Source organism: Hymenobacter guriensis (assembly GCF_015773195.1).
GTDB classification, from domain to species: Bacteria; Bacteroidota; Bacteroidia; order Cytophagales; family Hymenobacteraceae; genus Hymenobacter; species Hymenobacter guriensis.
Map to the genome: position 1 here is coordinate 57,672 of NZ_JADWYK010000013.1, position 57,671 is coordinate 115,342.

Here is a 57,671-nt window from a genome sequence, read left to right on the forward strand (position 1 = left end):
GAAGCTTGATTCGCTGTTCCTGGCGAAAGGCAGCATGGGCAAGGAAGCGTCCCCCGACATTTCGGGCCTGATTGGAATGTATGCCCACGGCAACGAGCCCGGCCACCACATCACCTATCTGTACAGCTACGTGGGCCAGCCCTGGAAAACGGCCGACAAAGTCCGCTTTATCACCGAGAACTTCTACACCACCAGGCCCGACGGCATTATCGGCAATGAGGACGTGGGGCAGATGTCGGCCTGGCACGTTTTCTCCACCCTGGGCTTCTACCCGTTGAATCCGGCCAACGGCACCTACGTGTTTGGCAGCCCGGCCATCCGGCAGGCGACTCTTCAGTTGGCCGCCGGCAAAACGCTGACTATTGAGGCTAAAAACAACAGCTCAGCCAACAAATACATTCAGGCGGTTACCCTGAACGGGCGGGCTTACACCAAGTCCTACATTACGCACCAAGAGCTGCTCAAGGGAGGTACGCTGTCCTTTGAAATGGGCCCCAAACCCAGCAAGACCTGGGGCGTAGCCCAGGCCGACCGCCCGAAATCGGTGCTGTAAAATGGACCGTTTACGCTAAAAAGCGGCCATCTCAAATTCTGGAAGCAGGCTTCAGCTGCTTCAGTGGGCCGCCCGTAGCGCCCGCGCCGTAAACACGGGCGGCGCCGGCACCGACCTCACCCAATCCCCAGTCGTGCTTGTCCATACCCATCACGAGCTTGGAGCCCGGCCACATGCAGCCAGACGTTCAATGCCCTCATTGGTTGATGAAGACAATCTTCCCATCTTAGCGCGGAATCGATTTCCCTGCTAACTGGTCCTGCTCTGTATGAATATGCCCGCCTCGTCCGCTCTTTTTGTGCACCACGTCTTGTTTTACATGCCCGCTGCTGCCAGTGAGGCCGACAAAAACACCCTCCTGGAAGGGCTGCAGAAGCTAGCCCGCATTCCCTCTATCAGGATGGCGCATATCGGTACGCCGGCCGCTACCAATCGAGAGGTGATTGACCGCACCTACACGTATTCGTGGCTCTGCCTGTTCGACAATGCCGAGCAAGAGGAACTCTATCAGCAGCACCCGATTCACGATGCATTTCGTCAGCAGTATGCGGCCTACTGGGAGAAAGTAGTGATTTATGATGCGCTGGGGCCTGAACTAAGCTAATCAGAGCCCGGTCTGGCGACGCCACGTCAGCAGTGCCTTGAGAGGGAATGTGGCGTTACTCAAATTTCTTGAAAACAGACTGTTAAGAGTAAATTATTGAAGCTATACAAGAAGAATAAAGCACAAGTATATTCCAAGGCGCAACGCAAACCGATTTGCCAAAAAAGCTAGCAGGCAGTATTTTAGCTGATCCATTTAGCTAATCCAGCCATGGCAGCCACCCGTAAGCCGCGTCCCTCGACTATCGTTGTGGACGCTCAACCTATTCACGAGGCCGACCTATCCGGCAACGAGTTGCCGGAAGATAGCAGCACGGAGGCGGCCCTGTGTCCCACCTGCGGCGACTTGCTGGCCTGGCACGAGGAAGCCTGTACCGCATCACCTGCTCCTAGGGATGAAACGCCGACAGTTCATCGGAAGCTGGGCACCTTCGCCTACGACCTGGGACAACCCGTGCAGCCGGCCACCCAGGCCCAGCCGCATACCATTGTGTGGCGTGGGCAACTTAAAGAGCGCAGCCCCGAAACCGGCTGGGTGCAGCGCGTGAACGTGTACCGGCTCAACGATGGGTTCTGGGACTGCTACCGCGAGGAGGAACTGCAGGTAGCCTAGTTGGTCGGCAAAAGAACGCCTAGCGGCCATTGCGGCAACAAAGCGCGCTCGGGCGTATAAGAAGACAGTAGCGCATGTTCTACTTCTCATCCTCTTCTCTACCCGTGATGGCAGACAACAAGACGATACTGGAAAAGGCAAATGCGGCCATTACGGCTGGCAATTACGAAGGGTTTCTGGCACACTGTACTGACGACACGCAGTGGACATTTGTGGGCGAGCAAACGCTGCGAGGCAAGGAAGCGGTGCGCACCTGGATGGCCACGGCGTATGAACAGCCGCCCGTATTTCTGGTCAAGCACCTTATTGCCGAGGCTGATTTTGTGACGGCCCTCGGCACGATTACGCTGCCGGATGAAAGCGGGAAAGCGACCGACTACGCGTATTGTGACGTCTGGCGTTTTCGCGACGGAAAAATGGCCGAGTTAACGGCTTTCGTCATCAAGTCCTGATGGCTAGTAAAACCCCTGGAAATCTTCCTGTTTTGTTGATACAGGTATGCGGCTCATCCTCAAAAGCGCCCTGGCCAAATCACCGGTACTGTAGTGGAGCTTTTGTAGGTTAGGGGATTGGTTGGATTAGTTGAGGATTGCTTCCCAGGAAAACACCAACCGGTCATGCGTATACCTTTGCCTGCCCAGGCTATTATGATGCGTTGCTTCCTACTGATTTTCTTGCTTGGAGCCGCCACGGCCAGCCACGCGCAACGCAGCTTCACTATTTCCAAGGCATCGGCCCGCTATTCGGCTAAAATAACCGCGGCCGAATGCACCACGGAGCAATGCCATGGAAAGGGCACCATCCGGCTCTACAGCAAGGAAACCAAGCAGCTGGTCCAGACCTTCACCTCCGACGACCTGAACTTCTACCTCGACGCCCGCCAGCAGCCCTCAGTCAAGACGGTGGAGCTCTACGGGGAGCAAAGCCCGCTGCTGTTCGACGACTTCAACTTCGATGGCACCGAAGACCTGGCCATTCGCAATGGCAACAACAGCAGCTACGGCGGCCCTTCCTACGACGTGTACGTGTACGCCAGCCGCCCCCGCAAATTCATTCGCAGTGCTGAGCTGACGGCGCTGGCCACTGACAATCTGGGCATGTTTACGGTCGACTCGAAGCGGAAGCGCCTGATTACGTTTGGGAAAGGCGGCTGCTGCTGGCACATGACGACCGAGTACGAGGTAGTACCGGGCAAGGGCCTGAGCGAAGTGCTGACCATTGAGGAGGATGCCACCGGGGGCGGGGAAAAGGTGACGGTGAAGACCCGCCGCAAAATCAACGGCCGCTGGACAACCACTACCCGCAGCTATCCACTCAACGACTACTACAAAGACTAAAAATCAACATCCTTTGATTGCTTGGCACAACAGGCAGGTGACGGTCGAGCGGGTGAGTTCCTAGTACTTGGCTCCAGGGTATGGAACCCGAAACACTATTAGGCGTGAAGTGAAAATGCCATAAGAAGCGTGGGTAAACCTCGCTCCTTACGGCATAATCGACCTGACTTTTTGGGCAAGTTGATGTACTCTCAACTCATTTCAGAAAGGCTAATGACCCTTGGCCCTGGCTACATTCACTGGCTCTCGGTTCGGGTAAACCCATTCAGCGCGGCTGGATGACAAGACGTTTGCTGAGCATGCCTTCTTTGGATGGAAGTTGCAGGGAATACACTCCCGCTGGTAATGTACCCAGGTGAAGTACGCCTCCTACTAGGCGGGTAGTCAGTACCCGCACTCCTACAAGGTTGAAAAGCTGCACCTCTACGCCCTCAAGGTTCCAGGGAGCGGTTAGGCGCACTTGCCCGTTAGCCGGGTTAGGATACAGGCTTACCTGGGTGGCCTGGGTGCTGGCGCGGGAGCTCAGTGCTACCGGGCCGACGGCCTTCTCCAGCGTGTTGAGGCTTTGCGCCAAGTTGGTAAGCGAGTCGGTGGCGGTGCCGCCGCGGCCATCGAGGGGGGCGTAGAGCTCCAGGCTGGACTTGAGCAGGGAGTCGGCGGCCATGGCCCTGATTTCTTCCTGGTTCATGCCCGCGCGGTAAAAGAGCCAGTCGCGCACCTGTAGCCGGGCCGGCGCCGCGCTGCCGCCCAGCTCGAAGCGGGTAGGGCGCAAACGCTCGGCGGTGCTGCCTTCCTGCACGCTGTCCACATACAGGTGGGTCAGGCCGCGGGCGTAGTAGTGCGTCAGCGCCAGCTTGTGCCAGCGGTTGTCGTCGACCTTGACCGTGCCCACAATGCTGCGGCCCTTGGCCGACGTGTAGAGCATTTTGCCATTATTGGTGATACTGATGGTACCAGCCGAAATACCGGCGCTGTCGCGAATCTCCACCAGTTGACCCCAGCCACTGGTTTTGAAGCGAATGGCCTGCGTGAAGGGATGCACAACTTCTTCCGGTACAAAGCGCAGCAGCGTGGTTGCCTGGCCGGCGGTTTTGGCCAGCGTTGTGCCTTCGTTGGTGGCCGTAGGGCGGCGGCTCGGCAATGCCTTGCCTGCGTGCAGGGCGTCGAACAGGGAAGGTACCAGGGTATAGGCCAGCTCGGCGTGGCCCCGGTCGTTGGGGTGGAGCGCATCCGACCAGTAGTTGGGCGCCCAGCGGCCCAGCCCGCTCAGGTCGTCGACGGCCCCGAGCAGGTTCACGCTCGGTACATTCCAGCCGTGAATAAGCAGGTTTATCTGCTGCACAAAGGCGTACTCCGTAGCTGTGTAGTCGTTGCGGGTATAGGTGTTGGTTACCACGGGCACCATGCCATCGGCTTTGGCCCGCCGAATGAGGGCCGTCAGGTTGGTGCGGAACTGGTCGAAGATGGGCTGGCCACCACCCAGGATGCCTTCGTTGCCGAGGGCCAGGGCGAATACCACGTATTTGGCCTGCTGGGGCAGCAGGTCACGCTCGTAGCGGTCCAGCACGTTCAGCGTGTTGTTGCCCGGCACGCTGATGTTGCTGGTCACCCAGGGCTGCCCGCTGCCCGCGGCAGCACGCTGCGCCAGCAGGCTGGAATAGAGGGACGTGTAGCCGTTGTTATTCGTAGCGCCCGTACCGGAGGGCACCGATGACCCCATGTAAACCAGCTTCAGGGGGTTCAGCACCAACGGCTCCTTGTAGGGTTCCAGCAGCAGATCATCAAAATACACGCTGCCCGCCGAGCCGGCGGCGTTGCGCCACACGGCCGCGGCCTGCACGAAAGCCGTGCCGGCCGGAATAGCAGCGGTGGCCTCCACTTTAGTCCAGGTACCAGGGGTCGAGCTGACCGTCAGCGAGTCGGACTTGAAGGTTCCCAATAGGGCGTTGCTGCTGTTCAGGTAGCGTAGCTCCAGGTACGCAGCCTGGCTGCCCTGCAGGGCGGCGGTGGCGGGCGTGTAGAAATACCCGCTGAGCTTGTGAGCCGTCGTCCCGATGGTGTTGACGTAGGAAATCTGCTGCGTCAGCCGCAGGGTGCCGCCCGAAAGCTGCGCGGCGTAACTGCCCGTGTGCGGAGTGGTAGTACTAACGGCCACCCTGGCGCCCGGGCCAACGGGCACGGTGGTCCAGCTGGTAAGGTTGCTCAGCTCAAAACCGGGATTTTGAAACGCCGTGTTGACGGGAGCTGCGCGGCCCTCCACGATGTCGATGCGCATCAGGTTGAGGTAGCCGAAAGAACCCGACGTCTTGCTCAGCTCCAGCTGAATAACCCCGTTGCCGTCGGCTGTAAGGGTGTCGGAGTCGGTGATGGTGTTATTGTTGCCAGGGTAGCCGTTGGCACCCACGTTTGCCCCGGACGTGGTCTGGCTGACGATGCTCTCGTTGGCCCCGGTGAATTTATAGCGCGACACCCGGGTTTCGGCCGCGGTCTGGCGGCTGCCAAACACATGAAAGACGTAGCGCTTGCTGCGGTCGAAGCCATTCATGGTCAGGGTAGCCACGGCTGCTGCCCCGGTACCTTCCACGTAGAAATAGTCCTGCGTGGCCGTCGCTACGGCGTACTGGCCCAGCAGGTCCGCGCTGGGCGTCAGCAGCCCGCCGTTCAGGATGCCATTAGTCCGGAAGTTGGCCCCGACTTTCAGCTTGATGCCCGTAGCCACGTTGGCCTTGTCTACCAGCCGGAAGGTGTCGGTGATGCCGGTCTGGTTCAGCACGTTGTTCCAGTAGTTGCCGTTAACGTCGGGGCTGGGGGTGATGACCCCGTTGGTCTTGTCATTCGGCCCGAAATCGACCAAAATAGAAGGCACCGTTTGGGCGTGGGCCTCGCTTAGACCGAAGGCCCCGAGAGTGAGCAGAAGTAGTGTTTTCTTCATAGAACTAGGAAAAAAAGCGTTTAAGCATGCGTTTAATCGGATGGAATGCCGCAGCCTGGAGCGGCAGCCTTCCCAAGTGCTACTGGTGGAAATAGTCGGGCGCCGGGGAATTGCTTGACTCGCCGCGTTTGGGTTGGGCTTTCTTGATCTTTTGCAGCGCGCTCAGCCGGGCGTAGAGTTCGGCAATGCACCCCTCATCGAGCAGGCGCTTGGGCTTTTTCAGCTCGTCGGGGTTAGCGGTCCAGCTGGCGGTGAGCAGGCCGTTGGCGTCGCGGGCGTGCTCCCAGGCATAGTTCAGGTCCTGCTCAATGGCGCCGATGTACTGGTAATTGCCGTCCTGGCGGTACAGGGCCTCGTAGCCGCGGAACAGCACCGTCACAAACCAGGGCAGGTCAATCTTGAGGTTTAACGGCGCGTGATGGGGCTCCTGGCTGAAGTGGCCATACGCATCCTTGGCCAGCTGCTGGGCTTCGGTCAGGTAGTGCTTTTCGCCGGTCAGCTCGTAGAGCAGCACGCCCGCTTCGAGCATGGAGCCGGAGTTGTAGGTGTAGAACGTGCGGTTGACTTTCCCGTCGAGCTTTTTGTCGTTGCTGTACACCCCGGTCGAGTCGCGCAGGTTCTGGTACATCCAGCCGTAGAGCTTGCGGCCCCAGTCCAGGTAGTGGCGGTCCTGGCTGCCCTGGTAGATTTTAAGGGCCGCGAGGGTGGCCATGCCGTTGGTGCAAGCGGGTTTCTGGTCGTTGTGCCCCTCCAGCCAGGTCACGCCCCCACCTGCGTCCTCGTTCCAGCCGCTCACGATGAACGTAAACACGCCCTGGGCCCGCCGCATGTAAACCGGGTTCTTGGTGTTGAAGTAGGCCTCCATGTAGTCGATGGCCACCAGGCCATTGTCATCGTAATAGCGGTCCGATTTCTCAAACTGCACGGGGTAGGCCTGGTAGCCGGGCGGCGTCCGGAGCGTGTCCCGGTACTTCTCCACTCCGGTAACCAGCGTGCTCAGGTAGGGCAGGTATCTGCGCTTGGCCTTCGGGATTTTGAGGAGCGCATTCGTGGCCGAAAACATACCCGAGAAGGGCCACAGAAAGCTCACGGCTTTCTCCTGTACCCCGCCGCCCTGCATGTAGGTGAGCGTGTCGGCCCGGTTCGAAGGGTAGTTTTCCGTGAACAGCCCCAGGTGCGCCGGCACCTGGTAGTGCTGCCAGACCACAGCGTACATGCTTTCGGCCCGCCGCCGGTATTCCACGGCCGGGCTCTGCCCGGCGGCCTTAGGCGCCAGCCCGGGCAAGAGCAAAAGCAGGCTGATAGCGCCCGGTAGCAGGCGCCTGAACGGTGAACTCATAGCAGGAAGAATAAAGCAGCGCTACGCTTATTGGGCCGAGGGTGGAGGGACCTTGGTGCCCCAGGCTTTGTTGGGCTGGGGGCCCATCACAAAAGCCAGCTTGCCGCCCTGCATCAGCTCGTCGCGGTAGAGCCAGCAGTTAGCTAGCGGTTTGCCGTTGAACTGGGCCGACTGGATGTAGCAGTTGGTCTTGGAAGCTGCGGGCGCCTCAATCACCAGCTTCTTCTGACCAGCCAGGGCAATGGTGGCGCGACGGAAAACCGGGCTGCTTAGCTGCACAATGGGCCGGGCGTCGGTGAAGCCCTTCACGTCGAACAAGCCCAGGGCCGTGATGACGTACCAGGAGCCGAGCTGGCCCTGGTCTTCGTCCTGTCCGTAGCCGTAGCCGTGGATGGGCTCGGTACCGTAGAACTCGTCGCAGATGCGGCGGGTCCACTTCTGCGTCAGCCAAGGCTGGCCCGAGAAGTTGAACAGCCAGCTGATGTGCAGGTTGGGCTGGTTGCCGTGGTTGTAAATCGACTTGATACCGGCAAACGCATCAATTTCCTTGCCCCCGCCGAAGCCGTTTTTCTCCGACACGGTGAAAATGCTGTCGAGGCGGCTGTTGAACCGCGCTTTACCAATGGCGGCCACCAGTCCGGCCGGGTTCTGGGGTACGAAAAAGGTGTACTGCAGGGCGTTGCCTTCCTGAAAGCCGCGCCAGGGCTCGGAAGGGTCAAATTTCGGGGCAAACGAGCCGTCGGCCAGCTTGGGCTGCATGAGCGTGGTCTGCGGGTTGTAAATCTGCTTCCAGCCGTTGGAAAGCTTAAGCAGCTGGGCGTAGTCGGCCGGCTTGTTGAGGGATTTGGCCAGCTGGGCGGCGGCGAAGGCGCTGAAGCTGTATTCGAGCGTGTGGGAGTTGGCGAAATACGCGCCCGTCGAATCGGTTTTGAACCACTCGCCCTTGTACTCCTTGTACTCGTCGCGGAAGGGCACGTAGCCGCGCTCCACAAAGGCCTTGGTGTCCATCTTGCCCGAGCCAAACGCCCGGTTGCGCCAGTTCAGCTCGTTGGCGCGCACGGCCTCGTAGGCCAGGTTCACGTCGTAGTTGCGGATGCCGACCTGGTAGGCAGCGGCCACGGCCAGGCCCACCATGTTGGTGCCCACGCCCGACACGTACTGGCTGTTGGCCAGCCCGTCCCCAAACCAGCCCCGGTCCTTATACACCTGCAGCTGGGTGTTCACGAAGCTGCCGTACCACTCGGGGTAGCTCAGGGCCCAGAGCTGGGTCAGGTTCCAGTAGCCGCCCCAGATGGCGTCGGTATTGATAAACTCGGGCTTGAGCTGACCCGCAACGGGCTTGGGCAGCTGGCCCACCTGGCCGCCGTGGCGGGGGTAGGCCCCGTTCACGTCGCTGGCAATGCCCCGGCCGAGCAGGGCGTGAAACAGGCCGGTGTAGAACTTGGTCTTGCTCGCCTCGTCAGGTCCTTCCACGGCCAGCTTGCCCAGCTCCCGCCGCCAGGTGGCCTGGGCCTGGGTACGGGCCTGGTCGAAGGTAAGCGTGGCGGCCTCGGCCTGCAGATTGGCCTTGGCGTTGGCCGTTGAGGTGTAGGAGAGGCCTACTTTCAGCTCAACCTTGTCGTTTTTAGCTGTTTTATAATTCAGCACCAGCCCGGCGCCTTTGCCCTGGGCAAACGAGGCCGTGGGCTGTACCCCAGCCGCCGTGAAGGCCCCTACGCTGGCTGGCCCCCGGCTGATTTCCCCGAAAAAGTACATGTTCACCTTGCCCTGGGGGTCGTAGTTCTGCACGTACTTGGGGTAGGTGCTCACGAAGCCCTCAAAGTGGGTGGCGTCAAGCATCCGGATGCTGGCATCGGTGACCTCGCTGCTCTCGCCCTGCTTGTTGCCAATGTCAAGCAGAATGTGGGCCTGCTCGCTTTGCGGGAAAGTGTAGCGGTGAAACCCGACGCGCTTGGTAGCCGTGAGCTCAGCCGTGATGCTGTAGTCGTCGAGCCGCACCTTGTAATAGCCCGGCTCGGCCACCTGGTTTTTGCGGTCGAAGCGCGAGCGGTAGCCGGTGTTTGGGCCCTCCAGGTCGCCGGGCTTGACGCGCAGCTCCCCCGTGGTGGGCATGAAGCTCACGCCGCCTACCTGCCACTCATGAAAATGCACGAAGCCCTCAATGGAGTTCTGACGGGTGTCGTAGCCCACGGCCTCCCAGCCCGAGGCATTACCGTAGTGCCCGTTGGTGGAGGGCGCCAGCTTGGCCATACCGTAGGGCACGGCCGCCGGGGTGTAGAAAAACCAGCGGCTGTGGGCCGTACCGATGTTGGGGTTGACGTACCGGAGCACATCCGACGTTGCGCTGGCAGGCGGGGCCGTTTTGGGTTTCGCTTTGGTCGCGGTCTTGGAGGAGCTTTGGGCTAGGGCACCGCCGCAGCTCAGCAGCGCCGCCAGCGCCAACAGGCTAGCCGTAAAGGTGTTTTTCATCGTCTACAGATTACGGAGGCTGGTATCTTACAGGAGCTTACGGGCCTGCAGGTCGGCCATGACCTCGGACATCATCACCCCGCTCATCTGGGTTGAGCCGTCCACGGTAGCGCCGGGCGGGCTGATCCAGCTGGTATTGAAGAGGTAGGTGGAGCGGTTGGTCCCGCGCTGGTAGAGGCTTTCGCCGTTGAACTTGAGGAAGCTCACGTAACTGGCGCGGGTGGCGGCAGGCACGGCGGACTCGGTAGCCAGCAAACTTAGGTAGCGCACCAGGATGCCCTTGAACAAGCCCCCGTCGCCCCCGCCCTCGTTCCCGACGACACCTCCTGGTGACATCTGGCTGTCGTTGAGCACGTAGCTGGCCGTGCGGTTGGCATCGTCGAGGTAGCTGGCTTGCTGGGTAGCGCGATAGAGCTCAAGCCCGGCCCCGATAAAGACGCCCTGGGAGTAGCTGAAGTGGTACTTCTTGTTGCTGGTGCCTTCGTCGTTGATGCCGTCCCAGACCATGCCGTTGGCATCGACCAGCGTCTTCTTCTGCCACTCGTACATCTTCTTGGCCCAGGCCAGGTCGTCGGGGTTCTTATCGAGCTGATAGAGCCGGGCCGCCAGAATAATGGAGGGAGCCGTGGAAGGGGTGGTTTTGTAGCCGAGCTGGTCTTTTTTCCAGGCTATGCCGCCGCCCTGCTGCTCATTCCAGCCGGTCTTGATGTCGTCCCACAGCAGCAGGGCAATGGCCTTGTAGGCCGGGTCCTGAGTTAGCTGAAAGGCGCGCAGATTGGCCACCGCGTGCCAGGCCATGTCATCGTACCAGTTGTTGAGCCAGGTGTTGCCGTTCTTGGCCTTGGCCCCCTGCTGCAAGTCCTTGATACGGGTCAAGAATTCCGTTTTCTGGGTGCGCTGGTAGCCGTCGAGCAGGATGTCGAGGCCGTGGGCCTGCCACCAGTAGTTGTAGTCGGGCTTGCCGAGGTTGTTCTGCCAGTAGTACTGACCAGTAGGCGCCCAATAGTACTTCTGCAGGGCTTCCTGGGCGGAGTCAGCACGGGCCGCCCAGTTGGCTACCGCTACTGCGGGCGGGGTTGGCTTGGGCGGAGCAATAGCATCGTCGACGGGCTCGTTACAGGCCGGCAGCAGCAGCCCACCAAGCAGGACGCAGGCGGCCATCCGGGAAAAGAGGAAGCAGAGCATAGAACGGGGAATTTTTGGCAAGGAGCAGTCAGCTTAGTGCACGGCACCCTCGTGAAATGGTGCTGAAAAGCCCCAGCGAAAACAACATACTCAGTTGGCTGCCTGGGCTAAGCCATAGCTGTCAGGCAAGGTGCGGGTATCATCTTTATCATGGCGAATTGTGAGAATTGTACTCGCCTAGGAAGGGATTTTAGCCCAATTATTTCATAATTACCTGGAATACAGACTAATTGATTTAGCTTCCAGTGCTGTCAATCCTCCCGTTCATCCTTTAGCTGCGTGTGCTGTACGGCCATGACTTGCCGGGCTTCCACCGTAAGCCAGGGTAGAGCAGCAGGCCCCAAGCCGTTAGGAAGACGCCTAGCCAGCAACAAACCAGAAAATTCCCGGACCTGCTTATTGCCAGGTTCGCTCAATCTCCTCCAGGGAACGTTCCTTGGTTTCGGGCACGGCCCGCCACACAAACACAAACGTGAGGGCCGACAACCCCGCGTACAGCCCAAAGGCCCCGCTTAGGCCCGCTGCCTTCACCAAGGACAGAAACGTGAAGGAGATGAGCGTGCACGCCACCCACAAGGCCACCGTGGCCAGCGAGGCAGCCCGGCCGCGCACGGCGTTGGGGAAGATTTCGGTGATAACAACCCATACGCCCGGCCCCAGCCCCACAGCAAAGCAGGCTACGTACAGCATAATCAAGCCCAGCAGCCAGGGCCCCGCGGCCTGCAATTGCAAGGCCACCACCAAAGCGCCCAGGGCCAGGGCCATGCCGCCCGAAGCCAGCAGCAATAGCGGCTTGCGCCCTATCCGGTCGATGACGAACAGCGCCACCACGGTGCCGACGAAGTTGATACCCCCAATCAGGGCGTTGGCACCAATGGCGGATGCGGCGCTCTGCCCGCTGTGCTCGGTGAAGATGATGGAGCCGTAGTAGAGGATAGTATTGATGCCGGTGATTTGCTGCAGCACGGCCAGTACCACCGCAATGCGCAGCGGCCGACGCAGGCGCGGCTGGCTAAGGCTGGCCTCCTCCCCGCGCTCAGCTGCCAGTGCAGCCTGAATCTCCTCGGCTTCAGCCGCCGCGGCTACCGGGCCATTGAGGCGGGTGAGAGTATTGAGAGCTTCGGCCTCGCGGCCCCGGCCCAGCTGCCAGCGTGGGCTTTCCGGCACCAGCAGCAAGGTGAGCATGAACAGCAGCGAGGGCAGGGCGGCCGAGGCAAACATCCAGCGCCACGAGTTCAGCCCCAGATCCGCCAGGTAGTAGCTGGCCACGTAAGCCAGCAGGATGCCGGTCACGATGGCGAGCTGGTTGAGCGTTACGAGCCGACCACGGATGCGGGCCGGGGCAATTTCGGCAATGTAGAGCGGTACCAGCAGCGAGGCCAGGCCGATGGCTAAGCCGCCCGCCAGCCGGGCCAGCACAAACTCGGTGAGCGTGCGCGGCACCGCCGCGGCTAGTGCAGATAGGGTAAACAGGGCCGCCGCCGCGAATAGTAGTCTGCGCCGGCCGTAACGGTCCGTGAGCCAGCCGGCCAGGGCAGCGCCAATCACTGCCCCAAACAGGATGCTGCTGGCCGCCCACTCGGTTTGGGAGTCGCTGAGGTCGAAGTCCTTTTTCAGGAAAATCAGGGCTCCGTTGATGATAGCCGTGTCGAAGCCAAACAGCAGACCGCCCAGTGCTGCCACCGTCGCAATCAGGTACACGTAGCCCGGGTTGCCGGCCTGATCGAGCGCAGCCACGGCGGCCGAGGAGCCGGCTGGTTCACGAAACATTGGTCCAGGGGCGCGAAAAAGAGGCATGGCGGTTGGGCTAGTGGGAGGAGAGAATGCGGCGCGGCTTACCAGCCGGCTCGTGGTTTGAGAACTGGGCGCGCCAGCAGGCAATCAGGGCATCAGACCTGCACTACCTCAATGCCCAGCTGCCGGAAGGGGGCCAGCTGCGCCTCGGTGGCGCCCGAGTCGGTGATGAGCTGGTGTACTTCCGTGGTGGGGCAGATCAGCGAGGTAGTTACCACGCCTAGCTTGGTGTGGTCGGCTACCACGATGCGACGCTTGGCCTGCCGCACCATCACCTGAATCACGGCGGCCTCTTCGGGGTGCAGCGACGTCAGGCCCCGCTCCGCGTCGATGCCGTTGACCCCGATAAATACTTTGTCGACAAAAAACTGGCTGAGCGCCTGCGCCGTGGCGGGCCCGGCCAGCGAAAACCAGCCGCCCGTCAGGAAGCCGCCCGTCACAAACACGCGCACGTCGTCGCGCTGGCTTAGCTCCATGGCCACGTTCACGGTGTTGGTGACGACCGTCACGTTGGCACCGGGCCGCAGGCTGCGCGTTACCTGGGTGGTGGTGGTGCCAGCCGTCAGCGAAATGGTTTCGCCCGGCTGGATAAGGGCGGCGGCGGTCAGGCCAATGCGGCGCTTTTCGGCCAGGTTGCGGTCTATTTGCTCATGAAAGCTCGAATCGTAGCGGAATGGCTCGTAGAGCAGGGGCTCAACAGGCACGGCCCCGCCGTGGGTGCGCCGGAGCCGCCCGCGCTGCTCCAGGTCTACCAGGTCGCGCCGCACGGTAGCCACCGACACGCCAAACTGCGCGGCCAGCTCTTCTACCGACACAGTGCCCTTGTGCAGCAGCTTTTCGATGATGGTTTGGGCGCGAATGGCCGCGGCGTTATCAGGCGTAAGTAAGTCAGACACGAGACGTAGGTTTTTAGTAGGTTATCCGACAGGCAAGGTAGCTGCCGAACGAAGCCAATCCGGCTTAGGGCTGGGTGCGTACGTAGGCTTTCAGGGTGGCGCACTCAGTGCCTACGGCCGGGCCGTGGGGCCGAATGGTATAGGCGCCCACCGCCGCCGGCACGATAAACGTTTCGGCGTAATGCACCACGTAGGGCTCGAATGCTCCGCTTGGGCTTTCCACGACAGCCTCCGCGCCTTGTACCAGGTTGAGCACGTTCACGCCTCCGTGGGTATCGTGCGGTACCGTCCCCGTGAACCAGTGGCGGCGCGTCTCGATGAACTCCCGCTCGTGCAGGCCGGTGCGTTCTTCGCGCCAGCCGGGGCCGCTGCCCAGGGGGGTAACCTGGTTGACGAGGTGCTGCGTCACCCAGCTGGTGGTGCGGTCCGGCTGAATGTTGGCCGCGCCGTGCGCCAGGTGAATGGGACGGGGTAGGCCGTCAAGACCCAGCCGCTCCCAGTCCCAGAGCTTGAACGTGAAGATGTAGGGGGTAGCCGAAATTTCCAGCACCATGCCACCCGCCCCGGAGCAGTGCACCGTCCCGGCCGGAATCAGGAAGTGGTCGTGCGCCCGGGCCGGAAACGCGTTGACGTACTGGTCAGTTGGGAAAGGTGCCTCGGGGTTGTCTTGAGCGCGCTGCAAATCCGCCAGCATGGCCGGGAAATCAACGTTTTCTTTGAGTCCCAGGTACACCACTGCTTCCGGCTCGGCGGCCAGCATATAGTAGCTCTCATCCTGGGTGTAGGCTAAGCCAAACTTGTCCTGCGCGTACTCCGTGAGCGGGTGCACCTGCAGGGAAAGGTTGCCCCCACCCATGGTGTCGAGGAAGTCGAAGCGGATAGGAAACTCGGTGCCGAAGCGTCCGTGCAGAGCCTCGCCCAGCAGCTCGCGCGGATGCGCAAACACCAAGTTGATGCTGGGAATTTCGACCCGCGCCTCGCCGAAGCCCAGCAGCAGGCTATTTTCCTCCGGCACGCAGTCAAAGCACCAGGCGTAGTTGGGCGGGCCATCGGGCAGGTCACACACCTCACGCATCCACTGTCCGCCCCAGGGGCCCGGGTCGAAGAAAGGCACCACCCGGAACGGCTGCCGCACGGCCGCCGCCAACCCAGCGCGCAAGTCGGCGCCGCTGATGAGCTTGGGCGCGGCCGGCTCGTTGGTATCAAGCAGGAAGTCGGCCCGGGGCAGCACCTGCTTTTTGAGTCGATCAGCGGCCCGCCAGTCCACAAAAAACGCACGCTTGTATTTGAGGCTGGCTTTTTCGTTGAAGTTGCTGCTGCCCAGGTTGGCAATGTCGCCGCGCCGCTGTCGTAGCTGGATTTCCCAGCGGGCTAGGTCAGCGTAGACAAGCAGGGTAGGGTTGGGGCATATCAACGTGGCGCCGGTACCCAGTATCAAGACTAACTGCCCTGTGGCCTTAACCAAGGCGTCTTGCGCCGCTTGCAATTGCCCAGGGTTGAAAAAATCGGCTATGGTCAGCCCATTGAGCCGGCCAAAAACGGGGTCGTCGGTAAGCGGGCCGGCTACCATCCGGTCAATTTCGGCCGGGGTGAAATACAGCTCGTCCGCTACCAAGCACTGGGCCGGCTGCAGGGCCTGCGTCAGCTCGTGTTGCAGCTGCTTGAGGTCGGTTCCTGGGTAGCACTCTACCGCCAGCACGTGTGGTTGGATGGTGGCGGGCGGCAGCGCTTGTAGTGCGGCTCGCAGTGCGCTGGCAATGGCTGACCATCCCGTTTGGCAAGCATCAGCCCCTGCTGCTACCGGCACAAAGGGATACTTGTCATAGTTGGAAGCGCGCATATGAGAAGTGCTGAAAGGCCGTGCTTAAGCGAAAAGGGAGGGTTGTTGCTGCCAAGCGGTTTGCACTTGCAGATAGTAGATGCTCCCGACAATGGACGACTTCGTACTTAATGCTCCGGAGGAGCAACGCACTAGTCCCTTACTGTCTTTATGATGCAATATAAATACTATTAATGATTGTTTTGTATCAAAACGAGCATAAAAATTTTCAATTGACTATTAAAGCATCTTGGTATGGTTTCGAAAGAACAAGGCACAGTTATCATTTATGAGTTGTGCTGCGAGTTCTAGCTCCTAGTTTATGACTTCATCACAAGAACTAGGTTGGTTTAAAAACAAGGACAGGGAGTATGAATGCTCATACTCCCTGTCTGCTTGGGTATTTCTGGGTATTCCTACCGACCAAAATCGTCTTCGACCCGCACAATGTCTTCTTCGTCGGATGGGTAGGCTGGGTCGGTGTGCTGCCAGATTTCGGCCACTATTCCCCAGCCATCGAGGCCTACCAGGCGGTGACGCTCGCCCTGCCGCAGCACGACCCGTTCACCCGCTTCATAGCGTTTCACCTCGCCCTGCTCATCGGTGTCGCTCGTGGCCACGCCTACCGGACCCTGCACAACTTGCCAGATTTCGGCCCGGCGGTGGTGGTACTGCCACGACAAGCGGGCTTCCGGCGCTACCAACAGCACCTTCGGGCTCAGCTTGCCCGAAATACGCAGTTCGTCAATCGACAAGCCATTGAAGTACTGATCGGCAAATTGCTGGGCCTGGCTTTCATCGAGCACGAAAAAGCCGCCCCAGGGCCGCGTCTGGTCCTGCTGGGCAATGCGGAAGTCCTGTTGCTGCAGCTGCGCGGCTACTTGCTCGAATAAGGCCTGCTTTTGGGAATCAGTTGAGGACATACAAAGGTGAAAGAAGGCTACTGAGTTGAATAAAATGAAGTGTCAGGTGAAAACCCCGCGGCAAAGTTGTCAGTGCCAGGCTGAATTGCCCTGTCTGCCTCGGGTAGTAGACGCCAATTAAGGCTTGCTGCCCATTTGCTTTTGCAGCAGCTTGATGAAATAACCGCCAACGACCGAGCGGGCCTGAAATCCTACCTGGCGGGCATCTGTGGTTTCGTGCCAGTCGCCAAGCGGCACGCGGCTCGGGGTTTCGTTGGCATAAAGCCAGATCGGGTGTACCAAGGCCTGGAAATCCGCGTCGCGCTCCGCCAGGGTAGCCGTCCACAGTATCCAGTCCGACTTGGTGTAGGTCTTACGGCTATCCAGGGGCAGGCCGTAGCGCTGCTGCCGGGTAAGGTAGAAGGCCAGTTCCTTTTGTGCTACCTCCCGGGGGAATATATTCAGCTCCAGCAGCTGGTCCCAGACCAGGTTGTACTTCTGGCTCCAGGAACCGGCGGGCTTGTCAAAGGTCAGGGCGTAGTGGTTGCCGTCCTCGGCCAGCTGCATCCAGCGACGCGCGTAGTCGCGGGCCAGGGCCGTGTATTCGGTAGCCGTTTTCTCGTCGCCCTGCTGCCGCGCCATTTGGCCGTAGCAGGCTATGCCCATAATGGCTTTCAGGGAGAGGTTAGCGTTGCGGGCCAGGTGGCCGGCGAAGTCATCGGTGCAGAGTTGGTTGGTGGGGTCAAGGCCGTCGCGCTTGAGGAATTCCACCCACTTGGTAAGCGTGGTCCAGTGGGCGCGGGCAAAGTCAGGCTTGCCGTCACGCTTCACTGTGGCCGCCGTGAGGATGAGCATATTGCCGGCTTCTTCCACGGGCATGTCCTCCCCGTACTTCTGCCCGTTGGCCAGGGGGTAGGTGCCGATGTCGTGGGCCGGAAAATCCTTCTGCCAGCGGCCCGACTCGCTGTAGTCGAAGATAAAGCGCAGCAACCCCTTGGCCAGTTCGTTGTTGTAGAGCAAAAACAGCGGCGCCGACGGATAGGTCACGTCCACCGTGCCGATGAAGCCGCCGGAGAAATTCTCCTTGGAGAGCAGCAGTAGCTCGCCCTTGGGCCCCGCCGCGATGGTGTGAGCGGCCACAGCTTGCCGGTAAGCCAGCTGGCAGAGGTCGGCGTACTCCCGGCCGCCGGCCGCCTGGGCATCGGTGTAGAGTTTCTTATCGAAAGCAGCGCATTGCTGGCGTATGCTGGCATAATCGGTTTCAGCAGCTTGCAGGGCCTTGGCCATGGTCATGGCCGGGTCGCGGCGCCACCACGGACGCAGGTTCTGGCCGAAGTACTGCACGGCGTAGGGCGTGTCATAGCCCAGCAGCAGGTGGCGCTCGGCGGGCTGGTTTACCTGACCTAAATCCAGCACCGCAGCCAGCGCGGTGTTCTGCGCCTGAGTTCCCGATGCGGATTGAGTTGGGCTAGCTGAGGGCAGGGCGCCGGTTTTGGTGAAAGCCGCTTTCAGCGCTTGCAGCGTGCCGGTTCCGACTTTCGCTGCGCCTACGGGTGCCGCCAGGTAGGCCTGCCCCCAGTCGATACGATGGTTGTCGCCGGACTGGCCCAGGACGGCCTGCGTGGTGGTGCCCACGGCCTGCCAGCCCAGCGTCCCAGCCTTGCCCGCCTGGGTAGCCACGCGTTGGTAGGGCGTGTTGGTAGCCAGCGAAGCGCTGGCCGCCAGCAGCACCTGCACCTTATGGGGCTTGCCGTCGGCGCTCTGGGCCCGGAAAGTGAGGTAGCTGACGGGCCGGGCCAGGGTTTCCAGCTTATCCAGCAGCAGCGGCGAAAGAAACTGCGCCGTCAGCCGCACTGGGCCGGCCTCAAAGGCATAGGTGGTTTGGGTGGCCGTGAGCGTAACACCGGTTTGGCGGGCCACGGGCAGCGAAGCCGGAGCCGGTTCCGCCGCGTAGATTCCGGCGTCGAGGTGGGCGCCGCCCTGGGGGTTGGCGCAGTGCATGGCCAGTAGGTTCTCGCCTTGGCGCAAGGCCGCACGGGCCGCGTCGGGCAGAGCAAATCGCTCGTAGCTGCCGTTGGCCCCGCCCTGCTTCAGCAGCAGCACGCCGTTGAGGTACACTTCCGCGTCATCGTCGTGCAAAAGCAGCAATACGAGCTTGCCCGTGGGCAGGGGCCCGCTCAGCTTCAGGCTGCGGCGTGCCCACACGTCGCGGCTGGTCCACTGCGTGCCGGCCTGGCTGGTATTGTTGGTGAACGGGGCCGGGCCGGTCTTCCAACTGGCGGCGGGAGTGAAAGCCGGCTGCTCCCAGCCCGCGGCCGGGGCCTCAAAGGTGTAGCGGGCCGAATATGGGGTTTCGGCCGCAATGGGAATAATAGCCCGTAGCGGGGTGGCGGTCTGCCCCATCAGCTGGTAAGACTGGCCATCGACGCGGACTAAGCCTTCCAGCGGCTGCGCCTCACCGGTCCAGTGCCGGGTAGGGCCCGCGCTGAGCGTGTCCTGAAACGACCAGAGGCTGAAGTAAGGGTCGTGGGTAATGAGCGGATAGGCCGGGGGCCGCAGATTCTGCGCTTCGGCGTAATTGGTCCCCAAGCTCAACCAGGCCAGGCTAAGCGGTAAGAATATTCGTAGAAGTTTCATGTTGTGGCGACCAGAGAAAGCGGAGGCAACCAGCCAGGGAAAGGCTGCAGGAGTACTGCGCCGTAGTTAGCGGGGCTGCACCTGGTGGTACTTGGCACCGAAGAGCAGAATCACGACGTAGCAGATAATGGGCAAGTAGTAGGCCCCCGCAATATCGTGGTTGGCCACCTGGCCCATGAGATAGGGAAAAACCGCTGCGCCCACCACGCCCGTGATGATGAAAGAGGAGCCCTGCTGGGTACGCGGCCCCAGATCTTTCAGGCCCAGGCTAAAGACGGTGGGAAACATGATGCTGAAAAAGAAATTGAGCAGCAGCAGCGCCCCAAACGAAGCCCAGCCCCAGCCCTGGGCAATTACTAGGCACAGCACAATGTTAGCCCCCGCCGCAATGGCCAGCAGCCGGGCCGGCGCAATCACGCGCATAAGGGCCGTGCCGATAAAGCGGCCCACCATCATCAGCACCATGCTGAAGGCGAAGAAGTAGGCAGCCCGCTCAGCACTCAGGCTCATTTTCTCTACCCCGTAGTTGATGAAGAACGCCCAGGTGCCGCCCTGGGCCGCGGCGTTGAAAAACTGCGCCGCCACGGCCCAGCGGAAGTGGCGCCGACTGAAGAGAGAAGGCGTATCGGCGGCCAGCACTGGCTCCTCCCCGGGCGCCAGTTCGGCGGCGTGCGGGTCGGTGGGCAGGGGCGGCACCCGCACCAGCGCAAAGCCCACGGCTACCGCCAGAATAACGGCTCCTATAACGAGGTAGAGGGTTTTAACGGCTTGCAGGCCTTCCGAAGCGCCGCCCTGGCTGGCTCGCAGAATAAAGTAGCCCCCTATAACCGGCCCGATGACGGCGCCCAGCCCGTTGAACGACTGGGCAAAGTTGATGCGCTGGTCGCTGCTCCGCTGGTCACCAAGGGCAGCAATAAACGGGTGCGCTACGGTTTCGAGCGTGGCTAGTCCGCAGGCCAGGACAAACAAGGCGCCCCGGAAAAATAGGAAAGAGCCCGCATTAGCTGCCGGAATAAACAGAAAAGCCCCGGCTGCATACAGGCCCAGCCCAAGCAGCACCCCGTTCTTGTACCCGAACCGCTGCATGAACAGCCCCGCCGGAATACCCATCAGGGCGTAGGCCCCGAAGATGGAAAACTGCACCAGCCCGGAGTCGGCCTTGCTCACGTGCAGCACGCTCTGAAAGTGACGGTTGAGCACGTCGCCCATCGTAATGGCTACTCCCCAAAGCAGGAACAGGGATGCTACAAAGACGAAGGTGAGGACGAAGCGCCGCTCCGTGAAAGCGGGCCGGGCAGCAGGAACGGGAGGGGCAGTAGCTTGAGCGGGCATACGAACGAAGTAGCAGGGAGGAGAAATGACGACTGGAATGCCAGTCCGTGGTGATTGAATACAGGCTAGACCGAGTAGGAATCAGCCAGCTTTGGCCAGGGGAAACCCTAGCGGAAGCGGTACAGGTTGAGCATCATCGACACGCCGCCATTCGTGCGCCAGGAGTTCAGGTTTTCCGTGTCTGACGTGCGGATGCTCCACAGATTCCACATGATGCCGTTGGAGTTGCGGATGGACCAGGCCTGGGTGGCATTTGCGTCTAACCAGGGGCCGTAATTAGCTGCCGTGCCCGTGTCTTTTACAAACATGCAGGCCCACCGGGCAAAGATGGACTTGCCGCCCTGGGTGTCGAGCGTACCGTCTTCGTCTTGCAGGATGCCACCCGGCGTCTTGGACAGACTGTTGCGGGCGTAGTCCATGGCTTTCAAACCCATGGCCCGGTAGTCGGGGGTAGTGTAGTAGGGCCGTAGCTCATTGGCCGCCCCAATAAAGGTGCCCTGCGTGTAGAGCAGTGCCCCTTCGTAGATTTGGCCCGAGGTGTTCATGGCGCCCTTTACCTCTCCGGTAGAGGCTACGTAGAAGCGAGGCACCATCCAGTCCATAATCATTTTGGCCTTGTTGCGGTAGCTCACGTCGCCGGTGGCTTTGTAGAGCTTCATAGCGCAAATCACGGCCGGGGCATTCACGCAGGTGTTTTTGGAAAGCTTGTCCGTTTTCCACCACAGGCCCCCGCCCAGGGTCGTGTCCCAGCCCCGGGCCCACACCAGGTCGAAGTTTTGCCGGGCCATGGTCAGCATTCCGCCATCGTTCCAGATTTCGTAGGCACGCAGGCACATGATAGAGCCCCAGATGACATCGTCGTTGAACTCATTGTTGCTCCACGTTAGGCCGTAGGCATCGCGCATGCCGTGGTACAGGTACTGGACTTTGTTTTTAAGGTCAACGGTCGGGTTCACGTTGTAGGCGTCGATAACCGTTTCGATAGCCTCGGCCTGGGTCCAGAAGTCCATCCGCTTGGTTTTGGCTATATCAAACCAATAGTTCGCCTTGTAGGAAGGACCGTAGGTGCCGTACTGGTTGTAGTACTTATTGTCGTAGCTACTCAACGCCAGCAGGGCGTCGCTTTTGGATACAACGGCCTGGCTGCTTGCCGGCGTGGTGGGCACCGCCGCCGAGCTTTTCGGAACAGCCTCCTTCTGGCAGCCGCTGAGCACACTCAGCAGCAGAGCCGGCAGCAGGAGCCGGGTGGTTTTCCGTTTCAGCCCGGCAGCAGCCTTGACAGGTTCCGGGAAGCGGCCAGCAGCGTCTTTCTGGTTCATGGTATGGGTTTTTGACGGGTGAATTTTCACTTCTCAACCTCCTTGACTCAAGCGGCAACGGACCAGGCCAGCCCCTGTCGGAAAAGGCAATACGCAGGCAGGGAGCTAGGCTGGCAGCTCCCATCAATAGGCGATAAGTCAGAAAATCAGGACAGCAGCTTCGGGGACTCCTGGTAGGTTTTCCACAGGAATTCGCCGAACAGCGTGTTGGCCCAGGCAAACCACGGGCGGCTGAACTTGCTGAAGTCGTCCTTGTGAAACGCCTCATGCATGTAGCCCGTACCGGCGTGGCTGCGGCGTAGCGTCTGCACGCAGGCCCGGATTTCGTCGGGGCTCTGGCTGGTGAGGCCCCGAATGGTGATGCCCAGCGGCCAGATCATGTCCAGGCCGGCATGGGGGCCGCCAATTCCCTCGGCGGCAGTTCCCTTGAAGAAAAACGGGTTATCCAGGGAGAGCAGAAACTTGCGCGTGTTCTGGTACACGGGGTCCGTGAGGGGCACGCCGCCTAGGTAAGGCAACGCCAGCAAGCTGGGCACGTTGGCGTCGTCCATCAGATTCACTGAGCCCATGCCGTTGACTTCGTAGGCGTAGATGCGGCCGTAGGTGGGGTGCTCCACGGTGGCGTGCTCTTTCAGGGCACCTTCCACTTCGGTGGCCAGGGCGCGCATGTCGGTGGCCGTTTCGCGCTGCTGGGGCTGCAGGGCCTCCAGCATTTCGGCTGCCTGGCGCAGGCTCGTTACGGCAAAGAAGTTGCTCGGAATCAGAAACGAAAACACGGTGGCGTCGTCGCTGGGCCGGAAGCTGGAGCAAATCAACCCTACGGGCTTCACGGGGTAGCCGTAGCCGTTCAGGGGCACGCCGTCGGTAGCGAAGGCCGTGGTGCGCTGGAAGTGGTAGGGGCCGGGGCTGGTTTTGCGCTGCTGCTCCCGGAAGGTGCGCAGCGTGGCCTGCAGGGCCTGGGCCCAGGTAGCGTCGAAGGGCGAAGCGTCGCCGGTGGTTTTCCAGTAGCCGTAGGCCAGCCGCACGGGGTAGCAGAGCGAGTCAATTTCCCATTTGCGCTCGTGCAGGCCCGGCTTCATGTCGGTCAGGTCGTCTTTCCACTCCCCGGTCTTGGTGTCGTCCCCGTAAAACGCATTGGCATACGAGTCCTTGTTGATGCAGCGCGCCTGCCGCCGGATAACGCCCGCCACGAGCTTGCGCAGGGGCGCGTCCTGCTTGCAGAAGGGCAGGTAGGGCCATACCTGGGCCGAAGAGTCGCGCAGCCACATGGCGTCGATGTCGCCGGTGATGACGTAGGTGTCGGGCTGCCCGCCCGCCTCGGAGTAGGTGACGGTGGTGTCGAGCGTGTTCGGAAAGCAGTTCTCGAACAGCCAGCCCAGCTCCGGGTCCTTTACTTTTTTCCTGAACTCGGCAATGGCTTTTTCGACGGCCACGGAGCTGAAGCGTCGGGCCGAGCGCGCCGGGCGCACCGTTTTGAAGGACGGCGGGGCGAAGGCCCAGGCGCCACTGGTGTAGACAGTCGCGCCAAGGATGGCCGTGTTCTGGATAAACGTGCGACGGTTCATGCGTTGAGTCTGAGAGTAGAAAAGCGAGGAAGAAGAGTAGGCGCGCGCGAGTCAGTAGGCGTGTAGTGTAGCCGCCAAGCTACTACATCCATCCACGGGGACCACGCTGGCCTGGCTAGGAAATGGTGCCCCGGCTTCCCCGACCGGAGCACCATGCACGGACTATGTCCCACCACGTCCGCTTCCCATTTATAGACCTGCTTGGGGCCTATAGCGAAGAACTGGTCCTATTACTTTAAAGCAGCTTGCGCGCTTGTAAATCGGCCAGCACTTCCAGCAGCATGACGCCGCTCATTTGCGTAGAAGACTCCACCGCGCCCTGGGGCTGGCTGGTCCAGTTGGTATTGAACAACCCCGGCGGGCGGCGGGCCCCGCGTTTCCAGGCCGATTCGCCGTTGAACTTCAGAAAGTTGATGTAGTTCGTGCGGGTGCCGGCAGCCACATCGGGCTCCGTGGCCAGCAAGGCCAGGTAGCGCACCAGGATGCCTTTGAACAGGCCGCCGTCGCCGGCATTTTCGTTTTTCAGGATGCCCCCGGGCGCCATGTCTGCGTCGCCGAGCACGAAGCTGGCCGTGCGGGTGGCGTCGGCCAGGTACTCGGGTTTTTTCGTGGCCTGGTACAGCGCGTGTCCCGCCCCGATGTACACGCCCTGGCAGTACGTAAAGCGCCAGTTTTTATCGATCTGCCCGTCGCCGGTGCGGTTGATGCCGTCCCAGACCAGGCCAGTAGCCGGGTCCACGAGCTTGGCCTTCTGCCACTGGTAGATTTTCTCGGCCCAGGCTAAATCGTCCGGGTTCTTGTCGAGCAGGTAGAGGCGGGCAGCCAGAATGGCGGCGGGGGCGTTAGCAGGCGTGTTCTTATAGTCGCGCTGGGTTTTCTTCCAGGCTATGCCGCCGCCCTGCTGCTCGTTCCAACCGGTCTTGATGTCTTCCCAGAGCAGCTTGGCTGTGGCTTTATAGGTCGGGTCGCCGGTGAGCTGGAAAGCCCGCAGGCAGGCCAGGGCTTGCCACTCCATGTCGTCGTAGAACTCGTTGAGGTAGGTGTTGCCGTTTTTGGCTTTGGCACCCACCTGCAGCTGCTGGGCCTGGGTCAGGTAGTCGGAACTGCTGGTACGCTTGTAGCCGTCCATCAGCACATCGAGGCCGTGGGCCTGCCACCAGTAGTTGAAGCCCGCGTCGCCGGCGTTGTTCTTGGCGTAGTACTGGCCAGCCGTAAAAAAGCCCTGGCGCAAGGCATTCTGCGCCGAGTCGGCCCGGGCTGCCCAGTTGGCCGGCGCCGCCGTCACGGGCGGGGTCGGGGGCTTGGTGATGACGTCGTCGATGGGCTCCTTGCAGGAGCACAGCAGCACCAAGCTCAAGAGCGCACCGGCAAGCCGGGAAGCGGTAAGTAAAACCATTGGGGAAAGCGAAATAATGCCGGAAGCGGCAGACTGGTAAGTGGAATTCAGGTAGCAACCTGGCTGGAAGTGCGAAACGCCCGCTGGAAATAAGCGCCATTCGCCTAACCCTAGCGGACGTTTCACTTAGTACCCTACCGGAGTGTTACCTGGTGGGTGTACGGCCCGTCGGGCTGCATCTTGACGGTGATATCCGCGTTTTTGCCATCGGCTTCCGACTGGAACTTGAAGGTGTAGTCGTACTGGTTATCCGGGCCGGGCGTCAGGAAGAAGTACTCGGCCGGGCTGTTGGCCGTGGCGCGCTGGTTGTCGCGGTTGGTGCTGCCCAGGTACTGCTTGCTGGTCACGCCGGCTGCGTCTTTCTGGGTCACTAAAAACTTGTACCGCTCATCCCGGCCCCAGCTTTCCTGGAAGAACTCAATGGGCGTATTCTCCACTTTCCACACGCCGTTGCCCACGTAGGGCAGATCCGCCTTCACCTTGTTCTCGGCCGATACCCACAAACCTATCGACACAATTTCCGTGAGCGTGGTAGCTGAGTTGTTAAAGTCGAGCTGAATGTGGTACACCGCGGGCGCAGTCGCCGGGCTGGTGGCCTGGTCGCCTTCGCGCAGCTTGTTGCCGTCCATGTAGTAAGCGGTGGGCGTGCCGGTGGTCTGGTCTACCAGCTTCACTTCGCCGGGGCTCAGGCGGGTGTACAGCTCAAACACGCCCGCCGAAATGCGCTTGAAGGGCATGGCCATGCTCAGGTCGGTGCCCGCTTCGGTGCCCGAGCCGGTCAGGTACAGATTGGCGGGGATGGTGGCAAAGCCAGCCGGGCGCTCCAGCTCAATCACGCGGGCAGCCGTAGCGGGCAGTACGTTTAGGCCTTTCGAGGCATTCACGGTCCACTTCAGCTTGCCCTTTTCCTGGGCCTTGATGCCGGCCAGGTTGGCAATGCGGTTCAAGTCGCCGTGGGTCAGCACCAGCTTGGTATCCTGGCCGTTGGTACCCGAGGTGGTGGTGTACACTGGGCTGGAGAAGTCGCCGCCTTCCTCATCGAACATCACTTCGTAGAGCACCAGCGTGCCGTCGGCGGCGCGGGCCTGGCTCCACTCAAACGTGATGGCGGCGTTGGAAGCGGGGTCGAGGCGCACGAAGGTGTTGTCGCCGGGCGAGATGAAGTTCGATACGGGCGTGATGGTGCCGTCGAGGGCATCATCGTCTTCGTCCTTACAGCTGGAAAGCAGGCCGCTGGCCAGCAGCAACAAAAACAGCAAGGGATTTAAGAGCCTTTTCATTGGTAGAATGCAGATATAACGGAAGGAGAAGGGAAAATGGGCGGGCTACCAGCCCGGGTTTTGGCTTAAGCTGGGGTTGATGTCACGCTCCCGCTGGGGCACCGGCCAGAGGTAGTGCTTGGCCGGGTTGAAGGTGCGCTGGTCGACCCGCAGGTAGCCGTTGTCTATGCCCGGGTTGCCGGCCTTGATGCCGTGCGCAAACCCAGTCAGCACAGTTTCAGCGGTGCGCCAGCGGCGAATGTCGAAGATGCGCAGGCCTTCCATGGCCAGCTCCGTGCGCCGCTCCCGGCGGATACTAGCGCGCAGGCTTTCCTGAGAACCGGCGGGGAAGTCCAGGGCAGTGGCGGCGGTAAAGCCGGCCCGCCGCCGCAGGGCGCCAATGGTGCGGTCCCAGTCGGCAGCCGTCAGCTGGCTTTGCTCGTTCTTGGCCTCGGCGTGCATGAGCAGCACGTCGGCGTAGCGAATCAGAATCAGGTTCAGGCCCGAGTTGAGGTTGGCGTCGGCGGTGCGGTCGAAGTACTTGGCCGAGTAATAGCCGGTGGGGCTGGCGTCGGAGCGGTCCACGGCGTTGTCGCCGGTGCCGGGCAGGGTGCGGATGGTAATGGTCGAGCCGTCGGGCCGTTTCCACACGGAGCCGTCGTGCACAATGGTCGCCTCAAAGCGGGGGTCGCGCCCGGCGTAGGGAGTGTCCTCGCTGTAGCCGGAGCCAGTTTCGGATATGGCCTGACCATTGGCCATGATGTAGTCGTTCACCAGCTCCTGCGTGGGCGCAATGGCCGTGATGAGCTTGCCCTCGGTGCGCGGAATAAACAAGCGCTGCTCGCTGTGCGTCCGGGTTGGAACCAGGTACTGCAGGTCCAACATCACTTCGCTGTTGCCCTCGTTGCTAGGCAAGAATACGCCCGCGTAGCTAGGAAACAGGCTGTAAGTACCCGCCGCGCCGCTCATGAGCTGCTCCGTGATGGTGCTTACCTCAGCCCAGCGGCCTTCGTAGAGCAGCACCCGGGCCTTGAGGGCCAGGGCCGCGCCCTTGGTAAAGCGGCCCTTGTCGGTGGCAGCGTAGGCAGTGTTTACAGGCAGGGCCGCAGCGGCTTCTTCCAGCTCTTTCAGCACGAAGTCCAGCACCTGGGCACGCGGGGTGCGGGTTACCTGCTGGGCCTCGGTCACGCCGATTTCAGTGGTCACCAGCGGCACGTCTCCGTACCAGGTCAGCAGCTGAAAGTAGTGGAAGGCACGCAGGGCTCGGGCTTCGCCGATGTAGCGGGCCTTGAGACCGGCATCGAGGCTGGCAATCTTATCAATGTTGGCCAGCAGCACGTTGGACTTGCGGATGCCGGTGTAGTGGTAGCCCCACTCATTGGTGATGCGCTGCTGGTTGGTGCCATAGGCGCCTTGGGCAATATTGCGCGAGTTCGAGCCGTTCACGTCGCTGACGTTGAAGGCATTGTCAGACAGCACTTCGTTGAAGAAGAAGTACTCACTGTTATACAGGTTCTCGTAGGCGGTAGCAAGCACGTTGGCCGCGTCTTCCGGCTTGGTCCAGAAGGTGGCATCAGTAGGACGGTCGGTGGGGGCTATGTCCAGGTCCTGGCACGCCGATAGGCCCAGGCTCAGCCCCAATCCCAGCAGCAGCGAGTAGCGAAAATTACGGTTCATATCGGGAAGTGGTGGGAAAGGGAATTAGAAGGAAACGTCGAGGCCCAGGGAAACCACCCGCACGGCCGGGTACACGCGGCCGCTGCTGCTGCCGCCGCCGCCACCGAAGCCGATGCTCTCACTGAATTCCGAGACTTCGGGGTCAAAGCCGATTTTCTTCAGCTTGCTGATGGTGTACAGGTCCTGGCCCGAGGCAAAGATTCGGAGCCGCTTGATGCCGACTTTACCGGTCAGATCCGTGGGCAGCGAGTAGCCGAGCTGGACGTTCTTGAGGCGGGCATACGCCGCGTTGCGCAGCCAGTAGTCGGAGCCCTGGATGTTGTTGGTCGAGGCCGTGCCGATGGTCAGGCGGGGATAGGAGGCATCGGGGTTAGTGGGCGTCCAGCGGTCCAGGTGCTGGGTGTACACGTTTTCCCAGTTGTTGTGGAAGGCTTCCACGCCCTCACCCCGGATGTAGAGGCTGCGCTTGCCCACGCCCTGCACAAACACTAGCAAGTCGAAGCCCTTGTAGTCGGCCGTATAGGTGGCCCCGAAGGTGTAGCGCGGAAATGGGTTGCCGAGGATAAACCGGTCGTCCTGGTTGATGCGGCCGTCGCCGTTGCGGTCTATGTAGCGGATGTCGCCGGGCCGCACCGAGCCGGGGGCTACAAAGTCAGGCTGAGGGCCAGCAGCCACTTCCTCAGGCGTCTGGTAGAGACCGTCGGAGCGCAATCCGAAGTAGGAGTTGATGGGGAAGCCCTCCCGGATGATGTTGGTCGCGTCGCCGCCGCGGATGGTTTCCACCCCCTGGGTGTTGGTGACGGTGTTGCGGCTGTCGGCGGCGTTCAGCGTCAGGCTGTGGTTGTAGCCACGGTCCGTGCGCTGCCGGTAGGTCAGGGCTACTTCCCAGCCCTGGTTGCGGACGCTGGCTGCGTTCTGGGTGGGAGCACCCGCACCGAATACACCGGCCACGGGCAAATCAATGAGGATATCGTTGGTGCGTTTGTCGAACACGTCTACGCTAACAGTCAGCGCGTTCTGCAGGAAGCCGGCGTCAAGGCCGACGTTGCCCATCGTGGACGTTTCCCAGGTAATGTCGCGGTTGGCGGTGTTGAAGAAGTTACCCGGTACGGCCTGCCCGCCAAAGGAGTAGATACCCGGCGCGAGGCTGATGGTGCTCAGGTAGCGGTAAAGCCCGATGTTCTGGTTGCCGAGCTGACCGAGCGAGGCGCGCAGCTTCAGGTCCGAAACCACGGGCTGCATAAAGTCGAGGAAGTTCTCTTCCAGCGGGCGCCAGCCAACCGACACCGAGGGGAAGAAGCCCCAGCGGCTCTCACTGGCGAAGCGCGAGGACCCATCGTAGCGGAAGCTGCCTTCAATCAGGTATTTGTTGGCGAAAGCGTAGTTGAGGCGCCCGAACATAGAGTTAAGTGCCCACTCCTCGTTGTTGCCATACACGCCGTTGCCGGCGAAGGCCGTGCCATTGCTGACCACCCCAAAGTCGTTGCCCGGCACGTTGAGTACGCTGATGCCCGTACGTGCTACCGTGAAATCCTCGGTCGAATAGCCCACCAGTGCCTGCACGGCGTGCCTTTCGTTGAAGTCAAGCTCGTAGTTAAGCGTAGCTTGGTAGTTGGTGAGCAGGGTGCGCTCGTGGTTGCTGCGCACGGCATTATTGCCGTCGCCGCCGGCCGTGGGCGAGCCGTCGAGGGTCACGTACTCCAGGCTGCGGCGGAACTCGTCCATCTGGTAGTTCCACAAGTCACCACCCACCAGGCCGCGCAGCTTCAGGCCTTTCAGTATTTCGAATTCAGCGTTCAGGTTGGCGTAGCCGTTGTCGTTGGAGTTGGTGCGCAGGCCGCCGTTGAGCAGGCGGTTCACGGAGTTGCTGGTGGAGGTAGCCGGCGTTACAAAATTGCCCTGCGCGTCCTGTACGGGGTAGATGCGGGGGATGCGGGCCGCGTCGCTGATAATCCACTGCGAGTCAAACGCATGCTCGCGAGTTCCCACGTGAGCGTAGGTAAAGATGCCGCCCACTTTCAGCCGCTCCGTTACCTGGGTGGTGAGGTTGAGGCGGGTATTGAGACGCTTAAAGCCGTAGTTGTCGCCGTAGAATAAGCTGTTTTGGTCCACGTAGCCCAGCGAAAGCAGGTAGCGCGTTTGGCCGGCGCTGCCGCTCAAACTCAGGTTGTGGTTTTGCTGCAGGGCCTCTTTGCGGATCACCCGGTTCAGGTGCCACTCGTAGTCGCCGTGGGCGGCAAAGTCGCGCATGGCCTGGGGCGAGAACTGCGGAGCCTGCCCGGAATTTACCAAGGCCTCGTTCTTGAGCTGCATGAACTCCAGCCCACTTACCGGCTTGCGCTGGAAATTCGGAGCCTGCATGCCAACCAGCGTGTTGTAGATAACCACGGGCTTCTGATTCAGGGCCCCTTGCTTGGTGGTAACCAGGAGCACGCCGTTGGCCCCGCGGGAGCCGTAGATGGCGGCCGAAGCAGCATCTTTGAGCACCGTCACACTCTCAATGTCGTTCGGATTAAGGGCATTGAGGGAGCCGGCAATACCGTCGACGATAATCAGCGGGGAGGCATTACCCAGCGTGCCTACCCCCCGGATGTTGATGTTCAGCCCGGCGCCCGGTTCGGCGCTGCTTTGCTGAATGGTGAGGTTGGGTGCCGAGCCTTGCAGGGCCTGCGCTACCGTCGTCACCGGTCGGTTTTCCAGCGTGGCCGCCGAAACCGTATTGATAGCGCCCGTCACGTTGGCCTTTTGCTGGGTGCCATACGCTACCACGACTACCTCTCCCAATGCTTTGCTGTCGGTTTCCAGGCGAATGGTCATATCCTTAACCGGGCCGGTGACGGTCACCTCACGGCTGACCATGCCCACGGAGCTGAACACCAGCACGCTGCCCTCGGGTACGGTCATCGAAAAAGTTCCGTCAACGTTTGTGGCCTGGCCCTGCGTGGTGCCTTTTACCACGATAGTTACCCCCGGCAGGCCTTCGCCAGCACCGTTGGTAACGCGGCCCGACACGGCTACATCAGCCCTTGCTGTCGCACCATTGGCGCCGTTTCGTTGCGGCCCCACCGCCCCTGGAATCGATTGCGGAGTGGGAGCTGCAACGGGCGCCTGTTCGGCAGTTTGAGCTGCTGGTGCGCTCGGAACGATAACGTAAACCTCTTCATTCAGGGGCTCGAAGCGCAGCCCGCTGTACTGCGCTGCATGGCGCAGCGCCTGGGGCAGGGAGGCCGCCGCCAGGTCGTAGCGAGGCAGTGACTTGCCCGCCGTAAGCTGGCTGCGGTAGAAGAAAGTTACCTTGTAGGTGGCTTTCAGCTCCTGCAGAAAGTCTTCCAGGGTTTCCAGGTTGGCGTGGCCATCAACCTGTGCTGGGCGTACCGAGCCCGACGAGGCCAACGCTAAGACCCCTTGGGCCCGACTAGCACCGCTGGTTACGATGCCTAACAGCAGCGCCTGGCACACATAACGTGTAAAGTTTGCCATAAATGAAGAGGAGGTGGGAAAAGGTAGAAGAATGCCCATACCTAGCTGGACGCTAGCGAACTACTGGATGAAAGCGCACCGTATTACCAGTTCGCGTCACTTGAATATCCAGTGCCTTCGCCAGGGCCGGCAGCAGCACGTCGAGTGAGTTAGCGGGCACATCGCCCGTGATTTTCTGATTCAGAATGGCTGGGTCGCTGACCTCTACCTGCAGGTTGTAGGAGCTGCGCAGCAGCTGCACGATTTCGCGCACCGGCGTATCCTGAAAGCTCAGCAGGTCCTGCGTCCAGGCCGAGTACATATCGGGCTGCACGTGTCGGCGCGTCAGGCTTGGCCGGGCAGCGGAGGTTTCGACCAGGTCGCCGGGCTCCATGGCCAGATTTTCACGGGTCAGGCCCGCCTGCCGATCCACGATTACCTTACCGGACCGAAGCACGACTTTAGTGGCGCCAGCCCGGTTTTTTACATCGAACTGCGTGCCGACTACTGAAATAGCTAGCTCGCCGGCATGCACCACAAACTTGACGTTGGCTGGTGCCCCCTGGATGTCAGAGACTGGCTTGGTGGTCCGGTGGGCTACCTGAAAATAGGCCTCGCCGGAAAGCCATACTTCCCGAGGAGAACTGGCAGTCCAGTGCCCCGAGGTTGTGAGCGTAGAGTTGGCATTGAGCGTTACCACCGAACCATCGGGCAGGGTGATAGTGCGGCGCTGACCCTTGGCAGTTGTGAAACGGTTCAGGGCATCATTGTCCGCAACGGGCCACCGCCACCACCCGATGAGCACCAGCAGGGCCAGAACCAGGGTGCTGACCCAAACCGTACGAGTCCGCCGCTGGGTGCGAAGTAGCGGCCGAGCTACCGGCGCTTGCAGGCGCTTCCGCAAGCGGAGCAGTTCCTGGTGCTTCAAGCCTGCGGGTGCCAGGTTGGGTTGGGCCGGGCCCAGGGCCTGCACTAAAGCGTATGCTTTTTGGGCTGTAATCTGCTGCTGGGGATGTTCCTGCAGCCAGGAATGCCAGAAACGGCCTGCCTCGGAATTGGGGTCGGCCACGAATTCCTGAAACGACTCATCGAGCACGAAATCTTCGACAGAGTAGCGTGTAAAATCCATAGCCGGGAGAAAAAATTGACTGCTTTACCCTGCTCACGCCCGGCACCCGATTTTTGTACTCGCACTCCGCTAAAGTTTTTTCAGTAAATTATTTATCCTTCTGATTATGAGGTAAATAATTTCATTATTCTCCATGAGTTTGTAAGCAGCAGCTGACAGGCCAACCCAACCAGGTATAGAATTGGCAACGCGTGCCGCAGTCGGGTAATGGCTTGATGGACCAGGTTGCGCACCGACTGCTGATTCAGGGTCATGATGTCGGCAATCCGGTCGTAGGCAAAGCCTTCAAAGAATTTGAGGTGAATAGCCTCGCGCTGGCGGTTGTTGAGCTGGCCTAATGCCTCCACAAGCTGCGTGTGCTGCTCTGTCGTAAGCTGCTGAGCAATCAGAAAGTCTTCGGGCGAGTACTGAACCTGAAATTCGGGCTCAAAGCCGGCCGGTAGCAGCCGATGCCGCTGCGCAGTGCCCAGCTCGTCGGCCAACTGATGGCGTAGCGCTTTAAACAGATACGGTTTGAGCACCGCGACGGAGCCTAACTGTGCCCGACGCTGCCACAGGCGCTGAAACAGGTTTTGGATAGCATCCTTTACCAGTTCCTCATCCCGGCTCAAGCGTATCCCGTAGCTGTACAGCTCATCGTACTGAGCCAGGAAAATACGCTCAAACGCCCACTCACTGCCTGCCCGGAATTCATCCCACAACGAGGCATCGAGCGAAGGCATAGGATAGGTGGGTTGAAGGGGGAAGCGAGTGAACCGTAGAAGTATTTGCCGACCGAGCTTATTTGGGGAGCAGGAACCTGGCTCGGCGTCGGATTTTTCAGGAGGAACCTGCGCGGAGTGGATGTATGGTAGACTGACGCACGACAAGATTTGGCGCCAACTGCAGTTGGGTTGGGGGGCTGAATTCGCCGGAACCGGTCAGTGCAGTAAGCAATGTGCTGATAACGCTTTCCGTCAGGGCTTCCAGCGGCTGTGCCACCACCGTGATGGGCGGCGAATACAGCCGGAACAGATCGTTGTCGTCAAAGCAAACCACTGCGAGTTGCTCCGGAATCCGTCGATTCAGGTTACGCAGGGCCTCCAGGCCATGTACCCCCAGGTAGTTGGTCGTAAAAAGTACCGCGTCGCAGGTGGCGTGCTCTTGGAAGAAGGCCTGCATCCGCTCAATAATTGCTTCCGGCGCCTGTTCGTAGTCGATTTCCAAGACCAATTCCGGCAGGTACTGTTCCTGCAAGGCCTGGGAGTAGCCCTGGCGCCGCGCCACCATGTGGGCCTGGCTGGTCTGAAGCGTAACCAGAGCAACGCTGCGGAAACCCTGTGCCAAAAGATGCTGGGTGCCAGCGTACATGCCCGCGGCCCCATCCACCACGACGGTATTGGCTTGAATCCCCGGCAGGGAGCGGTCGAAAAGTACCAGTGGCTTGCCGCGCCGGACCAGGGCCTGTATTTCGGCTTCCACTCCCCCCGGCAGGGCCAGGATATAGCCATCCACGTGCTGCTCCTCGAACAAGGCCAGCTGGTCCCGCGTCTTCACCGGGTCATTGTTGGTGCTACAGTATAAAATACGGTAGCCCTGGGCCAGAATCTTGCGCTCAATCAGGCCCGCTACGGCCGCGAAGAACGGGTTGGTAATGTCTTCTACCACCAGGCCAATAGTGTGGGTCTTGCCAGTGCGCAGGCTTTTGGCCAATTGGTTGGGCTTGTAGCCTACCTCTTCCACGTAGCTCAACACCCGTTGCGCCAGCGCCGCACTGATGCGGCTTTCCTGCGCTTTGCCGTTGAGCACCAGCGACACGGTTGCAATGGACACCTCAAGGTGCCGGGCTATGTCGTGGATAAGGATTCTCTTTTTCAGCGCCACGGAAGAAACGGAGGAATAAGAATTGCCACTTTCACTTCAGCTATTGAAACCGACGATTTACCGGAAGAATCAGCAACCTCATAGCCAGATTAAATCTATTGATGAGGTCTTTTACAAATATGGCTAAAATGTTTAAGCTTCACAGCAAACCACAAATTGTTTACTGTTAATGGGGGTGAAGGATAGCCCAGACACTGCCGCTAGCTAACGCCTGTGCCCTGGAAATGGCGCTTGGTATTTGCACAGGCGTGCTCCGGGTTGTCCAAGGCAAACCGGATTCGGATCTTCCTAAAGCAGGGAGCTACCTTTTCAACGGGTTACCAGAAAGCTGGGCTGTCATGAGCATAGCCACCCCGGCGTAGCGGCACTTACGGTAGCCCCACATGAGGCAAGATGCGGCTACAAGTTTTGCTCTGCTGCCCCGGTTATTGACAAGCGAGCGGGGCTGCTGTTCCCGGCAAGTCAAGTATGCAGTGATTCGATAAAGCCTCCTGGCCGTGAGACGTTATGACGTTTTAAGCAGGCGTTGTCTTAGAGTGTGTGGACAGTAAGGAGCAGCTTTGTCCAATGCGCCGGCACGAATTAAGTGAACACGAATGGAAAGTAGCCGAACCCTATACGCTAGGCCGGCTGAGCCGAGGCCGCGACAACCGCTTGTTCGTCAACGCAGTGCTCTACCGGGTGCGAACCGGCGTATCGTGGCGCGACCTGCCCGAACGGTTTGGTCCCTGGAATACGGTGTCCCGGCGCTTCCGCCGCTGGGCCCAAGCCGGGGTATGGGAAGCGCTGTTTCAGGCCGTGCAGGAGCCCGACTACGCCTGGGTGGTGGTAGACTCAACCACGGTCAAGGCCCACAAAGCGGCCGCCGGGCGAAAAAAAGCATGCCCATAGCCGAAGGCTTAGGCCGCAGCCGGAGCGGTTTCTCCACCAAGTGGCATGCGGTGCTCTATGCGCTGGGCAACTGCCTGCACCTGGTGCTGACGCCGGGCCACTGGGCCGATTGCACGCAACTGCCGGCCTTGTTGGCGGCGTTACGCCACGCACCTGGTGCCGTGGTGGCCGATAAAGCGTACGATACCAACACCATGCTGGCGGCCATTGCTGGTCGCAACGCCGAACCGGTCATTCCGTCGAAAACAGCCGCAATGTGCCCCGGTCCTACGACCAGAACCTGTATGCTGACCGCAACAAAGCCGAACACTTCTTTGGCCGACTCAAAGAAGCCCGAGGTTTTGCCACTCGTTACGACAAGACGGCTCTTTCTTTTTTAGCTACTGCCCACCTACTCGCTGCCCTCAATTGGATACGCTAACTGTCCACACACTCTAGGTAGTTGGGGCTTTTTCGTTTTGCGTGCCGAGAAGAGAGGGTGGTGGCCGCGGTGAAATCGGCTGGTTTTAGAGGTAAGCCAATAATGTGCTTAATACTATCCATTTTTTGAATAACAAGCGCCGTCTATAGTTACTCCGGCAGCCGCAACCCTGAAACGTATGCCTCTAGCCTCTGCTAAGAGACGAAGCTACGCAGGCGCTCTACCTGGTTGTGCGCCGGACTGTAGTCTACCTCTACAAAGAAGCTGGCTAGGAATTGTTAACAGTCACGCAGCCAGATGCACAAAGGCCAGAAAATGCGCATCCAATTTGTCGTAGCGCGTAGCCACGCGGCGAAACTGATTGAGTCGGCTAAAGAGCCGCTCGACGGGGTGACGCTGGGCATAGCGGGCCACGTCGTAGGTGCGCGGGTGTCGGCGCTTGCGCCGAGGCGGAATCACGACACAGGTGCCGCGGGCGGCCAGGGCGGTCACCAGCGGGTCGGAATCATAGCCGCGGTCGGCGATGAGGAAGGCCGGGCTCAACCCGTCGAGCAGCGGCAAGGCCTGCGGGGCATCGTGGCGATGGCCCGCTGTCAGGCCCCCACGCACAAACCGGCCCCGGGCATCGGCCACCACGTGCAGCTTGGTCGTCAGCCCGCCGCGGCTGCGCCCGAGGGCTTGCGGCCCGTTTTTTTGCGTGCCCCGCTCGCGTGCTGGTGCGCCCGCACGGTGGTCGAGTCCACCAGCAGCGTGTGCAGCGCCTCGTCCTGTTGCAAAGCCGCCAACACCCGGGCCCACACGCCCGAGGCGGTCCAGCGCTGGAAGCGCGTGTACGTCGTGTGCCAGTTGCCCCATACGGCGGGTAGCGCCCGCCACCGGCAGCCATTACGCGTCAGCCACAGCACCGCCTCTACAAAGCGTCGATTGTCCTGGCCCCGCCCGCCTTTGGTGCCCTCGCGGCCCGGTAGCAGCGGCGCAATGCGCGCCCACTACATATCTGTCAGCATGTACTCCATGCCCAAACGTACTACCTACTGTTAACACCTCCTAGGTAGTAGAGCGCAACCCAATGTACTCCCTCGTAGCGCACGGTTAGGTACACGCCTTCCTGCCAGAGCGTGGTTAACTGCTCCTCTACGGGCATGGCCAGAAAGATGTAGTGGTTCAGGGGCATAAATAGGTACGTCCAAGCTACGAAAAGATATTGTGCCTTAGGCGCAGTCGCTGGTGGAGCAGCTGGGCAATGCGGTCGTGGGTGCCCAACGCGCGGCCGGGCAAGTTCAGCGAGTGACGCACCCGGCCGCAGGCAGCAAGCTACCCAAAAGCAGAGATGCAACCAGATCGCCTTATTCCTAATTTGTTAGAAGAACACGCTGGCATTGAGCTTCACGAAAAAGGGCGTACCGGACGTGAAATGCAGCTCCGATACGGGCTCGGTTTCCGTGCGCAGCTGGCTTTCCGTATCAAACTGAGCCTGGTTCCACTTCACGTTCAGCAGGTTCTCGGCACTGGCGCCCACCTGAAAGCGGGGCCGTGTGTAGCTAAGCACGGCATCGAGCAGAAAGTAGCCCCGGGCCTGCACTGAGTTGGTTTCATTGGCGGGCCGGTCGTTGAGGTGGCGGTAGCGCAGGCTCCCGCTCAGTCCCCCGGGCTGCTGGTAGGTGAGCCCGCCGATGCTGGTAAAGCTGGGCGCCAATGGAATGTAGTTCTCGCCTTCTGGCAACCCCACCGCCCAGCCCCGGTTGTAGTTCAGGTCCACGTCGACGTAGAGGCGGGGCGTGAGCTGGTAGCGTACCGAAACATCGGTGCCGAAGCGGCGGGTGGGGCCGGCACTTTCCGTCACACCTTCGTCGCCCACATACACCAGTTCGTCCTGCAAATGCAGAGCCCAGAGCGCCACGTTTACGATTAGCGCCGGGCGCGGCTTAAAGGTGCTGCCGGCCTCGTAGCCAATGGCGCGAGGCAGCACCTGCGCCGTACGGTTTGTGACCACGGCGCGGGCATCGTTGGAATGAAACCCGAAGCCCGAGCGGGCAAACAACTGCACGTTGTCCGTCAGGTCATAATACAGGTTCAGCTTGGGGCTCACCCGGGCCTTACCCGCCCGGCCCGACAGCGCAGCATCCCGGTCTTCGTGAAAGGCAAACCGGAAGTAGTCGAAGCGCAACCCGGCATTTACCGTCAACTTGTCGGTGACGGGCAGGGTCTCTTCCACAAAGGCGTTGACGTTTTGCTCGTACACCCGGCCGCTCACAATAGTATCGGTAGTCGTGCGGCGCACGGCGTGGCGCAGAGCCACGTCCACGTTATCGAGCCGCGTGCCGATGCCCGCCAGGGTTCGGAGCGTACGGGCACCCAAGGCCGTGCTGCGCTCATACGTGCCCAGGTAGCCGTAGAGGTTGCGGGCCTCCGTTTGGCGGATTTCGTCGCCTTCGGTGGGGTTCTCCTTGAAGAACGTGAAGTTGGAAAACAGGTTAAATTGGTAGCGAGAATAGTACACCTGCTGCCTTAGGACGGCATCGTGGGGCAAGGCCACGGTGAGCAGAACGTTGGCATTGGCCCGGCTGGTGTTGCCGCCCTCCGAGTCGTCGATGCTGCCGTAGCGCGAAATCAGCCCGCTTTTCACTGCTCGTTCTGGCACTTGGCCCGAGGCATCCCAGCGCGAGACGAAGTGCGAGCCGCTCAGCGTAAGTGAGGTGCGCTCCGAGAGCAAGCCCGTATACTTGGCCAGCCCGTTGAAGCGGTTGAGGTGCTGCTTGGCGTCGAAGTAGGCGTTGGTGAAGTAGTACTCGCCGGCCACGTAGGCGCTTTCAGCGCGCTTGCTCAGCAGGTGCTTATCCTTGGGCAGCACGTCCAGCAGCAGCAGGGCCCGGCGCGTGTCAAACTGGCCAACTTCCACTTTGGCTTGGCTGCGCTCCAGGGCCGTTTTGGTGGTGAACTCGCCCGCGCCGGCCGTGGCAAAATCCCCGAATCGGGCCGAATACGGGCCTTTGTAGACTTTGAGCTGATCCACCGTTTCGGGAATCACGAAGTGGAAATCAGCGTACCCCTGGCCGTGGGCGTGGCTCACCATGTTCACCGGCAGCCCGTCGATGCTCACGTTGAAATCGGTGCCGTGGTCGATGTCGAAACCGCGCAGGAAAATCTGCTCGGCCTTGCCTCCCCCCGCGTGCTGGGCAATAAACAGCCCCGGTACCAGCGGCAGCAAATCCTGGGCGGAGTTGAGCGGCCGCAAAGTCCGGTCGATGTGCGAAATGGCGGCCAGCGTCTGGTTGGGGTCCTGGGGCTGCGACACGGTGACTTCGCCAATGTTGAGCGCCACCACCGGCAGCGCGAAGGAAGCCGTCGTGGTTTCATCGGCTTGTACCGTAATAGTTTGCGTGGCCGAGCGGTAGCCCAGCGCTGTTACGCGAATGGCGTGCGAACCTGGCGCCAACTCCCGCAGCTGAAAGCGACCCAGCCCGTCGGTGGTGGCGCCGCTGGCCCGGCCATCAAGCCAGATGCTGGCTCCGCCCAGCGGCTCCTGAGATGCCGAGTCGGTCGCTATGGCTTGGATGCGGCCGGTAATAGTAGACTGTGCATGGGCCGTACCCGCGCCGAGCAGACACAGCAACGCCACCCGCAGCCAATGGCTTCGTAAAAAAGCAGTCATGTACAAGATAAATGCTGACGCCCCACCGCCGCGTATAGACCGGACCGGGCATCAAAGAGGGGAATAAAACAAGTGCCGCGCTTTTCCTGAGCAGAAAAGGCAAGCGGCGCGGAGCTTATCCCCGGCGGGGCGGCGCATCAATGGCGGCTCTTATGCCCGCGGGCACAGCCGCAGCGGGCCCGCTTGGGTGCTGCCGGGCGGCATGGTAGACCACGCGGCTGGCAACGGAGGATGGTTCGGCTTGTAATACGTGGGTATCGATGCCTTTTAATAAACTTAACAGATGCACCGGCGAGTCGTGGGCGGTGCGCGGGTGCCAAGCTTTCTGGTTGCCGTTGCAGCGCTCAAAGCAGTCGAGGCGCAGGTAGTTCTGTTGCTGACAGTGGGCGCTGTGCTGGTACGGGTGGGCTACCTGCGCGCGCAGTTGGTCGTCGGGCTGCCTCACGAGGCCCGCGCCCACTACCAGCAGGTAGTTCAGCAGCAGCAAAAGCACCAGGCAGGAGCGCATCAGGGAGGGAACCGGGTTAAGTCAGGAAGTAAAAAACACGCGCTCCACCGTCCAATAGGCCGCAATGAGCCCAATGACGACGGAAGCCGGAATAACGATGCGCTGCTTGTACCAGGCCTTGCCGGCAAACCAGCGCCCCACCAAGGCATACAGAAGCAGAATAACGGTGACCTGGCCCAGCTCTACGCCCACGTTGAAGGCAATGAGCGACTCCACAAACGCCGCCCGCGGTAAGCCAACTGATGCCAGTGCGCTGGCAAACCCCAGCCCATGCACCAGCCCAAACCCGAACACGATGACCAACCGCCAAGGATTCAGCTGCTGCACAATGATGTTTTCGAGAGCTACAAATAGTATGGACAGCGCAATAATGGGCTCCACGATGGAGGCCGGCGGCGAAATCAGCCCGTACATCGACAAGCCCAGCGTGATGGAGTGCGCCACGGTGAAAGCCGTGGCCTGCCACAGCACCGACTTGAGCCGCGGCTCCAGCAGGTACAAGCTCACTACGAACAGAATATGGTCGAGGCCCAGGGGCAGAATGTGCTTGAAGCCCTCCAGCACGTAGGTCGAAACGATATCGGTGCGGGAAAGCTTGCTCAGGTCCTGGTCGAGCACATGGGCCGCCGCCAGCCGGGGTGCCAGCCACAAAAGCAGCAGCGCCAGCAACAGCCAGCCTCGACGAGCAAGGAAAAAACGGTGCATGCGCTTAGGAATCAGAATAAACACTAGAAAACGGCCTAACGCGCAGCCAGCAGCTTGCGGCCTTCGTCGGCCAAGTCGGCTTCCAGGTAGGGGTTAATGGCCAGCGCCTGCTTGATAAGAGCCTGCCCGGCAGTTTCCTGGCCGGTTTTGAGAGCAATGAGGCCGGCACGGCACAGCTGCGTGGGATTCTGCGAGTTGGTACGCCGGGCTTTCTGTATATACTGAGCCGCTTTGGCGTACTCGCCGCGCTTATAATGTACCCAAGCCATGGTCTCACACACGTCAATGTTGTCGGGGCGGCGCTGGTATTCGATTTTGGCGTGCTCCAGGGCCTTGTCCAGCTCATTGGTTTTCAGGTAAGCAAATGCTAGCTCCCGGTCCACGTAGTGGCCTACGTTTTCATCGGCGTTGGCAGCCTCGGCGCTGGCGTCCAGTTGCCGTATGGCAGCTCGGGCGGCGGCCTGGGCTTTCTGCGGCTCACCGTTTAAGCGGTAGAGGTCCGTCAACTCATCTGTAAAGGCATAGTCGGCCACGAGGTTACGGGCTTTTTCGAGGTGCTTGATGGCCGCTGGGTAATTGTGTTGGGCGCGCTCTACGCGGCCCAGGCCCGCCAAGGCATAGGCGTAGGAGGGCCGATACTGCAAGGACAACTGGTAGTTTTTCTCCGCTTCGGGGATGTTACCGGTAGTTTCGTAAAGATGGCCCAGCATTACACGGGCCCACTCGGTTTGCTCCATGCCCGGCACGCCGGCGCGCACGGCCATCTGCATAGCCTCCACCGCGCCGGGCAGGTCGCCGTGGATTTCGCGCAGGTAAGACACGCGGGAATACGCCGTTAGGTCGGGGCGGACCTGATTCATACGGTCGGCGGCGCGCACGGCAGCAGGGTAGCTGCCCAATTCTACGTTGGCATCGCAGAGCAGTCCGTACACGAAACCACTGTGCGGGTTTTGTTCCTGGGCCCGGCGGGCCAGTTCCAGGCCTTCGGAAAAGTGGTGTTGCGTAAGGCTTAGGGATGATTTGCAGCACAAAGCCTCAAAGTTCTCGGGGTCGGCGCGAAGCACCTTATCTAGTAGTTGCACGGCGGCAGCATCGTAGTAGGCATGCTCACCCGTCACACGGCCTTCCTGCATGTAAGCCTGGGCTAACTGTAGCTGAGCTTCGTGGTCGTTGGGGTTACGGCGCAGGCGCTCTTGCAAGCCACCTACGGCTTTGCGGGTGTTCAGCCACTCGGCGCCCGTGGCCATAGCTCCCTGCCGGATTTTTAATTGCGGTACTGGCCCTCTGGGGCGGCTCAGCACCAAAGCACCTACCGCAGCCGCAAAGCCAACCACTAACAAGAAATACAAAATACGTCGAGGTGTACTCATAGAATCAAAGTAAGAGAAAACAACGGCTTAAGCGCTAGGTCTACACACGTCCGGCCCCCTTACGGCGGCCGGACGGTTATAGAATCCTGAAAAACCTATTCCTTATTTTTCAGGAGCTTCACTGACTGCAGGTTGGTGCTGCCGGTAGAGAGCTTGGCAATGTAAAGCCCACTGGCCATGCCTGCGGGAGCAGTCCACTTGAACTCATACGTACCCGGCTTCACCACTTTGTCGCGCACTGGCGTGGCTACTACGCGGCCGTTGATGTCCACAATGGTGATAGTTATGGGCATGCGTTGTGTTACACGGTAGCTGAACGTCGTATGGCCCACGAAGGGGTTCGGGTAGTTCTGCGACAACTCCGCCAGCTGCGTCTTTTGCATCAGGCCCGACGAGCTACGCTGCGAGGTAACCGTAGGCTGCGCTTTGGTACCCGACCACGGCGTTTGCACAAATGGGAACGTTGCTTTCAGCGTGGTATCGTTCTTTTCTATGCCCGTGGTGAAAGTCAGCACGTTCTGCAGCTGTGCCGTTACGGGGTTGGTATCGTTGGCATCAAAGTCATCATACCACAAACCCACGGCCGCCAATACGGCACCACTTACAGCCTGCAGCTCAATGCGCACCACATCGTCTTCCAGCCGGCGTCCGTTCGGGAAGCCGTCCATATTCGGAATAGCCTGCAGAGAGGCATCCTTGTTATAATCTGGATCCGTCAGCCCCAGCACAGCAGCGGCCAGCAAGCCTTCCGAACTGAAGTCTTTCGAGTTGCGGGGGGTTACAGGCACAGCCATGTTCAGGCGCAGCATGTCGCCAAGAACGGGCAGGAAATTGTTAATAAAGGGCTTACCAGCTGCCAGTGGGTTCCCGGCTTTACCGGTGGCCAACTGATACGGCGCCAAGTTTGGTACACCCGTCATGAAGATAGGCAGCAAATCCACCGAACGGGGCTTATTGGCCTGCAGCAAGATGGGGCCGTAGGTTTTATCAGCGAATACCGTTCCGGCGCGTTGCTCCGTCGACAGCACCGATAGGCCATCGGCGCCGTTACGGAAGTCGAACCCATTGGGAGGCAACCCAGGCCGGCCCGCCAGTGAATTGGACTGGATACGCAGCTTCATAAAGCCAGGCACCGCTTCGCCATAGTACGTCTGGCCGGCAGGCTTGGGCGAAGCTGGGTCTTTCGGGGCATTATCGGCCATGTACAGGGCCAACTCCGGATTCACGAAATTGGCGTCGAATGCCCGGTTTTCGTTGTAGGGCGTGCGGGCGTTAAACTCGTCTTTGTCGCCGATGGGGTTTACCACTTCGTTGGTGAGCGGCATGCCCAGGCGCGATACCTGCACCCAGTCGCCGGTGTGAGTCTGCGTACCGTCCGTTTTCAGGGTGCGGATAGCGCGGCGGCTGGCCGAAGCCCACACCCCGATAACGAAGTCGCCATCAAGGATATTGGCTGCTTTATCTACCGTTTTACCATCCTTCTGGAGCTGCGAAATCGGGATTTGCAGCGCAATGGTGTTCACGTTTTTGTGATACAGCCCGTCGCGCGCATTCTCGGGGCGGATGCCGCCCAGATCTTCGATAGCTCCAATGTCCACGAAGAACGGATCATCTACGGGGCCGCAGAAGACTTTGCCGCCGCCGGCCGTTTCAATGGCGTCCGTCATCAGGGCTTCGTAACTGGCCGCGCCCAAACCAGCGGCGCCCGTAATGGCGCGGGGGCCTACGTTGTAAGGCGGCACCGTGCCGGCGCTAACCAGCGTAGTGGTAGCGCCCTTCATAATACGCTCAAGCTTGTAAGTGGTCTTCAGGTTCTCCTTCTTGAGGCGAATGTTGAAGTGTGTGGTGGGGTCTTCGTTGGTGCGCGTGAACGTAAATCGGTACGTAATGTCGTCGCCGGTAGTGGTGGCGTCGTTTTTCACGTGGATTTCGTACCGGATGTCTTCCCCGAAGTGATAGTAGTTCGGGCCACCCTGGGGCAACTGGAAGGGGATAAAGTTGGCAATGATTGTCACCATCTCATCGTTGCTGGGGTCCCGGAACGCGTACACGTCGGTATTGTCGGCCAGCGGGTCATCGGCAATAAGAGGCGCTTCCCGGTGGCTGGAGGCTTCCATCGATGTCGTTTGACTGCTCCAGACTGCCAGTCCGGCAGCACCAAGCGCAGCTAAAGCCACCGATAGAATTGGGCGAGTAATTTTCTTCATGCGGAATGTGGTGGGGGTTGATGAGAAATAAACAATAGCCACACGGTGCCCTGACAGGCAGCAACAGCCGGTGGGAAAAAATCACAAAGGGAAACGGGGAAGCAACGGCTGTCAGGCTATACAGTCCGTAAGTAGCTAGCTAAAAATTAGCTTGCTATAGAGAGTAATGGATACGTGGCGCGGAAATGTATTGCAGATACGCAGAGATAAGCTCAATCAGATTGCTTTATTCCGAGGTATTTGTGTACATAATTCTGGCTTACTTTGATAAATCCTTACTATATACCGTTGGTCTTGCGTCCCCTCACCACGGCCGTTTCGCGGAGTTCCTGCTTTGCGGGCAGGTAAATAGAGCGTTGCCCCTATCAGGGGGGCTAAAGCAAAGGGGCCAATGTGTGTAAACCGGTTTGATATGGGGGTATGGTCGAAATCAGATAATATAAGGCTTTTATGAAGTTGGGTAAGAGCCTTGGGCAGGTTAAAAATAAACTTGGTCTTGGATTAAGCTAATAGAATAATACAGCATCATCTCAACCCCTGCCCTGTTCCCGCGTACCTTGGCGCTTGGAGTTAGCGCTACGCTTATGACGCAGGAACAACTACGCTTACAGGATACTACCGAACACCTGATTCCCTGGAAGAAATTCGGGCCCTACCTCACGGAGCGCCAGTGGGGCACCGTGCGCGAAGACTACAGCCCCGACGGCAATGCCTGGACCTACGTGCCCCACGATCTGGCCCGCAGCAAAGCCTATCGCTGGGGCGAGGAGGGCCTGGGCGGCATCTCCGACGACCAGCAGCTGCTGTGCTTCTCGGTGGCCCTTTGGAACGGGGTAGACGGTCAGCTGAAGGAGCGCCTGTTTGGCCTCACCAACGGGCAGGGCAACCACGGCGAGGACGTGAAGGAGCTGTACTACTACCTCGACAGCACCCCTACGCACTCTTACATGAAGATGCTCTACAAGTATCCGCAGCGGAAATTTCCGTACCGGAAGCTGGTAGAAACCAACGCCCGCCGCACCCGCCAGGAGCCGGAGTACGAGCTGCTGGATACCGGCGTGTTCGACAAGAGCCGCTACTTCGACGTGTTCGTGGAGTACGCTAAAGCCGGTCCCGAAGACCTTCTTATTAAGATAACGGTGCACAACCGCGGGCCCAAGCGCGCCACCGTACAGGTGCTGCCGCAGCTGTGGTTTCGCAACACCTGGAGCTGGGAATATGGGGCCAAGCGCCCCCACATGCACCAGTCGCAGCCGGGGGCGGTGCACGCCGAACACCCGCTGCTGGGCCACTATCACCTCTACTGCGAAAACACGCCCCGGCTGCTGTTCTGCGAAAACGACACCAACGCCGCCCGCCTCCACGGCCAGCCCGACGAGGGCACGGGCCACTACTTCAAGGATGGCATCAACAACTTTGTGGTGGAAGGCGACGAAGATGCCGTGAACTCGGCCCTGGAAGGCACCAAAGCCGCAGCGCAGTACGTGCTGAGCGTGGGCGCGGGCGAGGCCCGCACCGTGCGCCTGCGGCTGAGTCAGCCCTGGCAGGCTGCACCCTTTGAGGGGTTCGACCACCTGTTCTGGATGCGCGAGCAGGAAGCCAACGAGTTCTACGAGTGTCTGCAGGAAGCCCTGCCCGCCCAGGCCGGCCCCGATGCCCGCAATGTGCAGCGCCAGGCCTTTGCGGGTATGCTCTGGAGCAAGCAGTACTACTACTACGACGTAAGCAAGTGGCTCGATGGCGACCCAGCCGGGGAGAATGTGTCGGGTGACCACCGGCGGCGGGGGCGCAACAGCAACTGGCGCCACCTCTACAACGCCGACATCATTTCCATGCCTGACAAGTGGGAATATCCCTGGTACGCGGCCTGGGACCTGGCCTTCCACTGCGTGCCGCTGGCGATGGTAGACGCCGAGTTTGCCAAAAACCAACTGCGCCTGCTGGTGCAGGACCGCTACATGCACCCCAGCGGGCAACTGCCGGCCTACGAGTGGAACCTGAACGACGTGAACCCCCCGGTGCACGCCTGGGCCACCTGGCGCGTGTACCAGATGGACCGCAAGCTGAATGATGGCCGGGGAGACCGGGCCTTTCTGGAGTCGGTGTTTCATAAGCTGGCCCTGAACTTTACCTGGTGGGTAAACCGCAAGGACCGCGACGAGCGTAACATCTTCGAGGGCGGCTTCCTGGGGCTTGACAACATAGGCGTGTTTGACCGCTCGGCCCCGCTGCCCACCGGCGGCAAGATCGAGCAGAGCGACGGCACCAGCTGGATGGCCATGTTTGCTTTGAACATGATGCGCATGGCCCTGGAGCTGGCCAAAACCAACCCCGTTTACCAGGAAATGGCCGGCAAGTTTTTCGAGCACTTCCTCTACATTGCCGATGCCATGACCCGCGGCGGCGACGGGCGCTTCAACCTCTGGGACGAGGAAGACGGCTTCTACTACGACGTGCTGCACACCCCCGACGGCGTGCGCACCCGCCTGAAAGTGCGCTCCATTGTGGGCCTGATTCCATTGTTTGCCGTAGAGGTGATTGACGAGGAATTGCTGAACGCCATGCCGGAGTTTGCGGAGCGGGCCCGCTGGCTGCTGGAGCACCGGCCGCATCTGGCCCAGCTGGTAAGCCGCTGGCAGGAGCCCGGCAAGGGTGCCCGCCACCTGCTGGGGTTGCTGCGCCGCTCCCGCCTCAAGCGCCTGCTGGCCCGCATGCTCGACGAAACCGAGTTCCTGGCCGACTATGGCATCCGGGCCCTGTCGCGCCATCACCTGGACCACCCCTACGTGTTCAACACCCCCGAGGCCGACTTTACGGTGCAGTACGTGCCGGGCGAAGCGGAGAGCAGCATGTTTGGCGGCAACAGCAACTGGCGCGGGCCCATCTGGTTTCCCATCAACTACCTTATTGTGGAGTCGTTGCAGAAGTATTTTTTCTACTACGACAACAAGTTCAAGGTAGAGTACCCCACGGGCTCGGGCAACTATATCAACCTGCAGGAAGTAGCCACGGAACTGGCGGGGCGGCTGACCAATCTGCTGCTAAAGGACGCCACCGGCCGCCGCCCCGCCTTCGGCCAGGACAAGCTTCTGCAAACGGACCCCAACTTCAAGGACTACCTGCTCTTCCACGAGTATTTCCACGGCGACGATGGCCACGGGCTAGGCGCCAACCACCAGACCGGCTGGACCGGCCTTATCGTGCGCCTGCTCCAGCTGCGAGCGTATGAGTAGGCAGGCAATTGCAGCATACAAGCGCCTCCTACAGCCTGCTCAATTCCACAAAAAAAAGCCCGGCGGCGCGAGCTGCTGGGCTTTTTCGTGGGGTAAAATGGGCCGTTAGTTCAGCCCGGACAGAGTAGGAGTAGCTACAGACCGGCTGAGTTAATTCTGGTGCTCGGCCAGGTAGCGGAGGCTGGCGGCCAACTCGGGGGAGCCGCGAAACACGAGCTGCCCGTTCTTGAGGCCCCCGGCGTAAACTTCTACTTCGGAGGCGCACGGGGTAACAAACACCCGCACTACTTCGCGGGAGCCGGCCCGCACGTAGGTAGTGCCCGGCTTCTCATCGGTGTTGGGCCAGGCTATTCGGTAAAACCCCGCATTAGCCAACTGCACGTCAAGCATATAGATGTATGTAAATGTTTGGCTGCAAAAGCCAAAGGTCTGTTGGATAGTTCCGGATACGCATATTTTATAGGTTAAGAATAGATAAAGTTGGATGTAGCGGGGACATTAAAGAGCAATTTGCTGAGCTGCAACGCCTTGCTCTACGCGAATTAATTGGTGTAAAATATGGCTCCAGAGGATCCAGAAAGGTTTCTGGCCACTCAGCTCTTCGCACAAAAACCAGGGGCCGCCGGATTCGTCAACAGGGCACTGGCTCAGGAAAACTAGTTCGTGGAGAGGGCGCAGTCGAGGGCGGGGGCCTGGGCCGGCACGTGGTTGCGCCCTACCACGGCAAACACGCGTTGCCCGGCGCGGGCTTTGTCGGCAATGAGGCGGTACATGTACTGGTTGCGAAACTCGCTGGAGGCGCGGTTGATGTCGTTGGTGAACTTGCCGCCGGTGTTGGCCGAAGAAGCCGCCGGGTCAAACCAGGCCGCCGGCGCTTCCCACCAGTTGCCGCCATCGGGCCAGTACTTGCGGTAGGCTGCCGCCAGCTCCGGCACCGTCCGAATGACCTGGTCGGAGCCGGGCAGCATCTGGGCGCTTTTTACCAGCAGGGCTTCCATGGCCTTGGTAATCTGCTCAGGCGAGGCCTTGGTGCGGGTGCGCAGGCGCTGGGCTTCGCGCAGCATATAGAACAGCTTGAGCTGCTCCAGGTCGAACAGGGTTTTGAGAAAGGTGTACTCAGCCACCGGATTTTCGAGCGACGCTACCGGAATGTTCTGCTGCCTGGCCAGAAAGCGCACGTACCCCGATTCGCCGAGCCGGCTGATGGTGGCCGTTTCGGTGGAATCGGTGCCGCGGTTGGGGCCTTCAAACAGCACGATGGTGGGTTTCGTCTCGGCAAAAGCCTGCCTGATCCGGGCGAACTGCGCGTGCGCGGCATCCTGGGAGTGCTCCGCCCCGAAGTAGTATACGCGGCCGCCGGCGGGCAACGTGCGCGTGTACGTCCAGACGGGCTTGGCTGGCAGGGGAGTGGCGTAGCCGACCAGCTGCTGGTCGCAGGGACTGGGCGCGGCGGTTTGGGCCAGCGCCGGGGCGGTGACTAAAGCTGCAAGCAGCAGCCCAAGACAATGTTTCATAGCGAGGTAGTAGAAGAGAACAGCGCAGCAAGTTGCGAAAAAGCCGCCCACGCTTCCATCACATAATCGGGTGAGTAGCTGCTCTGCGGCCGCAATAGCGCAAGACCAGCCGCGCCGGTGTACCTTGCCGCCACTGCTATGGCTGATTCTGCTTCTGCTCCCATTATCCGTGCCACGGGCCTTACTAAACGCTACGGCCCGCACGCCGTGGTGCAGGATGTCTCCTTCGCGTTGCATCCCGGCGAAACACTCGTGCTGCTGGGCCCCAGCGGCTGCGGCAAAACCACCCTGCTTCGCCTGCTCAACCGCCTGGTAGAGCCCGATGCCGGCACGGTGGAAATCAACGGCCAGGACGTACGCCGGCAGCAGCCGGAAGAGCTGCGGCGGGGCATCGGCTACGTAATCCAGCAGGTGGGCTTGCTGCCGCACTACTCGGTGGCCGACAACGTGGCCGTGGTGCCGCGCCTGCTCGGCCACGCCCCGGCCGCCATCGAAGCCCGCACCGCTGCCCTGCTCCGTCGCCTGCACCTGCCCCCCGAGCAGTACGCCGCCCGCTTTCCGCATGAGCTGTCGGGCGGGCAGCAGCAGCGGGTGGGGCTGGCCCGCGCCCTGGCGGCCGATCCGCCCATCATTTTGCTTGATGAGCCGTTCGGCGCCCTCGACCCCGTGACCCGCACCCAGATCCGTCGCGACTTTCGGGAGCTGGAGGAGCTGCGCGACAAAACCATTGTGCTCGTCACCCACGATGTGACGGAAGCCTTTGAGCTGGCCGACCGGATTATGCTGCTCGATGCCGGCCGGGTGCAGCAGCTGGGCACGCCTCGGGAGCTGCTCTTCCAGTCCGCCAACGACTTCGTGCGCCGGTTTTTCGCCGCCGAGCGGCTGCCGCTGCAGCTCCGCACCCTCACCCTGGCCGATGTGCAGCCGTTTCTGCCCCCTGGAAGCCAGCTGCGGGAGTTGCCCGCCAAGCTCCCGGTGCACGACGCGCTGGAGCAACTCACGAGCGGACCGAAACGGCCGCCGTCGTCGGCCGGCGTGGGCGCCCTCATGCACGCCTTCGAACAAGCCCTGCAAGCCGAGCCCGTATGAAAACCCTCCCGGAACTACTGACTTTCTGGCAAACGCAGGCCGGTAAGCTGGGCGAGCAGACGCTGCAGCACATCGGCCTCACGGCTGCCGCTTTGCTGCTGGCCGTAGTACTGGGCGTGCCGCTAGGCCTCTGGCTGACGCGGCGGCCGCGCTGGGCCCCGGTGGTGCTGGGGCTGGCCGGCATCCTGCAAACGGTACCCAGCATTGCCCTGCTTGGCTTCCTGATTCCCTGGCTCGGCATCGGGCCGAAGCCGGCTATTCTGGCGCTGCTGCTGTACTCCCTGCTGCCCATCATCCGCAACACGGTCACTGGCATACAGGGCGTAAGTCCGGCGGTGGTAGAGGCCGCCCGGGGCCTTGGCTTTACCGATTGGCAGGTGCAAAGCCAGGTGGAGCTGCCGCTGGCTTTGCCCGTGCTGTTTGCCGGCATCCGCACGGCGGCCGTTATCGGCGTGGGCGTGGCCACGCTGGCGGCTTACGTGGCGGCCGGTGGTCTGGGCGAGTTCATCTTCGGCGGCATTGCCCTCAACAACCCCGTCATGATTCTGGCCGGCGCCCTGCCGGCCGCCGCGCTGGCACTGGCGTTTGATGCCGCGCTGGCCGGCCTGCAGCGCCTGGACTCCCGGCGTTTGGTAGGCGTTGGCAAAGTCCTACTGGTGCTGCTGCCGCTGCTGGGTGGCCTCTACCTGCTGCCCCGGGCCTCAAGCAAGCTTCAGGCTGGTTTCAGCCCCGAGTTTGTGGGCCGGGCCGATGGGCTGCCGGGCCTGCGCCGGGCCTATGGCTTGCGGCGGCTGCCGAGCGTAGTGCTGGCCCCGGCCCTGGTTTACGAAGCTGCCCGAAATGCCGATGTAGACGTTATTGACGGATACTCCACCGATGGCCGCATCCGGGCCTACGGGTTGCAGGTACTGCGTGACGATAAGCGCGTGTTTCCCCCGTACTACGCTGCGCCGGTGGTGCGCCCGGCGCTGCTGCAGGCGCACCCCGAGCTGCGGCCCGTCCTGGCTCAGCTCACCGGCCTCCTTACCGACTCAGCCATGACGGAGCTCAACTACCGGGTAGACTACCTGCACCAGCAGCCCCGCGCCGTGGCCGAAGCCTTTCTGCGCCAGCGGGGTTTGTGGCGAGACCCACGGCCCAAAGTGCCAGGCGCGGCCGTAGTAAGGCTGGGCTCCAAGATTTTTGCTGAGCAGTACATTCTCGTGGAAATGTACGCGGCCCTCATTCGCGGGGCCACAGATCTGAGTGTTGAAACCAAAACCGGGCTGGGCGGCACCACCATCTGCTTTGAAGCCCTGCGTAGTGGTACCATCGATATGTACCCCGAGTACACCGGCACCGGCCTGCAGGTGCTGCTGCAGCCCTCACCGGCTACGCTCGACTCCCTGAACGGACAGCCGGCCGCCGTGTTTGATTACGTGAAGCAGGAGTTTCGGCGGCGCTACAAGCTGGAGTGGCTGCCGCCGCTGGGGTTCAACAACACGTATGCCCTGCTGATGCGCCAGCGGCAGGCACGGGAGCTGGGCATCGGGTCGTTGTCGGAGCTAGGCCAGTACCTAGGCCGCTAGGGAACAAGCCGCCCCAGCCTCTACCGTCTCAGGAAAGCGGCTGCGGGGGCGGGTTGGAGCCAGCCGGGCGGGTGCGGTCCTGGGGCAGGGGCACAAACGTGGCGTTGTCGTTGGGCGGCAGGGCAATGCGGCCGGCTTGCCAGTCGGCTTTGGCTTGCTCGATACGCTCGCGCCGGGAAGAAACGAAGTTCCACCAGATAAACCGTTCCCCCAGCGGCTCACCGCCCAGCAGCATGAGCGTGCAGGTTTCGGGGGCCACCAGCACCGGGTCGATGCCCGGCGTGAATACCAGCAGCTGCCCGGCGGTATACGTGCGGCCATTCACCTCCACGCTGCCTTTAGCAACGTAGGCTCCCCGCTCGGGGTAGCCGCGGGGCAGGCCAAACCGCGCCCCCGGCTGCAGCACTACGTGCAGATAAAACAAGGGGGAATGCGTGCGCACCTGGTTGCGCAGGCCGAAGGCGTCGCCGGCAATCAGCCGCATCCACACCCCGCTATCCGTAAAGATGGGCAGCTCCTGGGGCTGGTAGTTGACGAAGGACGGGGCACTTTCCTCATCGGCCTCGGGCAAAGCCACCCAGGTCTGAATCATTTCCAGGGCACCCCCGGCCAGGGCTGCCGGGTCTTCGAACCGCTCGGAGTGGGAGATGCCGCTGCCCGCCGTCATCCAGTTCACCTCGCCCGGCCGGATGATCTGCTCCACGCCCAGACTGTCGCGGTGCGTCACCTGCCCCCCAAAGAGGTAGCTCACCGTGCTCAGGCCAATGTGCGGGTGCGGCAGCACATCCAAGTTGGGCAGCTGCTCCGGGGTGAGTTGGACGGGGCCGGCGTGGTCCATAAAAATGAAGGGCCCCAACATCCGCCGCAGCCGGTAAGGAAGAATGCGCCGAACTTCAAAGCCGGCACTGAGGGCCGCCGGGCGCGCATCAATTACTAAGTCCAGCATCGGGAATTGGCGTAGATAAGGGTGCGGTCTGCTTCTTCAGCCTTGGGCAGGCGAGGCACTAGTAGCGGCGTAGAAAGCTGGAATAACGGGTTTTCGCGGGATACTACGGCAGGCACCGGGCACAAAAAAGCCAGGGCCGGGCAGCGGGGCCCCGCCCTGGCGGCCGGTGCCAGGGCGGGAGACAGGGTTTAGCTGGCTTTCAGCTTTTGCTCGATAAGGGCAATAACCTGGGCGTTGCCGCCTTCCTTAGCACTGGCCAGCACATCCTTGCCGTCTTTGTCTTTGGCCTTGGGGCTGGCGCCATGGGCCAGCAGAAACGTCACCACCTCCAGGCTGCCATTGGACGCGGCGGCCATCAGCGCCGTAGCCTGAAAGGAATCCGGCTTATCAACCTGGGCTTTGTGCTTGACCAGCGTTTTCACCACCTCCAGGTGGCCGCTGCCGGCGGCCATGATGAGGAAGGTGGTGGGGAAGCCCGGCATCATCTCCACCGGGGCATTGGCATCGGCGCCGGCGGTTAGCAGGGCGTCCGCGTCGGCTGCCTTGTTTTTGATAACGGCCGTGAACAATTCTTTGGAGTGGGACTGCGCCTGCGTAAGCGTGGAAAGGCCAAGAAATAAGGCGAAAAGAAGAAAGACTTTTCTCATGCCGGGAAATCAATAAATCAGGGTGAAACAAGCCTCAAAAATACGCAGAAGCAGCTTGCAGGCTGCACTTCCGGCGTAGAAATAAGGCTGTTTTCCTATTGATTTGGTACTGTTCGATGAAGACCGGACGAGTACCTGCTCTAAAGTAAAATGGCATTATAACCAGACGCCGCCCAGGCTACTGCAAGCCAGCCCGGCCGACCAAAGGCAGCCGTCCCATGCGCTGGGCCATCATGCTGGCCAGAATGATCTGGAGGGCGTGGTAGAGCATGAGCGGCAGTAGGATCAGGCCCGTGCCGGCCGCGGCCGGAAACAGCAGGCTGGCCATGACGCTGCCATGCACCAACGACTTCTTGGAGCCGCAGAACAGGGCCGTAATCCGGTCCTCACGCGAGAAGCCCAACAGCCGGCTCAGGCCCCATACTGCCCCAAAAATAAGCAGGTAAAGCGCCACCATGCCTAGGCCCAGCAGCACGATATCCCGGGCTCCGTAGCTGCGGAAAATGCCTTCGGTAAACGACTCGCAGAAGGCCGTGAAAACGATGAGCAGAATCACCACCTGGTCGGAGAGGCGCAGAGTACTTTTGTGTTGCTCGGCAATGGCCCCGAAGCGGCGGTTGAGCAGCACCCCGGCCACTACGGGCAAAATTACCTGCCACGTGAGGCTGAGGGCCATGCCCCAGAGGTGGCCACCGTCGGCGGCAGTGTGCAGGAAAAAGCTGGTCCAGAGCGGGGTGAGCACAATGCCCAGCAGGCTGCTGATGCTGGCGTTGAAAATAGCGGCCGGCAGGTTGCCCCGGGCAATGCTGACCATTACCACCGAGGTAGAAACCGTGCTGGGCAGCGTACACAGGAAAAAGATGCTTTGCCAGAGCTGAGGCCCTTTCGCACCCTCAAAGAGCGGGCGTACGGCCAGGGCCAGCAGCGGAAACACCAGAAACGTAATGACCTGCACCACCACGTGCAGCCGCCAGTTGCGCAGGCCGGCTTTCAGCTTATCGAGGCTGAGCCGTAGGCCGTAGAAAAAGAAAATCAGCGCCACGCCGCCCTTGGTAATGATAAACCAGGGAATCGGGCTGCTTTTGCTGCCGGCTTCGGGAATAAAGTACGCCAGCACCACCACCCCAATCAGCCCCAGCAGAAACCAGTCGAGCAGGCCGGCGCGGCGCAAAAGGGCCATCAGGCTGTTTTCGGTTGGAGCAGGGGCGGCGGCAGAAGCAGAAGTAGTGGGCTCGGGCATAGCAGACGACAAAAGAAAAGCGCCGGGCTTTGGCTGCCCGACGCTTTCAAAAGTACGAAACCAGGCAGGGTAGAGGTTGCTGCCGAACAGAAAGGGTGCGCCCTACGCCGCCACGAGCTTCCGCTCTTTGCGGCGCTGCTTGCGCAGGCGGTTCAGCCACATAATGGTGCCCGTGATGGGAAACGTGAAGCCCAACACGCACACCACCAGACTGATGATTTTGGACGGCCACCCGAAGATGGAGCCCGTGTGTACCGGCTTGAACATACCGCGCACGCGCTGGCCCAGGTTGCGCTGCTCGTAGGTTTGCTGGCGCAGTACCTGGCCGCTGTACTGGTCGAGGTACACTTCATCGGTGGCGTTTTCGTAGGTGGCATCCGGCCGCAGCGTGGCCACCCGAATGCTGCCAGTAGAGTCTTTGGGTAGCTGCAGGGCATAGGAAACTGCCGTGGGCGCCAGGGACCGGGCGCGGGCCAGGGCAGCATCGGCCGAAAGAGCAGCTGGCGCAGCCGGTGCGTCCTGGGCGGTGGGCGGCGCTACCGAAACCGGCGGCTCGGGGCGCTGCATGGGCGAGTTGGTGACGGCGTAGATGCCCTTGTTAAACCACTCAAATGACCACGCTAGCCCCGTAAACGCAAACACGAACAGGAACAGGGCCGCGTAGAAGCCCAGCACGATGTGTAAATCGTGGTTGAGGCGCTTCCAGCCGCTGCTCCATTTCACGCGCAGCCGCTGCTTGAGGGCCTTGCGGGTAGCCGGCCACCACAGCACCAGCCCCGTCCCGATAATGAACAGAAACATAACTGTGCTGATGCCCACGATGAGCTTCCCGATTTCGCCGCCCACCATGCCACGGTGCAGGGCCATCATGGTAAAGAAAATGGTTTCGCGGTAGTTCAGCTCACCCGTCACGGCAGCCGTGTAGGGGTTCACAAACACCACCGGGCCGCGTCCACCTTCGCCCCCGCCGCCTTTTTCTCCGCCTTTGCCGCCCCGTTCGCCCTTGCCGCGGCGGCCCTCTTTCGATTGGCCGGCTGGCCCGGTATTTTCCCGGCGCGCAGCCTCCGCCGGGCGGGCGCCTTCACCTTTCCGCTCGCCGCCCGGGCCGCCGGGCGCGCCGGCCAGGCTGAACTCAACGGTGCGGGCGGGGTCGGCGTACGTTTTCACGCCCGTGATTTTAGCATCGGCCTTATAGGTGCGTACGGCTTCCATCAGGCGGGTCAGCGGGAGCGGATCTGCTGCCTGCGCCGGGGCCGCGACGAAGTAGCGCTCCGGGTGCCAGGCTTGCTCCAGGTCCTTCTCGAAGACCAGCACGGCGCCCGTGAGGCATACCACGGCAATAACCAGCCCCGAAACCAGGCTCAGGTAGAGGTGAATGTTGCGGAAGAAAATTTTCATCGAAGCAGAAAAGAAACAGTTGGCGGGCGGCAGAAAACCCGGAAGAAAGCCAGTTGCAGCGGCCGTCCTTCCGGGTTTCTTACCCGTTCACTCAGGGGTTGATTTACAGCTTGTAGCTCAGCGTAGCCGAGAAGTTGCGCGGGGCAATGGGGTTCACGCTGTTGTCGTCGTGCAGGTTGTAGCTCAGCTCATCGAGAAGGTTGGCCATTTTCACCCGCAGTGAAACCCGCTCGTAGGTGTAGCCCAGCGAGGCATCAAACAGCACGTAGTTGGGCACGGCAATCAGCTTGAAGGTTTCGGGCTTGTCGGCCGTCCAGGGCTTGCCGGTGGCGGGGTCGTAGGTGCGGTTGTTGCGGCCGGCCATCTTGTCGCCCACGTAGTAGCTGGTGATGCCGGCATTCAGGCCTTTCAGGAAGGAACCCTGGAAGTCGTAGTACAAGCTCAGGTTGGCCGTGTGGGCAGGGTTGTAGCGCAGGCGGCTGCCGCTTTCGTAAATGTTGCTTTTGGTATAGGCCGTGTGGTTGTAGCTGTAGCCCGCAATGGCCGACCAGCCCATGTACGGCTTGCTGTGAATGTCTACTTCCACGCCTTTGCTGGTAACCTCGCCGGCCAGCTCCTTGATGTTGGTATTGAGGTTTTGCACGACGTTGCCACTCTTGTCCAGTTGAGGCGTGCCATCGGCATTCAGCAGCGGACCGAGGTAGGTCTGCGCCAGGTTGCTGTTCACGATGCGGTAGGCCGTCACGTTGGCCGACAAGGCTCCATTGAACAGGTCGTTTTTCACACCAACCTCGAACTGGTCGAACGTGGAAGGGGCCAGTGCGGCGCCGCTTACTTCTGTGCCCGTATTGGGCTGAAAGGAATTGGCATAGGAAGCAAAAACCGAAGTGGTTTTTGCGGGCTGATACACTACGCCTAGGCGCGGAGAGAAGGCATTGTCGAAGCGGCGGGGCTGCGTATAGCTACTGCTCGAATAGGTATACACGTCGCTCGGCGTTTCCTGGTAGGTCCAGCGTACTCCGGCCAGCACCTTCAGCTTTTCTGAAATGCTGATGAGGTCCTGCACATAAAAACCGGCCCGGCGGGTATTGCCCTTCGTCAACTGGTTGCGCAGCAGGGCATCGTAGTTGGTCACAGCTTTAGCCGGAGCACCCAACACCTTATTGCGGTTCAGGATATTAATGGAGTCGTAAGCCTGCGACGTATAAGTCAGCGCGTTGGTCTGGTACTGGTCAGCATCGGCACCTACCAGCAACGTGTGGTTCAGGGAACCCGTGTGCAGGTTGCCGGTCAGGTCCAGTTGGGCCAGGTAGTAGTTTTCGGTGGTTTCGCTGCGCTGCAGACTGCGGCCCCAGTCACCGCGCAAGCTGGCTTTAGGGTGGGCCGGCGACTTAGTACTTTTTACCTCCGGCATAGTGCCGTTGTTGATGCTGGTAGGCCGGGTGGCCGAGCGCAGCTCATTGTCATAGCGCTGGAAACCGGCTACGGCCCGCACCTGCCACACGTCCGTGAGCTGGCTGCTGAGCGTGGCGGTAGCGCTGGTTTGGTTGGTGGCGTTGTTGGCGCCCGGCACATTCAGAAAGCGTGTGCGCGAGTCCTGGATTTCATAGTCAATGGCCCCGATGCCAAAGTCCGGGGTGCGGCTGTCGTTCAGGTAGTCGCCTTCCAGCACCAGCGTGGTTTTGGGCGTGAGCTTGAACAGCAGGGAAGGGTTGAAGTACACCCGCTCCGATTTCACTTCGTCGCGGTAGCTGTTGCCGCGCTCATACGTGGTATTCAGGCGGTAAGCTACTTTGTCGCTCTGGCCCACGGCGCCGTACACGTCCACCATCGGCTTCCAGAACCCAAACGAGCCCACGCGCAGGCCCAGGGAGCCGCCGCGCTCAAACTTCGGTTTTTTCGTTACCAGGTTCAGCACGCCGCCGGCCGCCACGTTGCCGTACAGGATGGCCGCGCTGCCTTTCAGTACTTCCAGGCTTTCCAGGGAGCTGGCTTCAGGCATGATGCCGTTGTTGAAGCGCACCCCATTCTTGAAGGTATTGTTGGAGCCGTAGGCAAAGCCGCGGCTGCCCAGCTCTTCCTGCGTGCCGCCGGTAGCGCTGGTCACGTAAATACCGCTCACGTTCACAATGGCGTCGCTCAGGCGCAGTACCTGCTGCTGCTCCAGCGTCTGCTGGCTTACCGTTACCACGGCCTGGGGCAAA

General features: G+C 60.9%; 42 protein-coding genes and 1 pseudogene (2 of these 43 cut by a window edge). 10 read left to right on the forward strand and 33 right to left on the reverse strand.

The genetic code is table 11. The annotated features are described in order from the left end of the window. The 5 genes from I5L79_RS18005 to I5L79_RS18025 form a co-directional block, all read left to right on the forward strand. A protein-coding gene (locus I5L79_RS18005) for a GH92 family glycosyl hydrolase (RefSeq protein WP_196956464.1) crosses the window boundary here: on the forward strand, positions 1 to 553 show its 3' end. Its footprint begins 1,742 nt before the window's first position; only the last 553 of its 2,295 coding nucleotides appear in the window; the start codon falls outside the window, past its left edge; the stop codon is at positions 551 to 553. A 268-nt stretch (positions 554 to 821) separates the two neighbouring features. Next, the gene (locus I5L79_RS18010; RefSeq protein WP_196956465.1) at positions 822 to 1,157 is read left to right on the forward strand and encodes a Dabb family protein; all 336 of its coding nucleotides are present in this window, start codon (positions 822 to 824) and stop codon (positions 1,155 to 1,157) included. A gap of 210 nt (positions 1,158 to 1,367) precedes the next feature. Continuing rightward, on the forward strand, positions 1,368 to 1,769 hold the full coding sequence (locus I5L79_RS18015; protein ID WP_196956466.1) for a hypothetical protein: 402 nt from the start codon (positions 1,368 to 1,370) through the stop codon (positions 1,767 to 1,769). Positions 1,770 to 1,876: 107 nt separating this feature from the next. Beyond that, positions 1,877 to 2,221: a nuclear transport factor 2 family protein gene (locus I5L79_RS18020; protein ID WP_196956467.1), complete on the forward strand. Its 345-nt coding sequence runs from the start codon at positions 1,877 to 1,879 to the stop codon at positions 2,219 to 2,221. 195 nt (positions 2,222 to 2,416) lie between these two features. Beyond that, positions 2,417 to 3,106, forward strand: coding sequence for an XAC2610-related protein (locus I5L79_RS18025; protein ID WP_196956468.1), 690 nt, complete (start codon positions 2,417 to 2,419; stop codon positions 3,104 to 3,106). Positions 3,107 to 3,371: 265 nt separating this feature from the next. Here I5L79_RS18025 and I5L79_RS18030 read toward each other — a convergent pair whose 3' ends face one another. From I5L79_RS18030 to I5L79_RS18120, 19 genes are all read right to left on the reverse strand, one after another. Beyond that, on the reverse strand, positions 3,372 to 6,038 hold the full coding sequence (locus tag I5L79_RS18030) for a GDSL-type esterase/lipase family protein (RefSeq protein ID WP_196956469.1): 2,667 nt from the start codon (positions 6,036 to 6,038) through the stop codon (positions 3,372 to 3,374). A gap of 79 nt (positions 6,039 to 6,117) precedes the next feature. After that, positions 6,118 to 7,377 (reverse strand): glycoside hydrolase family 76 protein, encoded by a 1,260-nt coding sequence (locus I5L79_RS18035; RefSeq protein ID WP_196956470.1) that lies wholly within the window; start codon positions 7,375 to 7,377, stop codon positions 6,118 to 6,120. Positions 7,378 to 7,404: 27 nt separating this feature from the next. Next, on the reverse strand, positions 7,405 to 9,846 hold the full coding sequence (locus I5L79_RS18040) for a GH92 family glycosyl hydrolase (protein ID WP_196956471.1): 2,442 nt from the start codon (positions 9,844 to 9,846) through the stop codon (positions 7,405 to 7,407). 27 nt (positions 9,847 to 9,873) lie between these two features. After that, positions 9,874 to 11,031 (reverse strand): glycoside hydrolase family 76 protein, encoded by a 1,158-nt coding sequence (locus I5L79_RS18045; protein WP_196956472.1) that lies wholly within the window; start codon positions 11,029 to 11,031, stop codon positions 9,874 to 9,876. Between the two features lie 396 nt (positions 11,032 to 11,427). After that, positions 11,428 to 12,801, reverse strand: coding sequence for a sugar porter family MFS transporter (locus tag I5L79_RS18050; RefSeq protein WP_196956473.1), 1,374 nt, complete (start codon positions 12,799 to 12,801; stop codon positions 11,428 to 11,430). 119 nt (positions 12,802 to 12,920) lie between these two features. After that, positions 12,921 to 13,721 carry a DeoR/GlpR family DNA-binding transcription regulator gene (locus tag I5L79_RS18055; protein WP_196956474.1) on the reverse strand — a complete coding sequence of 267 codons (801 nt, stop codon included), beginning with the start codon at positions 13,719 to 13,721 and terminating at the stop codon, positions 12,921 to 12,923. Between the two features lie 64 nt (positions 13,722 to 13,785). After that, positions 13,786 to 15,561, reverse strand: coding sequence for a class I mannose-6-phosphate isomerase (locus tag I5L79_RS18060; protein ID WP_196956475.1), 1,776 nt, complete (start codon positions 15,559 to 15,561; stop codon positions 13,786 to 13,788). 395 nt (positions 15,562 to 15,956) lie between these two features. After that, positions 15,957 to 16,463, reverse strand: coding sequence for a cupin domain-containing protein (locus tag I5L79_RS18065; RefSeq protein WP_196956476.1), 507 nt, complete (start codon positions 16,461 to 16,463; stop codon positions 15,957 to 15,959). A gap of 117 nt (positions 16,464 to 16,580) precedes the next feature. Next, entirely contained in the window at positions 16,581 to 19,079 is a 2,499-nt protein-coding gene (locus tag I5L79_RS18070; protein ID WP_196956477.1) for a glutaminase family protein, read from the reverse strand. A gap of 66 nt (positions 19,080 to 19,145) precedes the next feature. Continuing rightward, positions 19,146 to 20,411, reverse strand: coding sequence for an L-fucose:H+ symporter permease (fucP, locus tag I5L79_RS18075; RefSeq protein WP_196956478.1), 1,266 nt, complete (start codon positions 20,409 to 20,411; stop codon positions 19,146 to 19,148). A gap of 107 nt (positions 20,412 to 20,518) precedes the next feature. After that, a complete protein-coding gene (locus I5L79_RS18080; RefSeq protein ID WP_196956479.1) occupies positions 20,519 to 21,730 on the reverse strand; it encodes a glycoside hydrolase family 76 protein in 1,212 nt (403 codons plus the stop codon). 146 nt (positions 21,731 to 21,876) lie between these two features. Next, the gene (locus I5L79_RS18085; protein ID WP_196956480.1) at positions 21,877 to 23,295 is read right to left on the reverse strand and encodes a glycoside hydrolase family 125 protein; all 1,419 of its coding nucleotides are present in this window, start codon (positions 23,293 to 23,295) and stop codon (positions 21,877 to 21,879) included. A 235-nt stretch (positions 23,296 to 23,530) separates the two neighbouring features. After that, the gene (locus I5L79_RS18090; protein ID WP_196956481.1) at positions 23,531 to 24,691 is read right to left on the reverse strand and encodes a glycoside hydrolase family 76 protein; all 1,161 of its coding nucleotides are present in this window, start codon (positions 24,689 to 24,691) and stop codon (positions 23,531 to 23,533) included. A 134-nt stretch (positions 24,692 to 24,825) separates the two neighbouring features. Further along, the gene (locus tag I5L79_RS18095) at positions 24,826 to 25,971 is read right to left on the reverse strand and encodes a SusE domain-containing protein (protein ID WP_196956482.1); all 1,146 of its coding nucleotides are present in this window, start codon (positions 25,969 to 25,971) and stop codon (positions 24,826 to 24,828) included. Positions 25,972 to 26,016: 45 nt separating this feature from the next. Beyond that, positions 26,017 to 27,627: a RagB/SusD family nutrient uptake outer membrane protein gene (locus tag I5L79_RS18100; RefSeq protein WP_196956483.1), complete on the reverse strand. Its 1,611-nt coding sequence runs from the start codon at positions 27,625 to 27,627 to the stop codon at positions 26,017 to 26,019. A 24-nt stretch (positions 27,628 to 27,651) separates the two neighbouring features. Next, positions 27,652 to 31,107 (reverse strand): SusC/RagA family TonB-linked outer membrane protein, encoded by a 3,456-nt coding sequence (locus I5L79_RS18105; protein ID WP_196956484.1) that lies wholly within the window; start codon positions 31,105 to 31,107, stop codon positions 27,652 to 27,654. Between the two features lie 52 nt (positions 31,108 to 31,159). Next, the gene (locus I5L79_RS18110; protein ID WP_196956485.1) at positions 31,160 to 32,215 is read right to left on the reverse strand and encodes a FecR family protein; all 1,056 of its coding nucleotides are present in this window, start codon (positions 32,213 to 32,215) and stop codon (positions 31,160 to 31,162) included. Positions 32,216 to 32,319: 104 nt separating this feature from the next. Then, positions 32,320 to 32,937: an RNA polymerase sigma factor gene (locus tag I5L79_RS18115; RefSeq protein WP_196956486.1), complete on the reverse strand. Its 618-nt coding sequence runs from the start codon at positions 32,935 to 32,937 to the stop codon at positions 32,320 to 32,322. Between the two features lie 97 nt (positions 32,938 to 33,034). After that, complete coding sequence (locus I5L79_RS18120; protein WP_317191394.1) at positions 33,035 to 34,078, reverse strand: LacI family DNA-binding transcriptional regulator; 1,044 nt, start codon at positions 34,076 to 34,078, stop codon at positions 33,035 to 33,037. Between the two features lie 567 nt (positions 34,079 to 34,645). Between I5L79_RS18120 and I5L79_RS18125 the strand changes: the two genes are divergently transcribed. Further along, the gene (locus I5L79_RS18125; protein WP_196956487.1) at positions 34,646 to 34,969 is read left to right on the forward strand and encodes an IS5 family transposase; all 324 of its coding nucleotides are present in this window, start codon (positions 34,646 to 34,648) and stop codon (positions 34,967 to 34,969) included. Continuing rightward, entirely contained in the window at positions 34,960 to 35,349 is a 390-nt protein-coding gene (locus tag I5L79_RS18130; RefSeq protein WP_196956488.1) for a transposase, read from the forward strand. Before I5L79_RS18125 ends, I5L79_RS18130 begins: the two co-directional genes overlap by 10 nt. A gap of 326 nt (positions 35,350 to 35,675) precedes the next feature. Here I5L79_RS18130 and I5L79_RS18135 read toward each other — a convergent pair. The 7 genes and pseudogenes from I5L79_RS18135 to I5L79_RS18165 form a co-directional block, all read right to left on the reverse strand. Further along, positions 35,676 to 36,370 (reverse strand): annotated as a pseudogene (locus I5L79_RS18135) (IS5 family transposase). 47 nt (positions 36,371 to 36,417) lie between these two features. After that, entirely contained in the window at positions 36,418 to 36,564 is a 147-nt protein-coding gene (locus I5L79_RS18140; protein WP_196956489.1) for a hypothetical protein, read from the reverse strand. 186 nt (positions 36,565 to 36,750) lie between these two features. Next, positions 36,751 to 39,042 carry a TonB-dependent receptor gene (locus I5L79_RS18145; RefSeq protein WP_196956490.1) on the reverse strand — a complete coding sequence of 764 codons (2,292 nt, stop codon included), beginning with the start codon at positions 39,040 to 39,042 and terminating at the stop codon, positions 36,751 to 36,753. Between the two features lie 115 nt (positions 39,043 to 39,157). Beyond that, entirely contained in the window at positions 39,158 to 39,550 is a 393-nt protein-coding gene (locus tag I5L79_RS18150; protein ID WP_196956491.1) for a hypothetical protein, read from the reverse strand. A 21-nt stretch (positions 39,551 to 39,571) separates the two neighbouring features. Beyond that, on the reverse strand, positions 39,572 to 40,255 hold the full coding sequence (locus I5L79_RS18155) for a HupE/UreJ family protein (protein WP_231403199.1): 684 nt from the start codon (positions 40,253 to 40,255) through the stop codon (positions 39,572 to 39,574). Between the two features lie 35 nt (positions 40,256 to 40,290). Then, positions 40,291 to 41,625: a tetratricopeptide repeat protein gene (locus I5L79_RS18160; protein ID WP_196956492.1), complete on the reverse strand. Its 1,335-nt coding sequence runs from the start codon at positions 41,623 to 41,625 to the stop codon at positions 40,291 to 40,293. A 95-nt stretch (positions 41,626 to 41,720) separates the two neighbouring features. Further along, a complete protein-coding gene (locus I5L79_RS18165) occupies positions 41,721 to 43,832 on the reverse strand; it encodes a DUF4331 family protein (protein ID WP_231403200.1) in 2,112 nt (703 codons plus the stop codon). A gap of 584 nt (positions 43,833 to 44,416) precedes the next feature. On the opposite strand from I5L79_RS18165, the gene I5L79_RS18170 reads away from it, so the two are divergent. After that, on the forward strand, positions 44,417 to 47,065 hold the full coding sequence (locus I5L79_RS18170) for an MGH1-like glycoside hydrolase domain-containing protein (RefSeq protein ID WP_196956493.1): 2,649 nt from the start codon (positions 44,417 to 44,419) through the stop codon (positions 47,063 to 47,065). A gap of 150 nt (positions 47,066 to 47,215) precedes the next feature. Here I5L79_RS18170 and I5L79_RS18175 read toward each other — a convergent pair whose 3' ends face one another. Next, positions 47,216 to 47,455, reverse strand: a complete 240-nt coding sequence (locus tag I5L79_RS18175) for a hypothetical protein (RefSeq protein WP_196956494.1) — start codon at positions 47,453 to 47,455, stop codon at positions 47,216 to 47,218. 266 nt (positions 47,456 to 47,721) lie between these two features. Then, a complete protein-coding gene (locus I5L79_RS18180; RefSeq protein ID WP_196956495.1) occupies positions 47,722 to 48,579 on the reverse strand; it encodes a TraB/GumN family protein in 858 nt (285 codons plus the stop codon). Between the two features lie 138 nt (positions 48,580 to 48,717). Between I5L79_RS18180 and I5L79_RS18185 the strand changes: the two genes are divergently transcribed. Next, the gene (locus I5L79_RS18185) at positions 48,718 to 49,668 is read left to right on the forward strand and encodes an ATP-binding cassette domain-containing protein (RefSeq protein ID WP_196956496.1); all 951 of its coding nucleotides are present in this window, start codon (positions 48,718 to 48,720) and stop codon (positions 49,666 to 49,668) included. Beyond that, a complete protein-coding gene (locus tag I5L79_RS18190) occupies positions 49,665 to 51,236 on the forward strand; it encodes an ABC transporter permease/substrate-binding protein (RefSeq protein WP_196956497.1) in 1,572 nt (523 codons plus the stop codon). Before I5L79_RS18185 ends, I5L79_RS18190 begins: the two co-directional genes overlap by 4 nt. A 28-nt stretch (positions 51,237 to 51,264) precedes the next feature. On the opposite strand, the gene I5L79_RS18195 is transcribed toward I5L79_RS18190, so the two are convergent. The 5 genes from I5L79_RS18195 to I5L79_RS18215 all read right to left on the reverse strand — a co-directional run. Further along, positions 51,265 to 52,182, reverse strand: a complete 918-nt coding sequence (locus I5L79_RS18195; RefSeq protein ID WP_196956498.1) for a pirin family protein — start codon at positions 52,180 to 52,182, stop codon at positions 51,265 to 51,267. Between the two features lie 188 nt (positions 52,183 to 52,370). Next, the gene (locus I5L79_RS18200; RefSeq protein WP_196956499.1) at positions 52,371 to 52,829 is read right to left on the reverse strand and encodes an ankyrin repeat domain-containing protein; all 459 of its coding nucleotides are present in this window, start codon (positions 52,827 to 52,829) and stop codon (positions 52,371 to 52,373) included. Between the two features lie 178 nt (positions 52,830 to 53,007). Then, positions 53,008 to 54,069: a bile acid:sodium symporter family protein gene (locus I5L79_RS18205; protein ID WP_231403201.1), complete on the reverse strand. Its 1,062-nt coding sequence runs from the start codon at positions 54,067 to 54,069 to the stop codon at positions 53,008 to 53,010. Positions 54,070 to 54,171: 102 nt separating this feature from the next. Beyond that, positions 54,172 to 55,467 carry a PepSY-associated TM helix domain-containing protein gene (locus I5L79_RS18210; RefSeq protein ID WP_196956500.1) on the reverse strand — a complete coding sequence of 432 codons (1,296 nt, stop codon included), beginning with the start codon at positions 55,465 to 55,467 and terminating at the stop codon, positions 54,172 to 54,174. Positions 55,468 to 55,570: 103 nt separating this feature from the next. Further along, positions 55,571 to 57,671: the 3' portion of a TonB-dependent receptor gene (locus I5L79_RS18215; protein WP_196956501.1), read on the reverse strand. Its footprint extends 473 nt past the window's final position; only the last 2,101 of its 2,574 coding nucleotides appear in the window; the start codon falls outside the window, past its right edge — the gene reads right to left on this strand; the stop codon is at positions 55,571 to 55,573.

Bases quoted from the DNA above. Each gene is read 5' to 3' on its own strand.
- I5L79_RS18010 (WP_196956465.1), top strand. From the start codon at position 822: ATGAATATGCCCGCCTCGTCCGCTCTTTTTGTGCACCACGTCTTGTTT.
- I5L79_RS18015 (WP_196956466.1), top strand. From the start codon at position 1,368: ATGGCAGCCACCCGTAAGCCGCGTCCCTCGACTATCGTTGTGGACGCT.
- I5L79_RS18020 (WP_196956467.1), top strand. From the start codon at position 1,877: ATGGCAGACAACAAGACGATACTGGAAAAGGCAAATGCGGCCATTACG.
- I5L79_RS18025 (WP_196956468.1), top strand. From the start codon at position 2,417: ATGATGCGTTGCTTCCTACTGATTTTCTTGCTTGGAGCCGCCACGGCC.
- I5L79_RS18030 (WP_196956469.1), bottom strand. From the start codon at position 6,038: ATGAAGAAAACACTACTTCTGCTCACTCTCGGGGCCTTCGGTCTAAGC.
- I5L79_RS18035 (WP_196956470.1), bottom strand. From the start codon at position 7,377: ATGAGTTCACCGTTCAGGCGCCTGCTACCGGGCGCTATCAGCCTGCTT.
- I5L79_RS18040 (WP_196956471.1), bottom strand. From the start codon at position 9,846: ATGAAAAACACCTTTACGGCTAGCCTGTTGGCGCTGGCGGCGCTGCTG.
- I5L79_RS18045 (WP_196956472.1), bottom strand. From the start codon at position 11,031: ATGCTCTGCTTCCTCTTTTCCCGGATGGCCGCCTGCGTCCTGCTTGGT.
- I5L79_RS18050 (WP_196956473.1), bottom strand. From the start codon at position 12,801: ATGTTTCGTGAACCAGCCGGCTCCTCGGCCGCCGTGGCTGCGCTCGAT.
- I5L79_RS18060 (WP_196956475.1), bottom strand. From the start codon at position 15,561: ATGCGCGCTTCCAACTATGACAAGTATCCCTTTGTGCCGGTAGCAGCA.
- I5L79_RS18065 (WP_196956476.1), bottom strand. From the start codon at position 16,463: ATGTCCTCAACTGATTCCCAAAAGCAGGCCTTATTCGAGCAAGTAGCC.
- I5L79_RS18070 (WP_196956477.1), bottom strand. From the start codon at position 19,079: ATGAAACTTCTACGAATATTCTTACCGCTTAGCCTGGCCTGGTTGAGC.
- fucP (WP_196956478.1), bottom strand. From the start codon at position 20,411: ATGCCCGCTCAAGCTACTGCCCCTCCCGTTCCTGCTGCCCGGCCCGCT.
- I5L79_RS18080 (WP_196956479.1), bottom strand. From the start codon at position 21,730: ATGAACCAGAAAGACGCTGCTGGCCGCTTCCCGGAACCTGTCAAGGCT.
- I5L79_RS18085 (WP_196956480.1), bottom strand. From the start codon at position 23,295: ATGAACCGTCGCACGTTTATCCAGAACACGGCCATCCTTGGCGCGACT.
- I5L79_RS18090 (WP_196956481.1), bottom strand. From the start codon at position 24,691: ATGGTTTTACTTACCGCTTCCCGGCTTGCCGGTGCGCTCTTGAGCTTG.
- I5L79_RS18095 (WP_196956482.1), bottom strand. From the start codon at position 25,971: ATGAAAAGGCTCTTAAATCCCTTGCTGTTTTTGTTGCTGCTGGCCAGC.
- I5L79_RS18100 (WP_196956483.1), bottom strand. From the start codon at position 27,627: ATGAACCGTAATTTTCGCTACTCGCTGCTGCTGGGATTGGGGCTGAGC.
- I5L79_RS18105 (WP_196956484.1), bottom strand. From the start codon at position 31,107: ATGGCAAACTTTACACGTTATGTGTGCCAGGCGCTGCTGTTAGGCATC.
- I5L79_RS18110 (WP_196956485.1), bottom strand. From the start codon at position 32,215: ATGGATTTTACACGCTACTCTGTCGAAGATTTCGTGCTCGATGAGTCG.
- I5L79_RS18115 (WP_196956486.1), bottom strand. From the start codon at position 32,937: ATGCCTTCGCTCGATGCCTCGTTGTGGGATGAATTCCGGGCAGGCAGT.
- I5L79_RS18125 (WP_196956487.1), top strand. From the start codon at position 34,646: ATGCGCCGGCACGAATTAAGTGAACACGAATGGAAAGTAGCCGAACCC.
- I5L79_RS18130 (WP_196956488.1), top strand. From the start codon at position 34,960: ATGCCCATAGCCGAAGGCTTAGGCCGCAGCCGGAGCGGTTTCTCCACC.
- I5L79_RS18140 (WP_196956489.1), bottom strand. From the start codon at position 36,564: ATGCCCCTGAACCACTACATCTTTCTGGCCATGCCCGTAGAGGAGCAG.
- I5L79_RS18145 (WP_196956490.1), bottom strand. From the start codon at position 39,042: ATGACTGCTTTTTTACGAAGCCATTGGCTGCGGGTGGCGTTGCTGTGT.
- I5L79_RS18150 (WP_196956491.1), bottom strand. From the start codon at position 39,550: ATGCGCTCCTGCCTGGTGCTTTTGCTGCTGCTGAACTACCTGCTGGTA.
- I5L79_RS18155 (WP_231403199.1), bottom strand. From the start codon at position 40,255: ATGCACCGTTTTTTCCTTGCTCGTCGAGGCTGGCTGTTGCTGGCGCTG.
- I5L79_RS18160 (WP_196956492.1), bottom strand. From the start codon at position 41,625: ATGAGTACACCTCGACGTATTTTGTATTTCTTGTTAGTGGTTGGCTTT.
- I5L79_RS18165 (WP_231403200.1), bottom strand. From the start codon at position 43,832: ATGAAGAAAATTACTCGCCCAATTCTATCGGTGGCTTTAGCTGCGCTT.
- I5L79_RS18170 (WP_196956493.1), top strand. From the start codon at position 44,417: ATGACGCAGGAACAACTACGCTTACAGGATACTACCGAACACCTGATT.
- I5L79_RS18175 (WP_196956494.1), bottom strand. From the start codon at position 47,455: ATGCTTGACGTGCAGTTGGCTAATGCGGGGTTTTACCGAATAGCCTGG.
- I5L79_RS18180 (WP_196956495.1), bottom strand. From the start codon at position 48,579: ATGAAACATTGTCTTGGGCTGCTGCTTGCAGCTTTAGTCACCGCCCCG.
- I5L79_RS18185 (WP_196956496.1), top strand. From the start codon at position 48,718: ATGGCTGATTCTGCTTCTGCTCCCATTATCCGTGCCACGGGCCTTACT.
- I5L79_RS18190 (WP_196956497.1), top strand. From the start codon at position 49,665: ATGAAAACCCTCCCGGAACTACTGACTTTCTGGCAAACGCAGGCCGGT.
- I5L79_RS18195 (WP_196956498.1), bottom strand. From the start codon at position 52,182: ATGCTGGACTTAGTAATTGATGCGCGCCCGGCGGCCCTCAGTGCCGGC.
- I5L79_RS18200 (WP_196956499.1), bottom strand. From the start codon at position 52,829: ATGAGAAAAGTCTTTCTTCTTTTCGCCTTATTTCTTGGCCTTTCCACG.
- I5L79_RS18205 (WP_231403201.1), bottom strand. From the start codon at position 54,069: ATGCCCGAGCCCACTACTTCTGCTTCTGCCGCCGCCCCTGCTCCAACC.
- I5L79_RS18210 (WP_196956500.1), bottom strand. From the start codon at position 55,467: ATGAAAATTTTCTTCCGCAACATTCACCTCTACCTGAGCCTGGTTTCG.